Source organism: Bradyrhizobium sp. GCM10028915 (genome assembly GCF_042666195.1).
Taxonomy (GTDB): domain Bacteria; phylum Pseudomonadota; class Alphaproteobacteria; order Rhizobiales; family Xanthobacteraceae; genus Bradyrhizobium; species Bradyrhizobium canariense_D.
Genome location: NZ_JBHTFN010000044.1, coordinates 1 through 55,601 on the forward strand (window position 1 = coordinate 1; position 55,601 = coordinate 55,601).

At 63.7% G+C, this 55,601-nt stretch carries 55 protein-coding genes and 5 pseudogenes (1 of these 60 running past the window's edge); 30 read left to right on the top strand and 30 right to left on the bottom strand.

Features of this window, described 5'->3' with window-relative positions:
• Positions 1-111: pseudogene (locus tag ACFQX9_RS20000) on the top strand (ribonuclease HII); the annotation flags it as partial.
• Positions 112-141: 30 nt separating this feature from the next.
• Here ACFQX9_RS20000 and ACFQX9_RS20005 read toward each other — a convergent pair.
• The 4 genes and pseudogenes from ACFQX9_RS20005 to ACFQX9_RS20020 all read right to left on the bottom strand — a co-directional run.
• Positions 142-315 (bottom strand): annotated as a pseudogene (locus ACFQX9_RS20005) (DNA ligase); the annotation flags it as partial.
• Positions 316-553: 238 nt separating this feature from the next.
• Positions 554-892 (bottom strand): hypothetical protein, encoded by a 339-nt coding sequence (locus ACFQX9_RS20010; protein WP_018459400.1) that lies wholly within the window; start codon positions 890-892, stop codon positions 554-556.
• Between the two features lie 64 nt (positions 893-956).
• The gene (locus ACFQX9_RS20015; protein WP_018459399.1) at positions 957-1,220 is read right to left on the bottom strand and encodes a GlsB/YeaQ/YmgE family stress response membrane protein; all 264 of its coding nucleotides are present in this window, start codon (positions 1,218-1,220) and stop codon (positions 957-959) included.
• Between the two features lie 24 nt (positions 1,221-1,244).
• Positions 1,245-1,703, bottom strand: a complete 459-nt coding sequence (locus tag ACFQX9_RS20020) for a YidB family protein (protein ID WP_026233798.1) — start codon at positions 1,701-1,703, stop codon at positions 1,245-1,247.
• 172 nt (positions 1,704-1,875) lie between these two features.
• Here ACFQX9_RS20020 and ACFQX9_RS20025 point away from each other — a divergent pair, with 172 nt between their 5' ends.
• From ACFQX9_RS20025 to dusA, 3 genes and pseudogenes are all read left to right on the top strand, one after another.
• Positions 1,876-2,016, top strand: a complete 141-nt coding sequence (locus ACFQX9_RS20025) for a hypothetical protein (protein WP_018459397.1) — start codon at positions 1,876-1,878, stop codon at positions 2,014-2,016.
• 59 nt (positions 2,017-2,075) lie between these two features.
• A pseudogene (locus ACFQX9_RS20030) lies at positions 2,076-2,165 on the top strand (DUF3606 domain-containing protein); the annotation flags it as partial.
• Between the two features lie 199 nt (positions 2,166-2,364).
• Positions 2,365-3,360, top strand: coding sequence for a tRNA dihydrouridine(20/20a) synthase DusA (gene dusA, locus ACFQX9_RS20035; protein ID WP_377790192.1), 996 nt, complete (start codon positions 2,365-2,367; stop codon positions 3,358-3,360).
• Positions 3,361-3,393: 33 nt separating this feature from the next.
• Here the strand turns inward: dusA and ACFQX9_RS20040 are convergent, their stop codons facing one another.
• The 5 genes from ACFQX9_RS20040 to ACFQX9_RS20060 form a co-directional block, all read right to left on the bottom strand.
• Positions 3,394-3,948 (bottom strand): TIGR02281 family clan AA aspartic protease, encoded by a 555-nt coding sequence (locus ACFQX9_RS20040; protein ID WP_018459395.1) that lies wholly within the window; start codon positions 3,946-3,948, stop codon positions 3,394-3,396.
• A gap of 28 nt (positions 3,949-3,976) precedes the next feature.
• Complete coding sequence (locus ACFQX9_RS20045; protein WP_018459394.1) at positions 3,977-4,180, bottom strand: DUF1289 domain-containing protein; 204 nt, start codon at positions 4,178-4,180, stop codon at positions 3,977-3,979.
• A 44-nt stretch (positions 4,181-4,224) separates the two neighbouring features.
• Positions 4,225-5,820 (bottom strand): HAMP domain-containing sensor histidine kinase, encoded by a 1,596-nt coding sequence (locus ACFQX9_RS20050; protein WP_085352721.1) that lies wholly within the window; start codon positions 5,818-5,820, stop codon positions 4,225-4,227.
• Positions 5,821-5,957: 137 nt separating this feature from the next.
• Positions 5,958-7,235, bottom strand: a complete 1,278-nt coding sequence (nhaD, locus tag ACFQX9_RS20055; RefSeq protein WP_085352722.1) for a sodium:proton antiporter NhaD — start codon at positions 7,233-7,235, stop codon at positions 5,958-5,960.
• Between the two features lie 22 nt (positions 7,236-7,257).
• Entirely contained in the window at positions 7,258-8,130 is an 873-nt protein-coding gene (locus ACFQX9_RS20060; RefSeq protein WP_377790195.1) for an NAD(P)-dependent oxidoreductase, read from the bottom strand.
• Between the two features lie 182 nt (positions 8,131-8,312).
• On the opposite strand from ACFQX9_RS20060, the gene ACFQX9_RS20065 reads away from it, so the two are divergent.
• The 4 genes from ACFQX9_RS20065 (at position 8,313) to ACFQX9_RS20080 (ending at position 12,006) form a co-directional block, all read left to right on the top strand.
• A complete protein-coding gene (locus ACFQX9_RS20065) occupies positions 8,313-8,750 on the top strand; it encodes a VOC family protein (RefSeq protein WP_027517244.1) in 438 nt (145 codons plus the stop codon).
• Between the two features lie 53 nt (positions 8,751-8,803).
• A complete protein-coding gene (locus ACFQX9_RS20070; protein ID WP_085352723.1) occupies positions 8,804-9,946 on the top strand; it encodes an Mrp/NBP35 family ATP-binding protein in 1,143 nt (380 codons plus the stop codon).
• 218 nt (positions 9,947-10,164) lie between these two features.
• Positions 10,165-11,256: a TRAP transporter substrate-binding protein gene (locus ACFQX9_RS20075; RefSeq protein WP_018459388.1), complete on the top strand. Its 1,092-nt coding sequence runs from the start codon at positions 10,165-10,167 to the stop codon at positions 11,254-11,256.
• Positions 11,257-11,661: 405 nt separating this feature from the next.
• A complete protein-coding gene (locus ACFQX9_RS20080) occupies positions 11,662-12,006 on the top strand; it encodes a hypothetical protein (RefSeq protein WP_085353024.1) in 345 nt (114 codons plus the stop codon).
• 57 nt (positions 12,007-12,063) lie between these two features.
• Here the strand turns inward: ACFQX9_RS20080 and ACFQX9_RS20085 are convergent, their stop codons facing one another.
• Positions 12,064-13,065 carry a sensor histidine kinase gene (locus ACFQX9_RS20085; RefSeq protein WP_377790198.1) on the bottom strand — a complete coding sequence of 334 codons (1,002 nt, stop codon included), beginning with the start codon at positions 13,063-13,065 and terminating at the stop codon, positions 12,064-12,066.
• Positions 13,066-13,271: 206 nt separating this feature from the next.
• On the bottom strand, positions 13,272-14,318 hold the full coding sequence (locus ACFQX9_RS20090) for an alpha/beta fold hydrolase (RefSeq protein WP_247338107.1): 1,047 nt from the start codon (positions 14,316-14,318) through the stop codon (positions 13,272-13,274).
• A 306-nt stretch (positions 14,319-14,624) separates the two neighbouring features.
• Here ACFQX9_RS20090 and ACFQX9_RS20095 point away from each other — a divergent pair, with 306 nt between their 5' ends.
• Positions 14,625-15,299, top strand: coding sequence for a response regulator transcription factor (locus tag ACFQX9_RS20095; RefSeq protein ID WP_007592584.1), 675 nt, complete (start codon positions 14,625-14,627; stop codon positions 15,297-15,299).
• A gap of 1 nt (position 15,300) precedes the next feature.
• Positions 15,301-16,710, top strand: a complete 1,410-nt coding sequence (locus tag ACFQX9_RS20100; RefSeq protein ID WP_317244487.1) for an ATP-binding protein — start codon at positions 15,301-15,303, stop codon at positions 16,708-16,710.
• Positions 16,711-16,779: 69 nt separating this feature from the next.
• On the opposite strand, the gene ACFQX9_RS20105 is transcribed toward ACFQX9_RS20100, so the two are convergent.
• Positions 16,780-18,081 (bottom strand): M20/M25/M40 family metallo-hydrolase, encoded by a 1,302-nt coding sequence (locus ACFQX9_RS20105; protein ID WP_317244486.1) that lies wholly within the window; start codon positions 18,079-18,081, stop codon positions 16,780-16,782.
• Positions 18,082-18,360: 279 nt separating this feature from the next.
• Between ACFQX9_RS20105 and ACFQX9_RS20110 the strand changes: the two genes are divergently transcribed.
• Entirely contained in the window at positions 18,361-19,449 is a 1,089-nt protein-coding gene (locus ACFQX9_RS20110; RefSeq protein WP_085352726.1) for a TRAP transporter substrate-binding protein, read from the top strand.
• Positions 19,450-19,527: 78 nt separating this feature from the next.
• Here the strand turns inward: ACFQX9_RS20110 and ACFQX9_RS20115 are convergent, their stop codons facing one another.
• From ACFQX9_RS20115 to ACFQX9_RS20135, 5 genes and pseudogenes are all read right to left on the bottom strand, one after another.
• Positions 19,528-21,183, bottom strand: coding sequence for a TRAP transporter large permease subunit (locus ACFQX9_RS20115; protein ID WP_085352727.1), 1,656 nt, complete (start codon positions 21,181-21,183; stop codon positions 19,528-19,530).
• A 27-nt stretch (positions 21,184-21,210) separates the two neighbouring features.
• A complete protein-coding gene (locus ACFQX9_RS20120) occupies positions 21,211-21,792 on the bottom strand; it encodes a TRAP transporter small permease subunit (RefSeq protein ID WP_018459380.1) in 582 nt (193 codons plus the stop codon).
• Positions 21,793-21,962: 170 nt separating this feature from the next.
• Positions 21,963-22,988, bottom strand: a complete 1,026-nt coding sequence (gene moaA, locus ACFQX9_RS20125) for a GTP 3',8-cyclase MoaA (protein ID WP_085352728.1) — start codon at positions 22,986-22,988, stop codon at positions 21,963-21,965.
• Between the two features lie 107 nt (positions 22,989-23,095).
• Positions 23,096-23,591 (bottom strand): annotated as a pseudogene (locus ACFQX9_RS20130) (hypothetical protein).
• A gap of 139 nt (positions 23,592-23,730) precedes the next feature.
• Positions 23,731-24,420 (bottom strand): HAD-IA family hydrolase, encoded by a 690-nt coding sequence (locus ACFQX9_RS20135; protein ID WP_085395850.1) that lies wholly within the window; start codon positions 24,418-24,420, stop codon positions 23,731-23,733.
• A 174-nt stretch (positions 24,421-24,594) separates the two neighbouring features.
• On the opposite strand from ACFQX9_RS20135, the gene rpiA reads away from it, so the two are divergent.
• Genes rpiA through gor form a run of 3 tightly spaced genes read left to right on the top strand, consistent with a single transcriptional unit; the run spans position 24,595 to position 27,273 of the window.
• Entirely contained in the window at positions 24,595-25,308 is a 714-nt protein-coding gene (gene rpiA, locus ACFQX9_RS20140; RefSeq protein WP_247369150.1) for a ribose-5-phosphate isomerase RpiA, read from the top strand.
• A gap of 2 nt (positions 25,309-25,310) precedes the next feature.
• Positions 25,311-25,829: a DUF2059 domain-containing protein gene (locus ACFQX9_RS20145; protein WP_085352730.1), complete on the top strand. Its 519-nt coding sequence runs from the start codon at positions 25,311-25,313 to the stop codon at positions 25,827-25,829.
• Positions 25,830-25,884: 55 nt separating this feature from the next.
• Positions 25,885-27,273, top strand: a complete 1,389-nt coding sequence (gor, locus tag ACFQX9_RS20150; protein WP_018459374.1) for a glutathione-disulfide reductase — start codon at positions 25,885-25,887, stop codon at positions 27,271-27,273.
• 6 nt (positions 27,274-27,279) lie between these two features.
• On the opposite strand, the gene ACFQX9_RS20155 is transcribed toward gor, so the two are convergent.
• From ACFQX9_RS20155 to ACFQX9_RS20185, 7 genes are all read right to left on the bottom strand, one after another.
• Positions 27,280-28,419 carry a hypothetical protein gene (locus ACFQX9_RS20155; protein WP_018459373.1) on the bottom strand — a complete coding sequence of 380 codons (1,140 nt, stop codon included), beginning with the start codon at positions 28,417-28,419 and terminating at the stop codon, positions 27,280-27,282.
• Between the two features lie 572 nt (positions 28,420-28,991).
• Positions 28,992-30,218 carry a carboxylate-amine ligase gene (locus ACFQX9_RS20160; RefSeq protein WP_143275438.1) on the bottom strand — a complete coding sequence of 409 codons (1,227 nt, stop codon included), beginning with the start codon at positions 30,216-30,218 and terminating at the stop codon, positions 28,992-28,994.
• Positions 30,219-30,239: 21 nt separating this feature from the next.
• A complete protein-coding gene (locus ACFQX9_RS20165) occupies positions 30,240-31,067 on the bottom strand; it encodes a class II glutamine amidotransferase (protein WP_018459370.1) in 828 nt (275 codons plus the stop codon).
• Positions 31,068-31,159: 92 nt separating this feature from the next.
• A complete protein-coding gene (locus tag ACFQX9_RS20170) occupies positions 31,160-31,786 on the bottom strand; it encodes an FMN-binding negative transcriptional regulator (RefSeq protein WP_018459369.1) in 627 nt (208 codons plus the stop codon).
• Positions 31,787-31,859: 73 nt separating this feature from the next.
• Positions 31,860-33,326: a PLP-dependent aminotransferase family protein gene (locus tag ACFQX9_RS20175; protein WP_247297645.1), complete on the bottom strand. Its 1,467-nt coding sequence runs from the start codon at positions 33,324-33,326 to the stop codon at positions 31,860-31,862.
• A 50-nt stretch (positions 33,327-33,376) separates the two neighbouring features.
• Entirely contained in the window at positions 33,377-33,973 is a 597-nt protein-coding gene (locus ACFQX9_RS20180; protein WP_247391207.1) for a redoxin domain-containing protein, read from the bottom strand.
• Between the two features lie 14 nt (positions 33,974-33,987).
• Entirely contained in the window at positions 33,988-35,745 is a 1,758-nt protein-coding gene (locus ACFQX9_RS20185; protein ID WP_377790206.1) for an MOSC domain-containing protein, read from the bottom strand.
• A 168-nt stretch (positions 35,746-35,913) separates the two neighbouring features.
• On the opposite strand from ACFQX9_RS20185, the gene ACFQX9_RS20190 reads away from it, so the two are divergent.
• The 5 genes from ACFQX9_RS20190 to ACFQX9_RS20210 all read left to right on the top strand — a co-directional run bounded on the left by ACFQX9_RS20190 (position 35,914) and on the right by ACFQX9_RS20210 (position 38,819).
• Positions 35,914-36,294: a nuclear transport factor 2 family protein gene (locus ACFQX9_RS20190; protein WP_018459365.1), complete on the top strand. Its 381-nt coding sequence runs from the start codon at positions 35,914-35,916 to the stop codon at positions 36,292-36,294.
• A 436-nt stretch (positions 36,295-36,730) separates the two neighbouring features.
• Complete coding sequence (locus tag ACFQX9_RS20195) at positions 36,731-37,204, top strand: tellurite resistance TerB family protein (protein WP_085352736.1); 474 nt, start codon at positions 36,731-36,733, stop codon at positions 37,202-37,204.
• 2 nt (positions 37,205-37,206) lie between these two features.
• A complete protein-coding gene (locus ACFQX9_RS20200; RefSeq protein WP_247391213.1) occupies positions 37,207-37,569 on the top strand; it encodes a hypothetical protein in 363 nt (120 codons plus the stop codon).
• Positions 37,566-38,201, top strand: coding sequence for a TerC family protein (locus ACFQX9_RS20205; RefSeq protein ID WP_085395854.1), 636 nt, complete (start codon positions 37,566-37,568; stop codon positions 38,199-38,201). Before ACFQX9_RS20200 ends, ACFQX9_RS20205 begins: the two co-directional genes overlap by 4 nt.
• 33 nt (positions 38,202-38,234) lie before the next feature.
• A complete protein-coding gene (locus ACFQX9_RS20210; RefSeq protein ID WP_018459361.1) occupies positions 38,235-38,819 on the top strand; it encodes a TIGR00645 family protein in 585 nt (194 codons plus the stop codon).
• A gap of 21 nt (positions 38,820-38,840) precedes the next feature.
• On the opposite strand, the gene ACFQX9_RS20215 is transcribed toward ACFQX9_RS20210, so the two are convergent.
• Positions 38,841-39,779 carry a LysR family transcriptional regulator gene (locus tag ACFQX9_RS20215; RefSeq protein WP_377790210.1) on the bottom strand — a complete coding sequence of 313 codons (939 nt, stop codon included), beginning with the start codon at positions 39,777-39,779 and terminating at the stop codon, positions 38,841-38,843.
• Positions 39,780-39,937: 158 nt separating this feature from the next.
• Here ACFQX9_RS20215 and ACFQX9_RS20220 point away from each other — a divergent pair, with 158 nt between their 5' ends.
• The gene (locus tag ACFQX9_RS20220) at positions 39,938-40,513 is read left to right on the top strand and encodes a hypothetical protein (RefSeq protein ID WP_018459360.1); all 576 of its coding nucleotides are present in this window, start codon (positions 39,938-39,940) and stop codon (positions 40,511-40,513) included.
• 33 nt (positions 40,514-40,546) lie between these two features.
• Here ACFQX9_RS20220 and ACFQX9_RS20225 read toward each other — a convergent pair whose 3' ends face one another.
• Complete coding sequence (locus ACFQX9_RS20225; RefSeq protein WP_018459359.1) at positions 40,547-41,629, bottom strand: substrate-binding domain-containing protein; 1,083 nt, start codon at positions 41,627-41,629, stop codon at positions 40,547-40,549.
• A 112-nt stretch (positions 41,630-41,741) separates the two neighbouring features.
• On the opposite strand from ACFQX9_RS20225, the gene ACFQX9_RS20230 reads away from it, so the two are divergent.
• Entirely contained in the window at positions 41,742-43,226 is a 1,485-nt protein-coding gene (locus ACFQX9_RS20230; protein WP_026233785.1) for an aldehyde dehydrogenase family protein, read from the top strand.
• Positions 43,227-43,413: 187 nt separating this feature from the next.
• A complete protein-coding gene (locus ACFQX9_RS20235) occupies positions 43,414-43,677 on the top strand; it encodes a hypothetical protein (protein ID WP_018459357.1) in 264 nt (87 codons plus the stop codon).
• A 7-nt stretch (positions 43,678-43,684) separates the two neighbouring features.
• On the opposite strand, the pseudogene ACFQX9_RS20240 reads toward ACFQX9_RS20235, so the two are convergent.
• Positions 43,685-44,580: pseudogene (locus ACFQX9_RS20240) on the bottom strand (alpha/beta fold hydrolase).
• Positions 44,581-44,760: 180 nt separating this feature from the next.
• Here ACFQX9_RS20240 and ACFQX9_RS20245 point away from each other — a divergent pair.
• From ACFQX9_RS20245 to ACFQX9_RS20255, 3 genes are all read left to right on the top strand, one after another.
• Entirely contained in the window at positions 44,761-46,149 is a 1,389-nt protein-coding gene (locus ACFQX9_RS20245) for a class II 3-deoxy-7-phosphoheptulonate synthase (protein ID WP_018459356.1), read from the top strand.
• A 4-nt stretch (positions 46,150-46,153) separates the two neighbouring features.
• The gene (locus ACFQX9_RS20250; RefSeq protein WP_018459355.1) at positions 46,154-46,507 is read left to right on the top strand and encodes a diacylglycerol kinase; all 354 of its coding nucleotides are present in this window, start codon (positions 46,154-46,156) and stop codon (positions 46,505-46,507) included.
• A 91-nt stretch (positions 46,508-46,598) separates the two neighbouring features.
• On the top strand, positions 46,599-48,356 hold the full coding sequence (locus tag ACFQX9_RS20255) for an NAD+ synthase (RefSeq protein ID WP_018459354.1): 1,758 nt from the start codon (positions 46,599-46,601) through the stop codon (positions 48,354-48,356).
• 207 nt (positions 48,357-48,563) lie between these two features.
• Here ACFQX9_RS20255 and ACFQX9_RS20260 read toward each other — a convergent pair whose 3' ends face one another.
• Both ACFQX9_RS20260 and ACFQX9_RS20265 read right to left on the bottom strand, forming a co-directional pair.
• A complete protein-coding gene (locus tag ACFQX9_RS20260) occupies positions 48,564-49,757 on the bottom strand; it encodes a DUF2865 domain-containing protein (protein WP_085395861.1) in 1,194 nt (397 codons plus the stop codon).
• Between the two features lie 131 nt (positions 49,758-49,888).
• A complete protein-coding gene (locus ACFQX9_RS20265; RefSeq protein WP_026233782.1) occupies positions 49,889-50,194 on the bottom strand; it encodes a hypothetical protein in 306 nt (101 codons plus the stop codon).
• Between the two features lie 291 nt (positions 50,195-50,485).
• Here ACFQX9_RS20265 and cysS point away from each other — a divergent pair, with 291 nt between their 5' ends.
• The 4 genes from cysS to ACFQX9_RS20285 all read left to right on the top strand — a co-directional run bounded on the left by cysS (position 50,486) and on the right by ACFQX9_RS20285 (position 54,515).
• Entirely contained in the window at positions 50,486-51,868 is a 1,383-nt protein-coding gene (gene cysS / locus ACFQX9_RS20270; RefSeq protein WP_247370848.1) for a cysteine--tRNA ligase, read from the top strand.
• A gap of 115 nt (positions 51,869-51,983) precedes the next feature.
• Positions 51,984-52,493 (top strand): GNAT family N-acetyltransferase, encoded by a 510-nt coding sequence (locus tag ACFQX9_RS20275; RefSeq protein ID WP_085385796.1) that lies wholly within the window; start codon positions 51,984-51,986, stop codon positions 52,491-52,493.
• Entirely contained in the window at positions 52,490-54,088 is a 1,599-nt protein-coding gene (gene cimA, locus ACFQX9_RS20280; protein ID WP_085395863.1) for a citramalate synthase, read from the top strand. The genes ACFQX9_RS20275 and cimA overlap by 4 nt, the downstream gene beginning before the upstream one ends.
• 49 nt (positions 54,089-54,137) lie before the next feature.
• Positions 54,138-54,515 carry a VOC family protein gene (locus tag ACFQX9_RS20285; RefSeq protein WP_018459348.1) on the top strand — a complete coding sequence of 126 codons (378 nt, stop codon included), beginning with the start codon at positions 54,138-54,140 and terminating at the stop codon, positions 54,513-54,515.
• Here the strand turns inward: ACFQX9_RS20285 and ACFQX9_RS20290 are convergent.
• A complete protein-coding gene (locus tag ACFQX9_RS20290; RefSeq protein WP_018459347.1) occupies positions 54,512-55,117 on the bottom strand; it encodes a TIGR00730 family Rossman fold protein in 606 nt (201 codons plus the stop codon). The genes ACFQX9_RS20285 and ACFQX9_RS20290 overlap by 4 nt on opposite strands.
• 202 nt (positions 55,118-55,319) lie before the next feature.
• On the opposite strand from ACFQX9_RS20290, the gene ACFQX9_RS20295 reads away from it, so the two are divergent.
• Positions 55,320-55,601 carry the beginning of an ABC transporter ATP-binding protein/permease gene (locus tag ACFQX9_RS20295; protein ID WP_018459346.1) on the top strand. The gene runs 1,674 nt beyond the window's last position, so the window shows 282 of its 1,956 coding nt (coding positions 1-282); its start codon is at positions 55,320-55,322; its stop codon lies beyond the right edge, outside the window.

Consider the following 55,601-nt stretch of genomic DNA (forward strand, 5'->3'; position numbering starts at 1 on the left):
AGGCTTGGTGCATGCGCAGCTCACCGGAGGTCGTTCGGACCAGTACGCAAGGCCCTCGGACTGCCGCCCCTGCCGCCGTGGCCTTCGGCATCCGAGCGCACCGCTGGTTGAACTCCTGGGTCCACGTTTCGTCTCGGCGTACTATTTTCGCGGCCATTTCTTTTCGCGAACGACGTCCTTGGCCAATTTGTCCGACCTCAGGCCGAGATAGACCGGCTGGCGCAGCTCGCCCTTGCTGGTCCACTCCGCTAATTTCACTTCCACGACCAACGAAGGATGCACCCAGATCGTGACCCGCTCATCCTTTACTTTGGCTGCGGTGCTTGCTGAACGCGATCAGCTTGTGGCGCGGCAGGAGGGCCTTGAGCCGGTGCTTGCGCTATAGTTCGGCCGACATCGTCAGCCCGCAGGTCCGTCAGGGCGACATTTAGGCGTTCACCTATAATCGTCAGCAGGCCAAAGGTCAGCGCGGGCGAGAACAATGAAGGCAGGGGCGATGAATGCGCAGCTGCAACATTCGTTTGCGGCTGCGCCTGTTCGAAACGTTCAGACGTCACGTTTTCGGACTTGGCTGAAGCATAGGTGCGGCTTGAGGAGTTTGGGGAGGTGTCGGATTGCTCTGCTGCTGAAGCGCCGCGGGGTCGCCGCCCGCATGAGGAACGCACGTACCGATGTTGCTGAGCAGGCGTTTGGCCTGGAGGTCGCGCACCTTCGTGTATTCGCGTCTTCGCTCGATATTCGCGGCGGCCCATCGGTCCCAGACTTCGAAGGCGTCGGTATAATGTTTCCGCATCTGCTCCTCGGCGGCAAGGCAATCGGCGAACTTGTCGAACACCAGGTCGGTGTTGACCGGGGTCATGCCTCCTACCAGGACAACGAGCATCCATTTCATCTTGCCGATCGCCTTTCACACCGGGCGAATTCTCCGCTGACGCGCAGAATTCCGTGCACTGTGGTTAGATGGCCCGACGGCTGCGACCGGCTACAAAACCGTAGACGAAAAGCACGATGATGGCGCCTACCACTGCCCCCACTAGTCCTGCGCCTTCTCCTGGCCGGTACCAGCCGAGAGATTGGCCAAGATAGGTCGCAACGAACGCGCCCACTATTCCCAGGATGGTGGTCAGGATGAAACCCGAGGGCTCGTTGTCGCCGGGCATGATGAACTTCGCGATGACGCCTGCGATGAAACCGATGATGATCGTCCAGATGATGCTCATGTCTCTCCCTCGATCGCTGTGGTGTTATCCCGCCGATGAAGCCGGAAGACGTCCATCAGGCGTGTATTTGTCCACGGCAGTCGGAAGCTCTCGGGACAAACGGTCGAGAATCTCCTGCTGCGACAAGCCGGTCTGCTGCTCCAGTTTTTGAAGGACGTCCGGACCGATAGCCTGCTGGAGTTCGGGCGGGGTGACTTCGCGGTTCGGCCCCTGATTGATCCAGGATTGAGCCACATCGCCTTGCCCGTTCTGCCTGAAGTGCTCGAGCAATTCGCCGATCCCGCCGTTCAGCAGCGAACCCACGCCTCCGGTGCCCGCTAGGCCGCCAAGGCTGCCGAGCATGCCGCTCAGGGAATCCTTGGCACCCGCCGGCTGGCCGGAGGTCGCATTGCGAAACATGTCCGCCAGCTTGTCCCGATTCTGATACCCCGCGATTGCGAGCATACCCAAGAGGGCGGTCATCGATGGCATTCCGCGGCTCATTTTCGGCTCCTGAATTCAACGATCGGCAACCAACCTACGCTGGGCTGAGAAGTTCCAAGTTTTCCCGAGCCGTGGGTTTTGGAAAGGAGGATCTAGAGAAGCATCTGCAAGAAAACGGGAGCGGGCTCCGGGCGAAAGTCCGGAGCAAACCAGCTCGCGCGACGTGCGCCAAATGGCCGCTTTGCTCATGCGGCGCGACGAAGCCTTCGTGCAGGCGGTCGAGGAACTGAAAATGGAAAAGCCCACCAAGTTGGAGCCGCGATGCTGCGTCGCTCGCGTTCGTTCGGCCTCGCGCTCGCAACAGCTTCTTTGAAGGAACTCGCGATTCCTTGAAGCGTCGCACCGCGATGAGTTTCGCGGACGGAGGAGCAGATGGCAGCGAAGAAGGAGACCGCACGGGGACGCAAACAAGATCGCGCCCGCGTGGCTAACGGCCAGGACTACGAAGTGCGATACGATTCCTCCTGACTTGAACGCGCCAGCTGCCCGACTTGAGCTTCTTAAAGGTCGGCACCGCGTGTGCGCTCCACCCGGATTTCATGTGCGCTAGTGTGCACCGGGAGATCAAACGCGGTACAAACGTGTGCAATTTTGGCTAGTTTGGAGTGCACACGTGTGCACTTGTTCCTGCTCTAGTCCATTGTAAGGATAGGATAACTACTTGGAATATCAAGAATATCGCTTTTCCGTGGCGCCCATGATGGATTGGACCGACCGGCATTGCCGGGTGTTCCACCGTCACCTGACGAGGCGGGCGCTGCTCTATACGGAGATGCTGACCACTGGCGCCATCATTCATGGTGACCGGAAGCGGCTGCTTGGGTTCGACCTAGTCGAGCACCCGGTCGCGCTTCAACTCGGCGGGTCGGACCCACGCGAGCTGGCGCTGGCGGCGCGGATCGGCGAGGAGTTCGGTTATGACGAAATCAACCTCAACGTCGGCTGCCCCTCCGACCGCGTGAAGGACGGCCGTTTCGGCGCTTGCCTGATGGCAGAGCCTGATCTCGTGGCGAGGTGCGTCGAGGCTATGAAGGGTGCGGTGGCCGTGCCCGTGACCGTGAAGTGCCGCATCGGGATCGACGACCAGGATCCCGAAGTCGCGCTCGACAACCTTGCGCACGCAGTCGTTGACTCCGGCTGCGATGCGCTGATCGTACATGCCCGGAAAGCATGGCTCAGCGGTTTGTCACCGAAGGAGAATCGCGACATCCCGCCGCTCGACTATGATCGCGTCTATCGCCTCAAGCGCGCGATGCCGGATGTGCCTGTCATCATCAACGGCGGCATCCCCGGTGTCGACGAGGCAAGGGCACATCTCGATCACGTTGACGGCGCGATGCTTGGACGAGCCGCCTATCAGGAGCCGTGGCGGCTGCTCTCGGTCGATACCGACATTTTCGGCGAGGCGGCGCCGCATGCCTCGATGCAGGATGCGCTCGAAGGGATGGTGCCCTACATCGAACAGCAACTCGCGCGCGGCACGAGGCTGCACTCTATGACGCGGCATTTCGTCGGCGCATTCCACGCCGTCCCCGGCGCGCGCGCCTTCCGCCGGCATCTTGCCGAGCAGGGGGTGAAGCCGGGCGCTGGCCTCGAGGTGCTACGCGAAGCGATTGCGCGTGTCGGTGCGCGCGCACCGGCGGAGGCGGCGGCCTAGCCGTAATCGCATGACGAGCCGGATTGCAAGAGTCTAGTCGACTGCCAGGCGCGAGCGGCGGCGACTGGTCTGGAGCTCCGGATAACCCGTGAGCATCAGCCTGTCGGCGCGCACGCCCCAGCTCTCCAGGCGATCGAGGAAGCTCATCCCGAGCAGGTTGGTCTTCATCTGCCCGCGCTGTACGACGAGGGCTGGCACCGATTTCTCGACGAGGTGACCGACGGAGAGGCGGTCGATCGTGAGGCGGGCCGCCTTGGTATGACCGCCCGCGGTTTCGAGATCGACGTCGTATTCGAGCATCTCGAGCGGCAGCCCGATCGCCTTCGCGGTTTCCCAGGTCAGCACCACCGAGGTCGCGCCGGTGTCAATGACCATCGGTGCGGCCACGCCGTTGATCTTCGCGCGCAGCGCGAATTCGCCGCCCTGGCCGCGCGGAATCTGCACGGCGGGCGCGGGCGCTGCGGTCTGCGTGCGAAAGATATGCGAGACCTTGCTGCTTGCGCGCGCGATCTGGTCGGAATCGCCATAGGCGACGACGGCACCGGCCGTGCAGGCGAGCATGATGAAGACGAGCAGAAAGCGGATCATTGCGCATCTCCAGATGCGCGCCGACCGGTCAGGTGTGTTTCGGCGATCCCGCGATGGGCGGAAGTCCAGCCTGATTCATGCGCGCCGGCAACAGCGCCATGAGGGCGAGCCGCTCCGCGCTCTCCATGGCGTGCCAGCGCGCGATCTCCGGCAATGTGCGTCCGCAGCCGAAGCACAGCCTGGTCTTGGGGTCGATCATGCAGACCGCCACGCACGGCGTTTCTTTGCTCATTGGGGCATAGTGGCGGATGGTCGGGCATGTCTGCAAGCATCTCGTTACGAGCCCGTACCCGCGCTCATGATCGGCTTGCGGCGGGGCCGGCGCTTCTCGTCCGCCACCGCGGAACTCTCGGGTTGGAGCGGCGGAGAATCATCCGACATCGGCGCCAGCGCGCTCATCACGCGCTCGGGCGGGAAGGTGACGATCACTTCGGTGCCGATGCGCAGCTTCGATTTCAGCGTGAACGTACCGCCATGCAGGTCGACCAGATTCTTGGCGATCGGCAGGCCGAGACCGGCGCCCTGTTCGGCCGACTTGATCGAATTGGAGCCTTGGCCGAACGAGGCGAGCACGACCGGGATCTCGTCCTCGGGAATCCCGGAGCCGGTGTCCTTCACCGAGAGATATTGTCCGCCTGAGGCCGTCCAGCCGGCCTTGAGCCAGATCTCGCCGCCCTGCGGAGTGAACTTGATCGAGTTGGAGAGCAGATTGAGCACGACCTGGCGGATCGCGCGCTCGTCGGCCCACAGCCGCGGCATTGCCTGCTCGAACACCTCGTGGATGGTGATGCCACGGCTCGAGGCGCGCAGCTTCATCAAATGATGGCAGTCGGCGACGATGCCGACCAGCGAGACCGCTTCCTCGTTGAGCTCGTAGCGGCCAGCCTCGATCCGCGACAGATCGAGGATCTCGTTGATGAGGTTGAGCAGGTGGACGCCGGAATTGTGGATGTCGGCCGAGTACTCCTTGTAGACCGGCACGGCATGCGCGCCGAAAATCTCGCTCTTCATCACTTCCGAGAAGCCGAGGATTGCATTGAGCGGCGTCCGCAGTTCGTGGCTCATCTGCGCCAGAAAGCGCGACTTGGCCACATTGGCGGATTCGGCGCGGTGGCGCGCTTCGTCCGAGATCGCCTTGGCTTGTTCGAGCTCGCCGATCAGCGCGTCCTTCTCGGCCCGCGCCTCGAGCGTGGCGAAGGTCGAAGAGTGCAGGCGGTGAGCCAACAACACGAAATAGCCTTCGGCGGCGACGGCGAGCGCGGCCAGGATGTAATTATCCAGCGAGCCGGTCATCACGAAGCTCAGCGCCATCGCGACCGCGACCGGTGCGGTGGCGGCGAGGGCGGCGATCGGCAGATTGGCGGCCAGCATGCTTGATACTGCGATCACCAGCAGCATCAGGAACATCATCAGCGTTTCCGTGATCATGTCGAGCACGGGATGGATCAGGATCGCCATCCAGCAAAGGCCATAGAGCAGGTCGAGCACGACGAAACGCGTCTGCCATGCGCGCGTTGCCGCGGGCGAGGCGGGCTCGGCCAGGAAGCGGTGGCAGCTGCGGATCATTGCGGCATGAATGCAAAGCATGCCGGCGGTCCAGGCCGCGGCCGGGATCGGCTGCATCCACAGCCCAAACAGCACGCCTGTCGCGACCACAAGCAGCATCACGACATAGGAGGCCGACAGCCGCGTCTGGGCGTACTGGCGCAGCATTTCGGCATCGAAAGCCGGCCGGGTTCCACTGGTCGACGTTAACTTATCGCGCGCCTCGCGCACCCGCTGTGCCGCAGCCCGGCGATTGCTCGCCGACGGCACGCTCACCGGCTCGGCCGGAAGCTGCACAACCTCGGGCTTTTCAGCGGGTTTACTCATCGCACAACAACAATTCCTGCCCGCGCGGGACGGGCCTTCTGCATTCTCTATCTCTGGCAAGAAATCCTTAAGAGGTGACTTAAGGAGCTAAAGAATTACGTTAACCCGGCGTTAATTTTGGATCCGGCGTGAGCCGCTCAATGCAGCGCCGCGTGCTGCGCGATGTACACCACGGCGCCCGCCAGATAGCCGGCGAGCGCGGGAACGGCGATGCGGCGGGCGTACCAGAGGAACTCGATGCGCTCGAGCCCCATGGCGGCGACGCCTGCGGCCGAGCCGATGATCAGGATCGAGCCGCCGGTTCCGGCGCAATAGGCGATGAACTCCCAGATGAAGCTGTCGGGTGGATAATGCGCGAGGTCGTACATGCCCATCGTCGCGGCGACCAGCGGCACGTTGTCGATGACAGCACTGAGCAGGCCGAGCACGATCACGATGATGTCCTGTCGGCCGATCGCGGTGTCCAGCCATTTGGCCAGCATGGAGAGCAGGCCGGCATGTTCGAGGCAGGCGACCGCGAGCAAGATGCCGAGGAAGAATACGATCGAGCCCATGTCGATCCGCGTCAGCGCATTCGCAAGCGTGAGGGGACCGCGGACATGCTCATCCTTTTTGCGATGAACGATCTCGCCGACCAACCACACGATGCCAAGCCCGAGCAGGACCCCCATGAAGGGCGGCAGGTGCGTGACCGTCTTGAAGGCGGGCACCGCGATCAGTACGCCGAGTCCGAGATAGAACATCACGTTCCGCTCGAACGGATCGACGCCCTGCAATCCGTCCTCTTTCGGCGGTGGTGCGATGGTCTTGCCCTTGAGTGAAAAGCTGATGAATGCGAGCGGCACCAGCAGGTTGAGCAAGGAGGGCAGGAACACCGCGCTCATGATTTTCAGGGGCGAAATCTGTCCGCCGATCCACAGCATGGTCGTGGTGACGTCGCCGATCACGGTCCATGCGCCGCCGGCATTTGCGGCGATGACGATGAGGGAGGCGAACAGCAAGCGGTCGTCGCGCTTGGCGATCAGCCGCTGGATCAGCGAGACCATGACGATGGTGGTGGTCAGATTGTCGAGGATTGCACTGAGGAAGAAGGTAACGAAGCCAATCAGCCATATCAGACGGACCTGGCTGGTCGTGCTGATGCGGGAGGTGATGACCTCGAAACCGTCATGGGCGTCGATGACCTCGACGATGGTCATCGCGCCAACCAGGAAGAACACGATCTGCGCGGTGGCAGCGACGGACTCGTCAAGCTGACGGCCGACCAGCGTGTGGTCGCCGGTCGCGAGCGCGTAGATTGTCCAGAGCACGCCCGCGCCGAGTAGCGCAGACGCGCTCTTATTCACCCCGATAGGATGCTCGAGCGCGATCGCCGCATAGGCGAGGATGAAGATTGCGGCGAGTGCGGTCAGCAAGGCAGGATCACTTCGTGAGGTGTCAGCGATTCAGGCGCGCGAGCAGGCTCGATGTATCCCAGCGCTTGCCGCCCATCTTCTCGACCTCGGCGTAGAACTGGTCGACGAGCGCGGTCACCGGCAAATTGGCGCCATTGCGGCGGGCTTCGGCTAGCGAGATCGAGAGATCCTTGCGCATCCATTCGACCGCGAAGCCGAAATCGTATTTGTCGTCGTTCATGGTCTTGTAGCGGTTCTCCATCTGCCAGGACTGCGCGGCGCCCTTGGAGATGGTTTCGATCACGGCGGCGACGTCAAGGCCACTTTTCTTGGCGAAGTGAATACCCTCGGAGAGGCCCTGGACGAGGCCGGCGATGCAGATCTGGTTGACCATTTTGGTCAGCTGGCCGGAGCCGGCGGGCCCCAGCAATTTGCACATCCGCGCATAGGCGCCTGTGATGATCGGCTCGGCGCCGGCATAGGCGTCCTGCGCGCCGCCGCACATCACCGTCAGCACGCCGTTCTCGGCGCCGGCCTGGCCGCCGGACACGGGTGCGTCGATGAACTTGAAGCCGGCCTTGGTCGCGGCCGCATCGAGCTCACGCGCGACCTCGGCGGAAGCGGTGGTGTGGTCGACGAAGGTTGCACCCTTCTTCATGCCGGCAAACGCGCCGTCGGCACCGATCGTGACCGCGCGCAGATCGTTATCGTTGCCGACGCAGCACATCACGAAATCCTGGCCCTCGGCGGCGGCCTTCGGGGTCGCCGCGGTCTTGCCGCCGAACTTGTCCGCCCACTCCTTCGCCTTGGCCGCGGTGCGGTTATAGACGGTGACCTCATGGCCCCCTTTTTTCACGAGGTGTCCGGCCATGGGGAAGCCCATCACGCCGAGACCGAGGAAAGCGACTTTAGCCATCTGTAGTACCTTGTCCGTAGTTTGGGTTTTACGGTTCTTGCCGGGCGAGGGCCGTCCGGTTCCGCCATTGCGGCAGATCGGGCGCACCATAAACCCTTGAGGCCGGAGGGCAACGGGTTCGTTTGGCCCCCGCCTGTGTTAGGATGGCGGACCTAAGGACTTCAAAAAAAGGGAGCGAAGGCATGGGCGGCGTAAGCGTGGGCGTGCTCGATCATTTCAATATCCGGACCCGGAATCTGGCCGAAACCGTCCGCTTCTACGAGGACGTGCTGGGCCTGGAAAAAGGCGCCCGGCCGAATTTCGCCTTCCCCGGCGCCTGGATGTACAGCGAGGGAAAGCCGGTGGTGCACCTCGTCGATATTTCTCCGACTGCCGAGCCACAAAAGCCGGATTCCGGCGTTGTCCACCACGTCGCCTTCGCCAGCCGCGGGTTTGACGGCATGAAGCAGCGGCTGGCCTCAAAGGGGATGAAGTTCGACTCCCGCCAAGTGCCCGGCGGTGAGCTCTGGCAGATCTTCGTCCACGACCCCAACGGGGTCATGATCGAGCTCAACTACGAGGCGGCCCTGGAGCAGGGGGCCGCGCCCGCCGAGATGGCTGACGATATCGGCAGGCAGTAGCCTTTTGGGCGTTTCCGCTCTAATGGGGCATCTTGAATTCTAGGAGATGCGCTTTGAGCGTGACGCAGCAACAGGTTCTCGACAGCCTCGCCAGGATCAAGTCGCCCCGCGGGGTCGCGCTCACCAATGCCAATGTGCTGAGCGCGATCAGCGCGGCCGACGGCAAGGTGTTCTTCTCGATCAATGTCGAAGCCGCCGAAGCGCGAGCCTGGGAATCCGTCCGGGCCGAGGCCGAGGCCGCGGTGCGCGCCATTCCCGGCGTCACCACCGTCATGGTGGCGCTGACCGCCGAGCGGAAGGCCGGCGCGGCGCCGCCACCGCCGCCAACTCCCAGCCGCGGCACGCCGGGCGTGCAGCCCGTCCACGCCCACAAGCCGCCGCCGCAGGGCGGCGCCCAATCGCCGATGGCGCGGCAGTCCGAGATTCCGGGCGTCGCGGCCGTGATCGCGGTCGCCTCGGGCAAGGGCGGTGTCGGCAAATCCACCACCGCGCTCAACCTGGCACTCGGTCTGCGCGATCTCGGCCTCAAGGTCGGGCTGCTCGATGCCGACATCTACGGCCCATCGGTGCCGCGGCTGACGGGCCTGCATGAGAAGCCGGAGCTGAACGACGAGCGCAAGATGATTCCGCTCAAGCGCTTTGGCCTGGCCATCATGTCGATCGGCTTCCTGGTGGAGGAAGAGACCGCGATGATCTGGCGCGGGCCGATGGTGATGTCGGCAGTGACGCAGATGCTGCGCGACGTCGTATGGGGCCAGCTCGATGTGCTCGTCGTCGACATGCCGCCAGGCACCGGCGATGCCCAGCTCACGCTGGCGCAGAACGTCCCTTTGAAGGGCGCCGTGATCGTCTCGACCCCGCAGGACCTGTCGCTGATCGACGCAAGGCGGGGGCTTGCGATGTTCAAGAAGGTCAACGTGCCCGTGCTCGGCATCGTCGAGAACATGAGCTATTTCCAGTGCCCGCAATGCGGCACGAAATCCGACATTTTCGGCCATGGCGGCGCGCGCCACGAGGCCGAGAAGCTCGGGGTACCATTCCTGGGCGAGATCCCCCTGCACATGGCGATTCGCGCCACCTCGGATGCGGGCACGCCCGTAGTGGACAGCGAGCCGGATGGTCCCCATGCGGCGATCTACCGCGCCATTGCGGGACAGGTGCGGGACCAGCTCAAGGGCGTCATCGCCGCGGCCTAAGCGGATCCAAGCCGATCCCTTGAAACCAATACCTTGGGGACATGCGACTTTCGTAGAGCCCTGTCATGCCAATGTCGCGTTTCGAAAGCAGGGCTTCCGTGTTAAAGGCCCACGGCAGTCAAGCCCCTTCGGTTCGACGCGGCCCAAGAACGCGTCGCCGGAATGAGCGGCAGCAAAGAGGAAGTTAGGGGAAACGCCCCAACAAGGAGAGACTGAAGATGAAGCGTCGTGATTTCCTGAAAGTGTCGGCAGCCGGCGCGGCGGCGACCGCCGCGGTGGCCTCGCCGGCGATCGCGCAGTCCTCGCCCGAGATCAAGTGGCGCCTGACGTCGAGCTTCCCGAAGTCGCTCGACACCATCTATGGCGGTGCCGAGCAGATGGCGAAGTACGTCGCCGAGATGACCGACAACAAGTTTCAGATCCAGGTCTTCCAGGCGGGTGAAATCGTCCCGGGCCTGCAGGCGCTGGATGCGACCCAGAAGGGCACCGTCGAGATGTGCCACACGGTGTCGTATTATTACGTCGGCAAAGACCCGACCTTCGCGATCTTCGCGTCGGTGCCTTTCGGCCTGAATGCACGCCAGCAGAATTCCTGGCTGTACCAAGGCGGCGGCAACGAGCTCGCCAACGAGTTCTTCAAGAAGACGAACGTGGTGGGCTTCCCCTGCGGCAACACCGGCACCCAGATGGGCGGCTGGTTCCGCAAGGAGATCAAGACCGTTGCCGACCTCTCGGGCCTCAAGATGCGCATCGGCGGCATTGCCGGCCAGGTGCTTCAGAAGGTCGGCGTGGTGCCGCAGCAGCTCGCCGGCGGCGACATCTATCCGTCGCTCGAGAAGGGCACCATCGACGCGGCCGAATGGGTCGGTCCCTACGATGACGAGAAGCTCGGCTTCGCCAAGGTCGCCAAGTACTACTACTACCCGGGCTTCTGGGAAGGCGGTCCGACCGTTCACGCCTTCGCCAACATCGACAAGTGGAACGAGCTGCCGAAGAACTATCAGGCGATCCTCACCAACGCGACCGTCAACACCAACACCTGGATGGCCGCGCGCTACGACATGGTGAACCCCGGCGCGCTGAAGCGTCTGGTCGCCGGCGGAACGCAGCTTCGCCCGTTCACCAATGAGGTTCTGGAAGCCTGCCTCAAGGCGACCAACGAATTGTGGGGCGAGATCTCGGCCAAGAATCCCGACTTCAAGAAGTCGATCGACGCCATGCAGGCCTACCGCTCCGACGAATATCTGTGGTGGCAGGTCGCCGAATACACCTACGACAGCTTCATGATCCGCTCGCGCACCCGCGGCTGATCTTCGAGCAAGTCGCAAGACGACACGCCCGGTCTCGTTCGCGAGGCCGGGCTTTTCTTTGGGGCGACGCGATCGGAATAGGCGAGCGGATATCGGCGAGCGGCGGTGTCGCCGGGGGACGGGCGGGGCCTCCAACACAAAATCTGAAAAACAACCCCATGCACAGTAGACGAGGGGTGAGAGGACAAGGCGTTGCGAGTGTAGCCAACAGCTTGATGCGATGGGCTAATTGGCAGGCACGCCCGAGCATCGCGCGGTCGAGGGCAACTTCGTATTTTTGGGCGTCAAAGCGGGCAGGCGCGCGTGCTTCAGCGAGATCGTTTGACTCGTCGGGCAAAAGAGTGGCATAAAGGCATTATCGCAAAATCCGAAATGAGCGCCTCGGCGGCTGGCCTGGGGTTGATGATGAGCTTCGATCCCGATGAGGTTCAAAGCGCGCTGCGCAAGGCCTGGTCGTTGGCAACCGCCAGTCAATGGACGGCGAGCAATCCGGCGGCAGGGCAATGCAACGTCACCTCGCTGCTGATTCACGAGCTCTTCGGCGGCGAGTTGCTGAGGACGCCGCTGCCGGCCGGCGACCATTTTTACAATCGCATCGGTGGTCGGCGGTACGACTTTACGGCCAGCCAGTTCGATCAGCCGATTGCTTACAGGGATTTACCTGCAAGCCGTGCCGATGTGGAATTGGGAGCGACAAGCGATGAACTGGCCGAACTCAGAGAGGCTTTTCAGGAGCGTCGTACGAAGTAAAGCCAAGGGCCAATCGCAGACGGGTGACAGGAGTGGGCGCGGGAAATCAGCTCAACATCAATTCGCAAGACGGTCTTTGCTCATGCGCAGGATGACCACCACACCCTCTTCCGACCAGTCAAAAGTTATAGTCCCGCCAAGCTGGGCGGCCATACTTCGGTGCACCAACTGGCTTCCAAAGCCTTCGAGCTTTGTTGGAGCGACAACGGGGGGACCACCCCGCTCCGTCCACTTGACCACGACCTCGTCCTCGTGAGCGTTGCACGATACGTCCAGGGTGCCACTTGAAAGGGACAGCGCACCGTATTTCGCAGAGTTGGTTGCCAGTTCATGCATCACCAAGGCGAGTGCTGTGCTGGAAGCCTCTCCCACGTTCATCTTGGGGACCGAGACACGAATACGAACGCTGGCTCCTTCCTCATCGTACGGCGCAAGCAGAACAGAGATGAGGTCTCCGAGAAGCGTCCCTTCTCTATTTCGTCCCGGTACCGGGCGCACAAGGTCCTGAGCACGTCCAAGAGCCATCAGGCGACTGGTCAGCTCCTGGGCCATATCCTCTTTTGATGCTGCCGAGCGTGAGCTCATTTGCGTCAGCGCCGTTGCGACGGTGAGAAGGTTTTTCAGCCGGTGGCTCATCTCGCCCGCCAGGAGCTCGTTGGCTTCCTCGGCTTGCTTGCGTTGGGTGACGTCCAGGAAAATACCGAACATCGTTCGATCCGCGATGTCGGCATCGTCGCCCTGGCCCCGCGCGGAAATCCAACGGATATCGCTGCCGGTCAGAATACGAAAATCTATCTCGTAAGAGCCTACGACTGCGCGAGTAGCGGCAAATGCCGATCTCACCCTCTCGAGATCGGCGGGGTGGACGTTCTTGGACAGTATCTCGAACGTAATTTTCTGCTCGCCCTTGGGCACCTCCCAAAGGTCGTACGCGGGTTCATCCATGGTGATGGCGTCGGTATCAACGTTCCAGGACCATAGAGCGACACCGGCGGCGCGAGTGGCAGCCCGGAGGTGCTTTTCGTGCCACAAGGGCATCGTCACCTGGCTAGGAACCATTGTGCTTCGTTTTCCCGCTTTATCTGACCAATCGGCACCTCGGCCAACGGGCGATCGACAGATACCATACCCGGTCGAAAAGGTCTCCGTTCGACCGAGAGGGCGGGTTGAAGTGTGGTCCCGCGCCCGAGTTGGCTCAGAAGCGATCCTCCGCAAACGAGCCGTGAGGTTCGCCGACGGCGATCAGCGGCGTTGTTCGTGAGCGATTACGCGTTGCTTCGCGAAACGCCTGGGCCTTCCCGTCCATGGGTCAACACGGCCTCGGCAGCAGCTTCGTCGATGGCCGCCATCACATCAGCGGTTGCGGAATGATGAATCATGTGTCCCGCTCCGTCGATCCGGTGCAATTTGCTCTGCTTGACCTCGCCATGCAGCCTGACCGACTGCTTGATATCGATCAGACGATCGTTCTGGCCCGCGATAATGATCGTCGGCATCTTGAGTTCTGCATAAGTCTTCGAACCTGAGAATGCGGCGGAGATCAACATCGTCGCTTCGGCCGCTGTGGCCCGCATCTGTGATGGGCGCAACGCCATTTCTTTCGGAAAGCCGGCGAACTTGTTCGGGACCGGCCGGGGGCCAAACAGCTTGCGCAACATCGCGGGCCACATCATCCGACCGGCTAGCGGCGAAATCGTGGAGCTGATGACGTCCCCGACCACCGGTAGGGCGGACAGCACCGACGCCGCGCTGTCCGCGCGGGGAGTCGGGAAATAATAGCCCGAGGCCAACACGAGAGCCTGCACGAACGAAGGATGTCTTGTCGCCAGCGCAACCGCAACCGACGCTCCCCATGAATGGCCAAGGACAATCGCTTGAGAGACGCCCAATTGATCGAGGGCCTTCTTGAACAGGTCCGCCTGGGCATCCGGAGTCCAGACGACGCGCCTTGGCCGCGAGCTATGCCCAAAACCGGGACGATCGAACACCATGACCCTGTAGTTCTCGGCTGCGAGATCGATCAATCCACTCGAGACGAAATCCTGGACCATGCTGCCATTGCCGTGAAACAAGACCAGCGGCTTGCCTCTGCCGCGTTCCAAATAGTGCAGGCGAACCCCCTCTACGTCGATGAACCGACCCTGCGGAGGATTATCGCGTTTCGCTTTGTTCGCGAGCCGCCGGTTTATGATTGCGGTAGCCGCAACGAGGGTACCTGCGGCAGCAAACGCAGCGGCGCCTGGATGTCGCGTGATGGCGCTCAAGCAATCGGATAGAAGGGAGCTGGAACGTGTTCGTCGTGCAAGGCGCATCCGCATTACCTTAGGTGGTCTGCACGACGCCCCATCAAATGAGAAATGTTGCAGCTGAGTTGAACGGTTCGCGGGGGTGTTCGTTCCTCGGCAGGGCCGACGGCGGCGGGGCCCAACGAGGTAAATTCCCGGGCCATCCGCGACCTCATCCGCTCGTGCCCGGACTGGCTTACAGGAACCTGACGGAAGGGAGCGGCCGGCCCGCCGGGTGCTTTTTCGCTGGCCGAGATGCCCCGGATGATGGAAGACAGCGAAGATGCGGCGGAAGCCGTGCGGTGACACCGGAACATCCCGCGGGAAAATGCGATGCGCCTTCTGATCGTCGAGGACAATGCCGAGCTGTCGCGGCTCGTTGCCGGCGGGCTGTCGGCGGCCGGCTATGAGAGCGACATCGTCGGCAGCGCTGCCGAAGCGCGCGAGGCGGTCAGCAGCGTCAGCTATGCCGCGATGATCCTCGACCTCGGACTACCCGACGGCGATGGCCTGTCGGTGCTGCGTGAGCTTCGCCGGCAGATGGAGCCGTTGCCGGTGCTGGTGCTGACCGCGCGCGGCGGCTTGCAAGATCGTGTCAGCGGCCTGCGCAGCGGCGCCGACGACTATCTCGCAAAACCGTTCGCGATGGAGGAGCTGGTGGCGCGACTGGAGGCGATCCTGCGCCGTCCGGGCCAGTTGCTTGGCCGCTCGCTGCGCCTCGCCAACCTCGTCTATGACACCGAGAGCCGCCAGATCTTCGTCGACGACCAGCCGCGCATCATCTCCGCGCGCGAGACCTCGGTGCTCGAGATCCTGCTGCGCCGGCAGGGGCGGGTGGTACCGAAGAAGAACGTCGAGGACCACATCTTCGGCCTCGATGGCGAGGTCGCCTCTAACGCGGTCGAGGTCTACGTCTCGCGGCTGCGCAAGCAGCTCGCCGAGCATGGCGCCAAGGTCGTGATCCACACCATCCGTGGCGTCGGCTATCTCATGGCCGAGGAGAAATAGCGTGGCCCGGATCGGATCTCACGCCGGATTCCGCGCCGGGATCCATGGGAGGTCGCCGACGTTCAAATCGCTGATCTGGCGCATCGTGTTCCTGCACATCGTGGCGGTCGCGGTGGTCGCGATCTTCCTGCCGCTGGTGCTGTTCTGGCTGCTCAATTCAGAGATCGACCAGCTGCATCGCGATGCCATGCGCGCGCAGGCCGAGGTGTTGGCCGAGCGCATCGTCGCCCAGCCCGACGGGCTGCTGACGTTCAACCTGCCGGACAGTCTCAAGGGCCTTTATTCAGAAGCCTATGGCCGCTACCAGTACGACATTCGCGATGCCGGGGGGAATCTGCTGTTTTCGTCGCGGCGCAAGACCGGCACTGCGGCGGCCGCGCCACCGCCGCTCTCCGAAACGATTTCCGGGGCCGGAGTCACCCGCACCATCGACGGCAAGGTGATACGCATTCGCGTCGCGGAGGACCTCGCGCACCGCGACGTCATCATCGACGACATCGTATCGAACTTCTTCCGGCGGGTCGGATGGATCACCATTCCGATCCTGCTGGTCCTGCTCGGCATCGACATCATCATCTTTCGCCGCGCTGTTGCGCCGCTATGGAAGGCCTCCGAGGAGGCGAGCAATATCGGCCCGGCGCGCACGGACATCCGCCTGCCGACGGAGCAGATTCCGCGCGAGATCATGCCGCTCGTCACCGCCGTCAACCAGGCGCTCGACCGCCTCGAGGACGGCTTTCGGGTGCAGCGGCAGTTCACCGCCGACGCCGCGCATCAATTGCGCACGCCGCTCGCGATCCTGCGCACGCGGATCGAGACGCTCGGCGATGGCGCCGCACGGCATGCGCTGCATGCGGACATCGAGGGCATGAGCCGCATCGTCGCGCAGCTACTGGAGATCGCCGAGCTCGACACGCTGGTGCTCGATCCCGGCGAGACCGCGGATTTGCGCGCGGTCTGCGCCGAGGTGGTCGGTTCGATCGCGCCGCTCGCGATCGCACAGCACAAGGATATCGCGCTGAGGGGCACCGAGGCGCCGGTGCTGATCCACGGCAATTCGGTGATGCTCCAGCGCGCGATCTTCAATCTCGCCGAAAACGCCATCAAGTTCACGGCAATGGACACGTCGGTCGATGTCGATGTGAGCGAGGATGGCGCGGTGCGCGTGCGCGATTGCGGGCCGGGAATCGCGGAAGCCGAGCGCGAATTGATCTTCCACCGCTTCTGGCGCGCCGACCGCCAGCGCAGCGACGGCGCCGGCCTCGGGCTGTCGATCGTGCGCGCCGTGGCGGATGATCACGCGGCGACGGTTGCGGTGGAGAATCTTCCGGGCGGCGGCGCGCAGTTCACGCTGCGGTTCAGGCTGGCAGAGAAGTCAGGCGACGTTGATTTGAACGCGGCGCTGCGCTGACGCGCCACTTTCTCCCACATCCGCCTTTGCCAAGGCTTCGGCGGACGTGAGGAGAGAAGGAAGATCGGGCTATTTCAGCTTGCCGGTGGACAGATCCATGATCATGCGTGTGGTCAGATAAAGCCGCGGCACGATGCTGTTGAGCTGCACATATTCGGCATCGTTGGAATGCGCGCCGAAGCCCGACAGACCCATGCCTTCGACCACGGCTCCGCTGGTCTTGAGTGCGGCAAACGCCGCGTCGGTGCCGCCGCCGGTCGCCTTCTCGTCGACTTTGAGAGGCAGTCCGATCTCCTCATAGATCGTCTTGCCGTGGGCCGCGACTCGACGTGAGGCGTCGTTGGCCTCCAGCGGCGGACGGCGCACCTCGAATTTCAGCTCGACCTTGGACTCGGGCAGCAGGTGATTCTTGATCTTCGCCTGCAGTGTCTTCTCGAGCTCGTCGAAATCGGCGACCTTAAGTGCACGTGCGTCGGCCTGGGCCGTGGCCTCCGCGGGGATCACGTTGCGGTTGGTGCCGGCCTTGGAGACCGTCCAGTTCAGTTTCAGGCCCTGCTCTGGTTTGGACAGGTCCTTCATCTGCAGCAGCTGGTAGGAGAGTTCGTACAGCGCGTTGACACCGCCCTCGGGCCGTGAGCCTGCATGTGACGACTTGCCCTGCACCGTGAGATAGGCCGAGCCGATGCCGCTGGTGGCCAGCCGCAGCGTGCCGTCGGTACCGCCGCCTTCAAAGGAGAACACCACATCCTGATCCGCAGCGAACCTGGTGATGGTGCTGCGCCAGCCCGGTGAGGAGATCTCCTCGTCGCCATTGGTGAGCACCGTGAGCGTGCCGTAGTCCCGGAAGCTCAGCTTCTGCAGCAACGCCACGGTATGAAGAATGAGCGCGACGCCCTGCTTGTCGTCGGCAATGCCGAGGCCGTAGGCCTTGTCGCCGTCGATGCGGAACGGTTGATCCTTCAGCATGCCCTTCAGGTACACGGTGTCCATGTGGGCGATCAGCATGATCTTCTTGCTGCCGGTGCCCTTGAATACGGCGTGTACGGCCGGGCCGATCTTCTCGGGTGTGTCGTCGAGGCGATAGACGTCGGTGGGTTCGAGGATCTCCACCGTGCCGCCGAGCTGCTTGAGCTGGCCGGCAACGCGCTGGGCGATCTGGTTCAGACCTTCGACATCCTTGCTGCCGGATTCGATGCTGACGAGATCGCGCAGCGTGTCGAGCAGCGGCTGCTGCTCTTTTTGCGCCAACGCATGGACGTCGGCCATGACATTCGCGCTCAGCTCAGCATGCGCCGGCATTGCCGCACATCCCAGCCAGAGCGACGCGATCAACGAACCAACGAGCGATGGAGCAGGGTAGGATCGCGACATGCGTGGCGGCCTTAGGTTGGGGGAATGGCGCGGTATGCCCGTGTTTCCGGCGCTTGTCACGTGCCCGGCGCGCCCGTCATGCCCGGCCGAGGCGGGCGTGATGGGAACGGCCAGGGCCGCGGCCGTCTAAGCCTAAAGTCGTAGGACCGGATGGCGCGGGAGCTGGGCATTTTCGTCCCTCACATCGTGAGGGATGGAAATCGGACGACACATGTTCCATGCTGGCCTCCAAGCCTCGGCAAGAAGGCCCATCGTCACAATCCATCAGGGTAGGACATCATGAAAAGACGAGATTTCATCAAGGTCACCGGGCTTGGTGCGGCGGGTGTCGCCACGCTCGCCGCTCCAGCGATCGCGCAGACGACGCCCGAGATCAAATGGCGCATGCCGACGAGCTGGCCGAAATCGCTCGACACGCTCTATGGCGGCGCCGAGATGATGGCCAAGATGGTCGCGGAAGCGACCGACAACAAATTCCAGATTCAGACATTTGCCGGCGGCGAGATCGTGCCGGGCCTTCAGGTGCTCGATGCCGTGCAGAACGGCACCTGCGAAATCGGCCACACCGCGTCTTATTATTATTTCGGCAAGGACCCGACCTTCACCTTCGGCTCGGCCGTGCCGTTCGGACCGAACATGCGCATCAACCAGGCCTGGTACATGCTGGGCGGCGGCAGGGAGATTCTCAACGAGTTCTACAAGAAGTACAACGTCGTCTCGCTGCTTGCCGGCAACACTGGCTGTCAGATGGGTGGCTGGTTCCGCAAGGAGGTCAAGACGCCTCAGGACTTCAGCGGGTTGAAATTCCGCATCGGCGGCTTCGCCGGCAAGGTGATGGCCAAGCTCGGCGCGGTGCCGCAGCAGATCGCCGGCGGCGACATTTATCCGGCGCTGGAGAAGGGCACCATCGACGCCGCGGAATGGGTCGGGCCCTATGACGACGAGAAGCTCGGCTTCGTGAAAGTCGCGCCGCATTATTACTTCCCGGGCTGGTGGGAAGGCGGGCCGATGCTTCTGGCCTTCGTCAACCAGGACAAGTGGAACGCGCTGCCGAAGCACTATCAGAGCATCCTCGAGCAGGCGGGGCACTACGCCAACAACTGGATGATGGCGAAGTATGACCAGTCCAATCCACCGGCGTTGCGGCGCCTGCTCGCAGCCGGCGCCAAGCTGCATCCGTTCTCGCCCGAGGTCATGCAAGCCTGCTTCAAGGCGGCAAAGGAGCTGCACACCGAAGTCTCGGCTACCAACGCGGACTTCAAGAAGGTCTACGAATCGCTGACCGCGTTCTCGAACAACGGATATCAGTGGTTCCAGGTCGCCGAAGTCGGCTATGACAACTTCATGGCGCGCAACTCGCAGAGTTGATCGCAGAGCGCACGATCGGCCCAAACGAAAAAACCCGGAGCTTTCGCTCCGGGTTCTTTTTTGCAGGCGGGCAGGGCGCTATTGCTTCGGCTGGCCGAAGTCGAGCGGCGGCAGATCGATCTGGGGAATATCGATCTTGATGCTGTTGGGATCGACGGTGGACTGCACGCCCTTGTAGTGCATCACCATCGACGGGAACATGATCACGAGCAGCACCATGATCATCTGGATGACGACGAACGGCACCGCACCCCAATAGATCTGTCCCGTCGTGACCGGCTCCATGCGTTTGCCGGTGACGCGATCGGTATAACGTTCCTTCGGCGCAACCGAGCGCAAATAGAACAGCGCAAATCCGAACGGCGGATGCATGAACGACGTCTGCATGTTGACGCCCAGGATGACGCCGAACCAGATCAGGTCGATGCCGAGATGCTCGGCAGCCGGCCCGAGCAGCGGGATCACGATGAAGGCGAGTTCGAAGAAGTCGAGGAAGAACGCCAGCACGAAGACGAAGGCGTTGACGAAGATCAGGAAGCCGATCTGGCCGCCGGGCAGGGAGGTCAGCAGGTGCTCGACCCAGACGTGGCCGCTGACGCCGTAGAAGGTGAGCGAGAACACGCGTGCCCCGACCAGGATGAAGACGACGAACGCGGACAGCTTCGCCGTCGATTCGGTAGCCTGACGGATCAGGTCCCAGGTCAGCCGCCGCTTCGCGGCTCCGAGAATGAGGGCGCCGGCTGCACCCATCGCACCGCCTTCGGTGGGCGTCGCGACACCGATGAAGATCGTGCCCAGCACCAGGAAGATCAGGAATAGCGGCGGCACCATTACGAAGGTGGTCTGTTGCGCCATCTTCGAGAGAAAGCGGTAGCCCGTCAGCTTGTCGAGGACCCAGTTCGCGATGGCGACGAAGAACGCGAAGAGGATGCCGAAGAACATGCTGAGCACGACGAAGTCGGCGCCGTGTGTCTCCGAATTCCGCATCATGAACCAGCCGAAGACGCAGCTCGCCAGGAACAGCACGCCGAGCGACTTGAGGCCGCGGTCGCCGCTCTCCTCGCGGAAGCCGATCGCCTCCTTGGGAAGACCAGGCGCCGCCTTCGGGAAAATCATGGTCACGAGGAACGCGTAACCCGCATAGAGGCCGGCGAGCACCAGGCCCGGAATGAACGCGCCCTCGTACATGTCGCCGACCGACTTGCCGAGCTGGTCGGCCATCACGATCAGGACGAGCGACGGCGGAATGATCTGCGCCAGCGTGCCGGAGGCCGCGATGATGCCGGTCGCCACGCGGCGGTCGTAGCCGTAGCGCAGCATGATCGGCAGCGAGATCAGGCCCATCGAGATCACCGAGGCCGCCACGACGCCGGTGGTCGCCGCAAGCAGCGCGCCGACGAACACCACCGCGTAGGCGAGGCCGCCGCGGATGGTGCCGAACAACTGGCCGATGGTGTCGAGCAGATCCTCCGCCATGCCGGAGCGCTCGAGCACCAATCCCATGAAGGTGAAGAAGGGAATGGCGAGCAGCGTGTCGTTGTTCATGACCCCGTAGACGCGCTCCGGCAGGGCCTGGAGAAAGTCCGGGTGGAATTGGCCGAGCTGAACGCCGATGATGGCGAAGAACAGGCCGACGGCGCCGAGCGAAAATGCTGCCGGGTAGCCGAGCAGCAGCACGATCACGAGCGTCGCGAACATGATGGGCGCCAGATTGGCGATAATAAACGCGGTCATGACTTCCCCCTAAACCGTCGCCAACGGCTACTTCTTTTCGATCGCTTCGACGAGGTGCTCGACCTCGGCCTCCAGTGCGGACACCTGCGACTCGTGTGGGTCCGGGATCATGCCGCGCATGATCGCGATTCGCTTGATCAGCTCGGATATGCCTTGAACGAGCAGGAGGGCGAAGCCGATCATGATCAGCGCTTTTGCCGGCCATTGTGGCAGGCCGCCCGCATTGCCGGATTGCTCGTTGATCTGGAGCGAGCGCAGGAAGAACGGTATTCCGGTCACGATCATGACAACGGTCAGCGGGATCAGGAAGAAGATGTGCCCGATGATGTCGATGATGTTGCGAGCCCGTTTCGGCATCATGCTATTGAAGATGTCGATCCGGATGTGCTCGTTGTCGAGCAGCGTCCAGGACGCGCACAGCAGGAACACGATGCTGAAAAGCACCCATTGCAGCTCGAGCCACGAGTTGGAGGACGTGTCCAATGTCTTTCGGATGATCGCATTCAGCGCCGAGATGACGACGGCGAGCAGGATCAGCCAAGCCAGACGTTTGCCCGTCCAACGTGTGAACGCGTCAATTCCATTGCTCAGCTTCAGGAGCGCTTGCAAGATTGGTCCTCCCCGATTTGCCCCGGCCGTCTTGACTGCGCCGAGTGGGCGCGTTGGCTTGTCTCGCCGCGCAGGCATGAGGCTGCCGCACCAAACCAGCGAGCGTGCCGCCAGTCAATCGGAAGTTTGTTGATAGTTAAGGGGAATAAGCCGCGGCCGGCCAGCCGATGTTAGCCGCCGGTGACGCTCATGTGCCTGGAGACGCTGGGGCGGTCGTGGCGGCGGTCGATAATGAAATCGTGGCCCTTGGGCTTCAGCCCAATGGCGCGGTCGATCGCATCCGCAAGCAGCGAATCGTCGTCCGATGCACGCAGAGGTTTGCGCAAATCGGAGGCATCCTCGTGGCCGAGGCAGGTGTGCAACGTTCCCGTGCAAGTGACGCGCACGCGATTGCAGGATTCGCAGAAATTATGGGTCATCGGGGTGATGAAGCCGAGCTTGCCGCCGGTCTCGGCGACGCTGACATAGCGCGCCGGCCCCCCGGTGCTCTCGGCCAGATCGGTCAGCGTGAACTGCTGGGCAAGGCGCGCGCGCACCAGCGACAGCGGCAGATATTGGTCGATTCGTCCCGATCCGATCTCGCCCATCGGCATGACCTCGATCAGCGTCAGCCCCATGCCCTTGCCGTGGGCCCAGCGCATCAGGTCGGGAAGTTCATCCTCGTTGAGGTTCTTCAGCGCCACGGCGTTGATCTTGACCGCGAGGCCCGCGGCGCGTGCCGCCTCGACGCCTTCCAGCACCTTGTCGATCTCGCCCCAGCGGGTGATCTCGCGAAACTTCTGCGGATCGAGCGTGTCGAGCGAAACGTTGATGCGGCGGACGCCGCAATCGGCGAGTTCGCTGGCATGTTTCGCAAGCTGGGTGCCGTTGGTGGTCAGCGTCAGCTCGCTCAGCGCGCCGCTCTTGAGGTGCCGCGACAGCGAGCGCACCAGCGTCATCACGTTACGGCGGACCAGCGGTTCGCCGCCGGTGAGCCGCAGCTTCTTCACACCCTTGGCAATGAAGGCCGAGCAGAGCCGATCGAGTTCCTCCAGCGTCAGCAGGTCCGCCTTGGGCAGGAACGTCATGTCTTCCGACATGCAGTAGAAGCAGCGCAGGTCGCAGCGGTCGGTGACGGAGACGCGCAAATACGAGATGGTCCGTCCGAACGGATCGGTCATCGTGCTCGACAGGGGGCTCGCGGAAAGTCCGTTCATACCAAATGCCTTGTCACTTGCGGCAACGCGAGCAGTTTTGCTTCAGCGGTGTCCTGGAAGCAATCTAAGCATCGAATGCGTCAGAGACAATTGGGGGATGACGGAGGTCAGCGCATGCCCGCGTTAGGATCGGGGAAAGGCGAGCCCGCAGCCGGTGCGGCAGCAGCCGGGGCGACCGCGGCCGCCGCCGGTTTCGGTTTCTTCGGGCGGTGCGGCTTGCGGACCGGTCTTGGCGGAACGGCCGGCTGGAGCTCCGAAAACCGGGTTGGGATCGGTGGTGATCGAGGCGGGGGTCGTGAAGTCACCGGGATTCCTGATGACGTTCACCGGCACGCTTACTGGCTGGTATTTCGGCAGCGCGAAAGCGACCGTGAAGGGGGCGTCGGGGGCGGGAACCGACACGGAGCAGGGGGTCTTGCAGCCCTGTCCGAGCGAGGTCGTGGCGTCAGCGCCCGGGGGATTGGATTCGAGCCGGACCTGGTCGATCGGCGGGGCCGACTTGAACATGTCCCAGGAAGTCGAAGACATTGAGGAGCAGCCGGCAAGACTTGTCGCCCCGATGACGCTTACTCCAGCTAACGCAAACGAGATGACACGACGCATGGACCATCCACTTTTGCTGCGACGAACCGCCACACTCCACGCGAACTTAGGAGCGTCGCTTCCAGCGAGCAACCGGCGGGCCGCGCATAGTTAGTAGATGGTTAATGCGGGATTCTGCGGAATAATCAAACTATTTCAGCTACTTGAGAGTTTCCTGCGCAGTCATCAGGCTGCTGGCGGCGGCCGGCAGGTCGCGCATGTGATGGATCAGCCGGTCCGGCTTCAGCTCGGCGATCGGCACGTCCGTATAGCCGAAGCTGACCCCGATCACGGGAACTCCGGCGCGCCGGGCCACGCCGACATCGGGTCCGGCATCGCCGACCATGATGCTCGCTTTGACCTCGCCGCCGGCCCGCGCCACCGTTTCCCGGAAAATGGTCGGATCGGGCTTCTGGACGCCAAAAGTGTCAGCGCCGCAGATCGCGGCGAAGCGCCGGCTCAGGTCGAGCTGATCCAGCAGGCGCTTCGACAACCATTCCAGCTTGTTGGTGCAGACCGCGAGACGATGGCCTTGGACCGCAAATTGGTCGAGCGCGGCCTCCAGCCCCTCGAACGGCCTGGATTCGACGGCGATATTGTCGGCGTAATAGGCGATGAAATCGGCCGTCATCCGGTCCATGTCGGCAACCGTGACGCTGCGGCCCTCGGCCTCCAGCCCCCGCTCGATCAGCTTGCGGGCGCCGGCGCCGATCATGTTGCGGGCCGAGGCCATCGGCACGGGCGGCAGCCCTTCGCGGTCGAGCACGTAATTGAGCGCGGTGATCAGGTCGGGCGCCGTATCCACAAGCGTGCCGTCGAGATCGAAGACGATGGTGTGGGAGGGGGTCATGGTCCAGCGCTACCGGCCCGGCCCCGCCCGCGCAAGGGCCGAAGCCATAAGATCACCTTATAAGGTGGGTCCGGAGGCCGGTTCCCCAGACCCTGTTCTCCGAGGGAAAACGAGGCTACACAGGCCGCCGCGAGCCTATGAGGCAGCACACTCGTAATTCAGGGACGGCGCAACGTGAACATGGACCAGTTGAAGCGGCAGGCAGCGGCGCGCGCCCTCGAGGACGTCCGAGACGGCATGCAGCTCGGGCTTGGGACCGGCTCGACTGCAAAACATTTCGTCGAGCTGCTCGGCGAGCGGGTCCGCGCCGGACTGAAAGTGATCGGCGTGCCGACCTCCGAGGCGACGCGTCTCGATGCAATCCGCTGCGGCGTGCCGCTGACCACGCTGGATGAGATCGATCATCTCGACATCACCGTCGACGGCGCCGACGAGATCGATCCCGAACTCAATCTGATCAAGGGCGGCGGCGGTGCGCTGTTGCGCGAGAAGATCGTCGCGGCCGCCTCGGATCGCATGATCGTGATTGCCGACGACACCAAATGGGTCCCGACACTCGGCCGCTTTCCGCTGCCGGTCGAGGTCATCCCGTTCGGGCTCGGCGCAACGCGACGCGCGATCGAGAAGGCGTTTGCGGAATGCGGCGTTTCCGGGCAGATGGCGGTCCGCAACGGCAAGGACGGCCACGTTTTCGTCACCGATGGCGGCCACTGGATCCTCGATGCCCAGCTCGAAAAGATTGAGGATCCCGCCCGCCTCGCCACGGCGTTGAGCGCGATCCCCGGCGTCGTCGAGCATGGTTTGTTCATCGGCTTGGCCAGCTCGGCTGTCTTGGCGGGTGGCGAGGGAATTCGCGTGATTGAACGGCGAAAGCCGAAAGGAGACTAGGAATGAAGAGCGTTTTGAAATTGTTGCCGGTCGCGACCCTCGCTGTGGGACTGGCCCTCTCGGTCGCCCCGGCCGGGGCCCAGCAGGCGGCTCCGCCGAAATCGTCGCCGACGGCCATCGCGGCCGCCAAGGAGATCCTCGCGATCAAGAACGCCAGTGCGATGTATGCCAACGCCGTGCCCGGCCTGGTCGATAAGACCAGGATCGCGCTGATCCAGCAGAACCTCAACTATCAGAAGGATCTCACCGAGGTCGCCGGGGTCGTCAACCAGCAGCTGGCAGGCCGCGAAAAGGAGATCGGAGAAGGCATGGCGCAGGTCTATGCCAGCGAGTTCACCGAGCAGGAGCTGAAGGATCTCGTCACCTTCTACAAGTCGCCGCTGGGCAAGAAGCTGATCGAAGCCGAGCCGCGCGCGATCGGGCTGAGCATGGCCTTCATGAACTCCTGGGCTCAGAACTTCTCCGAGACCGTGATGGGTGCCTTCCGCGCCGAGATGCGCAAGCGTGGCAAGGAGATCTGACAGTCCCTATCTGATCGGAATCCGGATCATGTTCTGAAAGAGGTCGGAGTGGACAATGGCTGAATTCGACGTCGACCTCTTTGTCATCGGTGGCGGTTCGGGCGGCGTGCGCGCCGCCCGCATCGCGGCCGGCTACGGCGCCCGCGTCATGATCGCGGAAGAGTACCGCATGGGCGGGACCTGCGTGATCCGCGGCTGTGTGCCGAAGAAGCTGTTCGTCATCGGCTCGCATTTCCGCCATGAGATCGAGGACGCCGCCGGCTTTGGCTGGACCGTTCCGTCTGCGACCTTCGACTGGCCGACGCTGATCGCCAACAAGGACAAGGAGATCGCGCGTCTGGAGGCGGCTTACACCGCCAATGTCGAGAAGTCGGGCGCGCAAATCGTCAAGAGCCGCGCGGTGATCGAGGACAAGCACACCGTCCGCCTGCTCGAGAACGACCGGAAGATCACTGCAAAATACATTTTGATCGCCACCGGCGGCGCGCCCAATCACGGCGCTCCGATTCCCGGCATCGAGCACGTGATCTCCTCCAACGAGGCGTTTCACCTGGCCAAGCTGCCGAAGCGGATCGTGATCCAGGGCGGCGGCTACATCGCGCTGGAGTTCGCCGGCATCTTCGCCGGCTTCGGCTCCGACGTCACAGTCATCTATCGCGGCGACAACATTCTTCGCGGCTTCGACGAGGATGTTCGCGCCCATGTCCGCGCCGAGATGGAGAAGCAGGGCATCACCATCCTGACCGGCTGCACGGTGACGAAGGTCGATCGGCACGGCGAGGAATTCACCACGCATCTGTCGAACGGATCGAGCCTTGCCTCCGACCAGGTGATGTTCGCGATCGGCCGCCATCCCGCGGTCGCCAATCTCGGCCTGGAGAAGGCCGGCGTCGCCATCAACCCGCGGAACGGCGGCATCGCGGTCGACCATTTCTCCAAGAGCTCGGTCGACAGCATCTACGCGATCGGCGACGTCACCCATCGCTTCAACCTGACGCCGGTCGCGATCCGCGAGGGCCATGCGTTCGCCGACAGCGTGTTCGGCAAGCGCGAGGTGCAGGTCGATCACGCCAACATCCCGACCGCCGTGTTCTCGCAGCCGGAGGTCGGCACCGTCGGCCTGACCGAGACGGAAGCCCGCGCGCAATTCAGCCATATCGACATTTACAAGACCACGTTCCGGCCCATCAAGGCGACGATGTCGGGCCGCGATACCCGCGTGCTGATGAAGCTCGTCGTCGATGGTTCAACCGACCGTGTGCTCGGCTGTCACATCGTCGGCGATGCCGCAGCCGAGATCACGCAGGCAGTCGCGATTGCGGTGAAGATGAAGGCGACCAAGGCCGATTTCGACGCGACGATCGCGCTGCATCCGACCGCGTCCGAAGAGCTCGTCACCATGCGCACCCCGACCGCTCGCCACGTCCGCCAAGCGGCGGAGTAACTCCGCTCAGCCGTACAGGTATCCGACCGGCTTGCCCTCGGTGCGCAGCGGACGGATGTCCTTCTGCGTGATGATCTGACCGGCGAGGCCGTCGATCTCGTCGCGTTGCGTCGGCGTCCAGCTGCGGAGGTCGTTCATGCCCTTGAGAAGGCCGAGCCGAAGGACCTGCGTGTTCTCACCAACACCGACGAGGCTTGTGGCGTTCTTGCCCGCCGTCACCACATCGCCGGCCGCGAGCTCAAAGGTCTCGCCAGTCTTGTTCCTGAATTCGGCCGTGCCGCGGATCACGCGGTAGATCACGACCTCGCCTTTGGCGAAACATGTGGTGTCCGCCGCTGACGACGTGCTCTTGGACAAGAGCGATTGGCCGCGCGGATCGGTTGCGATGATGTGGCCGGCGACGAGGTGACCGCTCGGAGCCTCGATCCCGATATCGCGCACGTAAACCGGCATGGCCGATTTGATCGGGCTGTCGGTGAGCGGCTTGAACAGCGCATCCAGCGCCAAGGGGTCCTGGAGCCAGAAGCCTGCATCGACCGGGCGATCATGCAGAGAGTGGCTCCATGCCACCCGCGGCGTCTCGGCTTCGTTGATCTGGTCCGGACCGACGATGGTCGGGTTTGGAAACGTCGTCGGGTCAGTGATGAAGGCTTCGAGGAATTTGCCCGAATAGCCCATCGAGATTGGATCCGGCACCACCGTCTGCGGCGTCTTCAGATTCTCTTCGGTCGACAGTCCCGACCAGGTGTAGAACAGCTGTCGGTGCACGATCGCGCTTTGCAGCATCACCGCGCCGGGGCCGACATTATAGAAGCGCCCGTCATAGTCGAACGTGAACGCGCCCGACGTGACCAGCACGAGCTGAAAGCCGCCCGGCGGCAGATGAAGATGGAAGTCGGTAGGGCCGGTGTCGGGCAGATAGATCGGCAGATTGGTCGCGACCTCGTGCAGCAGGAAGGTTTCGTTGTTGGCGTGGAAACCCTCGTTGGCGCGATTGTAGAGGGCCTGCGGCCGGTACGTTGCCTCGAACTTCGCATTCCGGTCGCGATCGATCGCCACGAACTCCTGATCGTTGAGGCGAAGGGGCGCGCCGTCCGGGCGGGTGAGGCCGGTGAATTTGAGATCGCCGGTGGCATGCACGTTCATGGCATTCTCCGATCTGGCCCGCTCACCCTGTCTCGGCGCACGCATCTTGCTGAGAGCAGGGGATCAGGCCTGATGCTGCCTTGCGAATTTTAGGCCAGTCGAGGCGGTGCGCGGCACGCAACGCTTTGCGACTCGCCGCCACGCGATGAAAAATCGAGGTTGCACTTGAGGTTAGATGACACGCTTGACCAGCCTGCATGGCCATGTTCGCCCAGTCTGCAATCCTGGTGACGAGACGTGTCTTGTCTAATTTGGCGGCATTCTGGCGCGGATGCGCAGCTGCGCCGATCAGGAGAAGTCGGCGGCCGGGTGTCTGAAGCCGTTCATTCGAAAGCTCGACGGACGATCCGCTCGGGCTTGCCGTACGGGCTGTCAGCCCACTTCGCCATGTCCACTGCACGCGCCTCGATGAGCTCGCACCAGAGGCAGCTGAGCTCCGCGCGCCCTTTGGCCGAGAGCATCGGAATGAGGCCATGGCCACAGCCAGCGCAACATTTGACGTGATTCATCGTTCTCTCCGCGACCTTACGCATTCAGGACCGACATTGTTGCTCGCGAAGCTTGCGCGGGCGCTATGAAGGCGCGGGAACGCCTGCGGCGGGGGTGCTCGTGCCCGAGATCGTCGCGTCTGCGATCCAGCGCGACACGGCGGCGATGTCTTCCGCATTGTCGCGGAAGGCGCGAAGCTGGAATTCGGCCGAGCTGCCGCGTTCGACGATGGTGCGACAGTGTTCGACCTCGGCCATGCAGTTCAGCGCGGCGGCGTCTTCGGCGATGTGCTCGATCACACGGGAGAGCAGCTCGGAGATCTCGACCGGCCCGTCCTTGGAGGCAAAGATGCAATCGGTGCCGTAGCGCTGGGCGCGCCATTTGTTTTCCACCGCAATTGCGCGTTCGACCGCGGTGACCTCTTTCGAGAGATGAGGTCGCAGGTAGAGATAGCGGGTCAGGCAGCGATAGAGCGAGGCAATGGCAACGGCGTCGTCGACGAAGGTGCAGGTATCGGGCGCACGCAGCTCGAGGGTCGGGTGCTTCATCGAGGGGCGCATGGCCCACCAGATGTGACTTTCATCGGGGATGACGCCCGAGCGCTGCAACGCGCCGACATATTCGTCGTAATCCTGCCGGCTCTCGAATAATTCGGGCAGGCCAGTGCGCGGCAGCTCGGAATAGGCGGCGAGCCGATAGCCCTTCAGTCCGGTCTTGTGTGAATTCCAGAACGGGGAGGAGGCCGACAGGGCGATGAACAAGGGCAGATGCGGCAGCATCGCTCGCATCACCGCCATGCGCTTTTCGGGATCGGGCAACTGGACGTGCACGTGCATGCCGCACATCAGGTTGCGGTGGCCGATGCTGCGCAGATCCTCAATCATCTCCTCGTAGCGTGGCTTCGGGCTCGGCTGCGACATGCGCCAGACCGCGGTCGGGTGCGTGCCGCAGGCCATGATCACGAAGCCGTATTGTGCCGCGACGTTTGCGACTTCGCGACGCAGGAAGCGAAGCTCTTCGCGCGCGTCGGCGACGTCGACATGCACGTTGGTGGCGACCTCGAGCTGCGACTGTAACATCTCCCGCATCGCCTGGCCGCCTGTCGACCAATTCGCAGATTCGAATAGCTCATTGGGGGTCTGGATCGCGACCTCCAGGCTGCGGCGATCGGCGAGGAAGTATTCCTCCTCGATACCGAACGAATATTCCGCAGCCTTGCCGCGTCCGCCGGCCGAGCGAATGACGAGGTGCTGCCTGTCCTCGGAGGAATCAAGCCGCAGCAGTTTCAAGACGTCTGACGCCAATGTCATCGTGCCACCCGGCCAAGGTATTTACCCGCGGGCGATAATCCTTCTGGCAGGAGCGGGTTCCGCGTCGACCTCACTGGAAATTGCAAGATCGAACGGAACAATTTTCGCGCTCTCGGACGCACGTGCGACCAGCGCGTGATTCGCGGGCACTTCCGTCCAGTCTGTTTCCTTGTCGAACGGCTCGGAGACGACGATGACTTGGCCGCCAGCCTCGCGGAAATAGAGCGTGTTGGCGGCATCGTTGACCGCAACCCGGAAGGCATAGAGATCCCGGCCGTTGGCGATGGCGCTGGTGAAGCGTAGCCGCTCACGAAGCTCGCCTTCGTTGACGAGGCCGACGAGGGCTCGCAGCACGCGATGCGTTGCGCCGAGCGGATCGGCGTCGAGACCCGCGCCCATCATGGCGAGAAACACGGCTTCCGAATCGGTCGTGCCTGTCCGCGAGGGGTAGTAGGCATCGGGGATCAGCGCCTCGACCTTGCGCCGTAGGCGATTCCAGCTGCCGACGAAACCATTGTGCATGAACATCCACTGGCCGCAGGCAAAGGGATGGCAGTTCTGCCGCGTCACTGCCGTGCCGGTGGCGGCGCGCACATGGGCGAAGAACAGATGCGAGCGCAAATGGCGGCAGAGGTAGCGGAGATTTTCGTCCGACCAAGCGGGGCGTGTTTCACGATAAAGACCAGGCTCCGGATGCTCACCGTACCAGCCGAGACCAAAGCCGTCGCCATTCGAGCCCGCCGTCGACTGGAGCGAGCGGATGCTTTGCGCGATGAGCGAATGCTCGGGCTCGGTGACATAGGGCTCGAAGGACGTGGTCTCGCCCCGGTATGCGATCCAGCGGCACATAGGAATTCCGTCAGGAGATGCTTGCTGAAATGTATCAACGAACCTGACAGGACGATGGTTCCCGACAGCGAGTGTCGGGAACCAAGTGGCTACTAAACCGGAACCGGAATCAATGGCGCAACCTCGCGATCACCAGCGTTCTCGCTCGCTGCGAGACCTTGCGCGACGCCGACACGGTCAGCCTCGGGACGGTTCTGGCTCATCTTGCGCTTGCCTTCGAACCGCACGACGGGAATCCGCACGCCGACGATTCCGCGCAGCTGAGTTGCGATGAAATCTTCGGGGGCATCGGTAACGGCCCACGGCTTTGCACGCGATCCTTCATGCCTATTCGTGAGCCGCGTCACGGCGTCGAGCAGGCGCTCGGGCTCCTGGAAGAATTCGACCGGGCCGTAGGCATGCACCGCGACGTAGTTCCAGGTCGGCACGACCTTTTCGGTTTCCTGCTTGGTCGCGTACCAGGACGGCGTCACATAGGCGTCGGGACCGCTGAAGATCGCCAGCGCATCTCCGATCGGCGGCAGTTTCCATTGCGGGTTGGCTTTCGCCACATGTCCGTACAGCACGCCATGTTCGCCTTCGCTCTCGTCGAGAAGCAGCGGCAGCGGCGTGGCGACGGGGCCTTCGCTGGTGGCCGTGACCAGGCTGGCGAGGCGGGCGCCGCGAATGGTCGCTCGGATGCTCTCGATGTCGTCCTTGAAGGCGGGAGGGATGTACATGTCTATCTCCGGTGTTGCTCTGGAGATAGGCGGAATCTGGCCTGTAAGAAACTGCCAGTTATCGTCTATTTGATCAGTCCAGTTCGGCGACGGCTTGTGCGAGAAGCCTGCAGCCGCGCTCGATCTGTGCCACCTCCAATGCCGAATAGCCCATGACGAGGCCGACCGTCTTCCGCGGTCGGCGAGGTCCGACGAACAGCGCAGAGACGGAATAGATGCCGACGCCCTTTGCACGGGCCGCCTTGATCAACGCGTCCTCTCGCTTCTGCGGCAGGTCGTCGAACCACGCCACGATGTGCAGGCCGGCGGCCGTGCCCTCGATCCGGACGCGGTCCCCGAACCTGCGGCGAAGCGCGTCGAGCAGCGCCCGCTGGCGTTCGGCGTTGCGCCGGCGCACGCGCCTGATGTGGCCGTCATAGGCGCCGCTTTCCAGCATCGACGCGAGAGCGTCCTGTTCGATCAGCGGCGTGTGCCGGTCCATGATCTGCTTGGCGGCGGCGATCAGGGATCGCAGGGCGGAGGGCACCACCAGAAAGCCGATCCGCAAGGTCGGCGAGAGCGTCTTGGAGACGGTGCCGAGATAGATCACATTGCCGCCGCCTTCCAGCGCGTGCAGCGGCGGGATTGGCTTGGTATCGTAGCGATACTCGCTGTCGTAATCGTCCTCGATCACGTAGGCGTCGTTTGCCCTGGCCCAGGCGAGCAATTGGTGCCGGCGGCCGATCGGCATGACGCCGCCGAGCGGATATTGGTGCGACGGCGTGACATAGGCGAGGCGGGCTTCGACGCCATCGAGCCGCGCTGTCTCCAGTCCATCCACGTCGACGGGAATCGGGATCGTCTCGGCGCCCGTCGCTGCGAAAGTATGCCGCGCCATCTGGTAGCCGGGATCCTCCATCACGAAGCGGTCGCCGGCATCGAGCAGCAGGCGCGCGCAGATGTCGAGGCCCTGCTGCGAGCCGTTGACGACGACGATCTGATCGACCTCGCAGCGGACGCTACGCGACCGCCAGAGATAGCCTTGAAGCGCGGTCCGCAGCCGCAGCGCCCCGCAGGGATCGTCATAGGCCAGCCGCTCGGGCTTGCGCGCCATCGCAGCGGTCACGGCCTTTTTCCATGCCAGTACCGGGAAATCCGACGGCGCGAGCTCGCCATAGCGGAAGTTCGCGACCAGCCCGCGCGGCGGCTCGGACCAGCGCGGCGGGTCTTGAAGCAACCGGTTCCCGAAGGCCGACAGCCGCACCTTCCGCGCCGACGGCCGCGACACTACGCGCGTGCGTCCTCGCTCGACGACGGCGCGAGCCACGCGCGGTCGCGCGCCATGGCGTGTTTCGATGAAGCCTTCGGCGGCGAGCTGTTCGTAGGCGATCGTGACGGTCGAGCGCGCCACGCCCATCTCACCGGCCAGCGCGCGGGAGGACGGCAGCACCCCGTCGATCCCGTACACCCGTGCCATGATCTGATCCCGCAGGACTTCGTAGATCTGGCGCGCGCCCATGCGGTCGGCACGGGGCGCGGGATTGGTCTTCATCTGGATCATCCACATTCCGAACCGGCATTCGCCCGAGCGGACGATGTCGGAATGTGGTTCTAATCCCGTTCGCCGAGAGTTTCGTCATAAGCCTTGCCGTAGGGATGAAAATGCTCCCTGCGGCCCTGGTCCCACAGTGCCCTGAGGCCGGGCGCCGCGATGTCCCAATCCGGCCGGCACTTCATGCCGACTGCCCTGAGGTCCTGGCGGAGCTCTTCGACGGTTGGACGGCCGAAGAACCAGTAGCCGTTGTAGATCTTGTGAATGACGAGGCCGGGCTCGAGCACGATCACGTGCGGAATCATCGGATTGTGGACGGGGTCGGTGTATTCGGCGATGTCGAGATCCTTCTGAACGAGGCGCCGCGAATCCGAGAGAAAGGGCCAGTGCGCTCCGACGCCGCTGCGATATTCGCTGGTCTGGGTGATGTTGTCGGTCGTGATCGTGACCATCCGGCAATAGCCCACCTCCATCTCGCGATGGAGTTGCAGCAAGCCTTCGGCCTGGCGACGATCCTTGGGACAAAATCCGCCGCGGCCGAGCACGAGCACCATTGGATCGCCCGCCTGCAGTTCGGAGAGCTTCCGGTGCTTGCCGGTGTGGTCGCTGAGTTCGTAATCCGGGAAGGTTACTCCCGGCATCATGTCAGGTCGCATTGCGCTCTCCCATTTTACAGATCAACCACGACGTCGTTTCGGGGTCGTGAGCAGCAGATCAGGACATTGCCGTCCGCCGGCGGATCGAGCGGATCCGGCGCATAGTCAACCGTCCCCGCGATCAACCCGCTCTCGCAATTGTGGCAGACGCCGGTCCGGCACGACCAGCGCACGGGGACGTCGCACGCCTCGGCCAATTCCAGCAGGCTGGCATAGGATGGTCCCCAGCGGACATTGAGGCCACTCCGGGCGAACGAAACCATCGGGCCGGGGCCGGGGGCACCGATCGGCGGGTGCGCCCGCTTCTGCGGGGAGGACGCTATGCCGGGCGTCAAGGACGGTCCGGCGCCGAACAATTCGGTGTGGATGCGATCCGGTGCGACGCCCAACGTGGTGAGGCCAGCTTTCAGATCGTTCATGAAACCTGCCGGTCCGCACAGATAGAAATCGCCGTCACGCGGCACGCTCAGGGTCTGGAGCAGGCGTGCGTCGAGATGTCCGGCTGTGTCGAACGCCACATTGAGACGATCGTCCGGGTCAGGCGCGCTGTAGCAGACGTGGCTATGGTGACGAGAGAGCCCACCTAGCAATTCGCGCGCCTCGGCGGCGAACGCATGTTCGCGGCCATTGCGAGCGCCGTGCAGCCACCACACGTCCCGCGTCGTCGCTTCGGCGGCGAGCGCGTGAAGCATTGCGAGCAAAGGGGTGACGCCGATGCCGGCGCTCAACAGGATGACGGGGCGTGCATCTTGCCGGAGCGTGAAACTGCCGCGTGGCGCGCCTAGTTGCACGGCAGCGCCGGCCAGCAGCTCGTCGGCAATGTAACGGCTGGCGGCGCCGTGAACTTCGCGCTTGATGCTGACGCGATAGGACGCGGCATCGGCGCCGCTCGACAGCGAATAGCTGCGTGTCATCGCCTGCGCACCGGAGGGCTCGAGCTTGATGACGACGAATTGACCGGGCAGGGCGGCCGCCACGGGATGTCCGTCGGCGGGTTCGAGGATCAGCGACGTCACGTTGCCGCTTTCGGCGATCTTTCGCGCCACGCGAAAGGAGCGGAATCCGCGCCAGGCCGGAGCTGGGCTCGCCGCCGGCCCAAGCCCGGCGTTTCCCGCGGTTTTGTTGTCCTTCTGCTGCTCGAGCAGCGCCTCGAAAGAACGGCGCCAGCCGCGGCTCAGCGCGGGAATCCGCAGCGCGCGCTCCAGGCGTTCGCGCGGATGAGGCGGCAGGTAAAGCAGCGCATTGATCTCGAACACGCTCATGCGCTCGGGTCCCACAGCGATCTGTGTGATCTCGTCACCGGCTTCGACGTCGCCTTCCTCGATCACACGGAAATAAAATCCGGGCCGCCCGTGCCTGACGAGCAGCGCGGCCATGTCCGGCTCGTCCATGCGAATGCCGAGACGGTAGCAGGTGACGCGCGGCTGCGTCACTTCGAACACCGCGGAGCCGATCCTGTAGCGGTCTCCGATGCACACGTTGGTGTCGGCGAGGCCCTCGACCGTAAAGTTCTCGCCGAACTGGCCATGAACGAGGTTCGATCGACCCAGATGCTCCTGCCAGTACCGATAGGATTCATCCTGATAGACGAATACGGCACGATGTTCGCCGCCATGACCGGCCGTATCGCCCTGGCCGTCGCCATCGATGTTGAGCCGGCGCACCCTGCGCGGGCCTGTGACCTGTGCCTTCCAGATGCCGGTGTGGACGGTCCGACCCTGCCAAGCGACGTCGCGCGGCAGGCCGACATTGACCGAAAGCAGACGTCCCATTGCGTGTTCCCGATCTGGCTGCGCGGTTCTGCCGTCATCCTTGCATCCGGATGGGGTTTTTGGCTCGTTAGTCGTTGTTAGACGTTGCGAGCAAGCCTTGCCACCGGCGACGCTGAGGCCAATTTGAAATGCGTAACGTAAACGCAGTCGGTACAACGGGAGATCACGATGGATGATCAGGGCAAGCTGGCCGCGCTCCAGCGCCATTGGGATGCTTCGGATGCGAACGATTTCGAGGCCGAGCACGACATCTATCGCGAGGACGCGGTGCTCGACTATCCGCAGTCCGGCGAGCGCATCCGCGGTCGCAGGAAGATTCAAGAGAGCCGGTTCGTGCAGCCGAACAAGAAGCGCTTCACGGTTCGGCGGATCGTCGGCAGTAACGATCTCTGGGTGAGCGAATTCGTGCTGACCTATGACGGGGTGCCGTCTTACGTCGTGAGCATCATGGAATTCCGCGACGGCCTCGTGGCGCACGAGACTCAATATTTCGGCGACAGGTTCGAGCCGTCGCCCTCGCGGGCGCATCTTGTCGAGCGGGTGGGGTAGGCTGAGTGCTCCGCACTCCGCTGTCATTCCCCGCGCAGGCGGGGAATCCAGTACGCTGCGGCTTCTCGACAAACTACGGGCGTCTCGGAGTACTGGATCGCCCGCCTGCGCGGGCGATGACAGTAAAAGACATGATCGCAGGTGCGGAGCGCGCAGAACTGCTTAGCCAATGTGGCAACACGGAACCCGATGCGGCGGCTGGTCGCAGTCGCGTCGTCTTGATTCCGACAGCCCCATCTTTATGTGTGAAACGAACAAGAATCCGGGCCCCTCTGGCGAGGAAGTCGACGCTGTCGGCAAAACCTCGTGATGTCGGATGACCTGTCCCGCGCGAATGCGATGGATCGGCCGATCGTCGGGCCTTCTTGAGAGTCTCTCCGACCGAATCGTCCCCATCGCAGCTCCGTGCGGTCTTTCGCAAGATAAGGGAGCAACGATGTCCGACGCCAAGCATTCAAATCCGATCGAAATCGAGATCACCGAGCCGTCCAGCCTGAACGAGCAGGCTGCGGTGGCACTGGTGATCGTCGGCGCGCTGGTTGCCGTCGCCGACCGGCAAGTTTCGCCGGTCGAACGCGACGAGGTCGTCCGGTTCATCCGGGATCGCAAGCTGGCGCCGCATATCTCGGACGACCGGCTCTACGCGATGTTCGACGAGCTTGCTGAACGACTCGAGGAGCCGGATTTCGCCAATGTGGTGATCGAGAATTTGCGTCCGGTTTCAGACCTGCCGCTGTCGGCTCATTTGATGGAACTGTCGGAGCGCGTCGCGGCCGCGGACGAGGACGTGCATCCCCACGAAGTGCAGGCGATCAAGCTGTTGCGCCTGCTGACGCTGGTGCTGCCGCGCGCAAAGCAGGTGACGCCGGGTGCAGTGCGCGCCGAACACCGCATCGCCGCCGAGGAGTAAGCATGAGCGTAGTTTCGGACGAGGATAAGACAGGGACTGCGGGCGCTAGCGGCCAGATGGCTGGCGGCGACCCGCGCCTCGACAAGCTTGTCCGTCGCCTGCCGCCGCGCATGGGCGACACCGTCACCTATCTGCTCAAGCCATCCAGCCGCTGGGTGAGAATCCCTTCGGGTGCGCTGCTGATTGTCGGCGGCGTGCTCTCCTTCCTGCCGGTGCTCGGTGTCTGGATGCTACCGCTCGGCCTCGCTTTGCTCGCGGAAGACGTGCCCGCGCTGCGCTCCGCGCGCGCCAAGGTTCTGGATTGGGTCGAGCGGAAGAAGCCGCACTGGCTCGATCCGTCCGCACCGAAAAATGACCAATCATGACTGAATTCATCACCACCGAAGCGCTGACCGCGCTGCTTCAGGTCGTCCTGATCGACCTCGTGCTCGCCGGCGACAACGCCGTCGTCATCGGCCTTGCCGCAGCCGGCCTCCCGGCCGAGCAGCGCCGGCGCGCCATCGTCGTCGGCATCATCGCCGCCACCGCCCTGCGCATCGTCTTTGCCGGCGTCGCGACCCAGCTTCTGCAAGTGATCGGGCTATTGCTCGCCGGCGGCGTGCTGCTGCTCTGGGTGTGCTGGAAGATGTGGCGGGAGCTGCGCGAGCAGTCCGCGCATGCGAACGAGCTCGCGTTCAGCCATGGCGGCAGCAGCGCTGCGCCTGCGTCCCGAAAGACCTTCAGGCAGGCGGCGGTGCAGATCGTCGCCGCCGACGTCTCGATGTCGCTCGACAACGTGCTCGCGGTCGCGGGCGCTGCGCGCGAGCATCCCTACATCCTCGCTTTCGGCCTGCTATTGTCGGTCGCGTTGATGGGCGTCGCCGCCGATTTGCTCGGCCGCGTGCTCCAGAAGCAGCGCTGGATCGGCTATGTCGGCCTCGCCATCATCGTTTACGTCGCCTTCGAGATGATCTATCGCGGATCGCTCGAGCTCGCGCCTGTGATCGCGAGTCTCTGAGGCAACGCGCCTGTCCATCATCCGGAGTGATCAATGACGTCCGAACCCAAAGCACCTTCGGCGGATTCCGTGCCGGCGCCGCAAATCGGCCCGTTTGCCCAACTCATCTTTGGCTCGCGCTGGCTGCAGGTCCCGCTTTATGTCGGCCTCATCGTCGCGCAGGCCGTCTATGTGCTGCTGTTCCTGAAGGAGCTCTGGCACCTGGTCGTGCACTCGTTCGACGCCAGCGAGCAGCAGATCATGCTGGTCGTGCTCGGGCTGATCGACGTCGTGATGATCTCGAACCTGCTGGTGATGGTGATCGTCGGCGGTTACGAGACCTTCGTCTCGCGCCTGAACCTCAGCGGTCATCCGGACGAGCCGGAATGGCTCAGCCACGTCAATGCCAGCGTGCTCAAGATCAAGCTTGCGATGGCGATCATCGGCATCTCCTCGATCTCGCTGCTCAGGACCTTCATCGAGGCGGGCAATCTCGGCACGACGCGGAGCAATTTCACCGAGAGCGGCGTGATGTGGCAGGTGCTGATCCACCTGACCTTCATCATCTCCGCGATCGGCATCGCCTGGGTCGACCGCCTCGGCGATAGCGGCCAGCGCAAGGGAGCCGGCCACGGCTGAGCGTCAGACGTCGGCGTTTGATCAGGCGATCTGCGGATGCGCCGCGTTTTCCCGCCGCTCGCGCTCGCCCAATTCGCGCACCAGCTCCTGGAGGAAGGATTCCGTGTGGGCGGGCAGGGTGCGCTCGGCGCGAACGTAGATGCCGAGATCTGACCACACCGGACTGCCGGCGTTGTCGAGCGGCAGGAAGACGAGCCGGCTGTCGCGCGATAGTCGGTCGCTGCCGAGCTGGGTCTGGAAGGCGACGCCGACGCCGCGCGCGGCGAGTTCGCGCATCAGGTCGATCGAGTTGGCCTGGATGGCCGGCTCCGGCGTCTCGGACAGCTGCGCGATCAGCGGCTGCAGCAGATGGTAGATCGACAGCTCCGGCAGCGCATGGATGACGGGAAAGGCGAGACATTGGGTTAGCGTGACCGTCTTGCCGCGCGCCAGTGGATGATCGCACGCCACGATCGCGCCGAGGCGAAACCGTTTCAAGGCGACCTGGCGCAGATCCGGCGGATGGCGCAGCGCCATGGCGATGCCGATGTCGGCCTCGCCGCGGCTCAAGGCCTCCAGCACATCCGACGATCCCTTCACCTCGGTGGTGAAGCTGACGCGCCGGGCGCGGCCACGATGGGCGGCGATCAGGTCCGGCAGCACCGACTCCGTGAGCGACTCGATGCAGGCAATGCTGACAGTGCCGTGCCACGTCCCGGACAGGGACGCGACGTCCGAGCGGAAGCGGTCGAGGTCCTGGAGCACGTTCATGACGTGCCGGGCCAACATCTCCCCGACCGTCGTCAGCGTCAGGCCGCGCGCATTGCGCTCGAACAATGGTGACCCAACCTCTTGTTCAAGCTTGAGAATCTGGCGGCTTACGGCCGACGAGGCAACGTTCAGCATGCGCGCAGCGGCCCGGATCGAGCCGGTGCGGCGGACGGCGTGGAAGTACTGGATGGCTGGTGAGTGAAATCGCATGGGACCCCCGGCCGGACTATAGCCGTTGCCGAAACGGCATCAACGTGTACGAAATTCTGTGCTTTTCGAGTGCGCTCCTCCCACCTAGGTTCGCCGCCGGCTTGGCCGGTCCTGTCGGGCCGTCATGCCATGCGCAACGAGGCGCCAGGGGATCCCGGGTGGACGAGAACATTGTTTGCGAGGTCGCGCCGGACACGCGTCTGGTCGATCGCCGTCGCGCGGCGGCCTATGTCGGCGTGACCGCCGGACGCTTCGAGCAGCTGGTGCGCGACAGCGTCGTGCCACCGCCGGTCATGGTGGACAACAAGCGGCGCTGGCCGCTCGCGTTGCTCGACGTTGCGAAGGACGCGGTTGTCGCCAGCAGCATGCCGTGCCTGCCGCAGGTGATGGTCGAGATTGCGCAGGACGCGCGTCCCTGCGAACGGGCCCCCGCACCAGCCTCGCACGAACTGCCGGATAAAAACTGGTTCGAGCAGCGCGCGCGGTTCGTTCAGCGCGTGCGCCGGTCGCTGCTGTCGGGCAACGAGATACGGCTCTTGCGCGAGTTCAAGCTGCTCAGGCAGAACCAGATCAGCATGTTCGGCTATTACGGCAGTTTCGAAGCCCTGATGGTGCGCGGCTACATCGTCGAGCTCGCGCGAAAGCCGCCGTCGAGCCGTCCGCTGGTGACGTACCGGCTGACCGCGCAGGGCGAGCGGGTCACGTCGGCGCTCAAGGGCGAGCCGGCGATCTGACCGGCGCGGACAAGGCGATGGCATCCTCCGGCATCATCGCACGGCGTGCATCTCCAGAAATGCCTTCACGCCGGTGACGGTGCCCGTATCCGACGGCACATAACCGGGCAGGGTGGCGATGGCTGCGCGAAAATCGGCGCTGCGGATGATCTCCAGGATGCGCTGCATCGGCCCGGTGTCCAGGAACGCGCGCTTGCAGACGAAGAAATAATCCTCGGTCAGGAGCCGGATGAAATCGAGGCCGAAATGCCGGGCGGCGGCTTCGACGCCGAAGCTCGCATCAGCCATGCCGCTCGCGACATAGGCTGCGACCGCGGCGTGGGTGAATTCGATCTGCTGCGCGCCGTTGATCCTGCTCTCGTCGATGCCGTTTGCCGCAAGCAGTTGGTCGAACAGAAGCCGCGTGCCGGAATCGTGGTCGCGGTTGACGAAGCGGACTTTGGGTCCGGTGAGATCACCAAGCGAAGCAATGCGCAGCGGATTGCCGCGCGCGACCATCAATCCCATTTCGCGTGTGACGAAGCTGATGATGCGATCCTCGCGCGGATCGAGCCATTCGCGCGCAGCCTTGATGCCCTGGGCGCGCAGCGCGCCGTGCGGCAGATGCAGGCCGGAGAGATCGCAGGCGCCCTGCGCCAGCGAGACCAGCGAATGCTGGTTGCTGACATAGCGCAGATCGACGCCGATGCCGGGCTCGCGGTCGAGGAATTCGCGCAGTTTTGCGACCGCAAAACCGTGGCTGGCATGCACGCGGATCACCGACGGGCGCTGCTCGAGGAACGGCTTGATCTCGCTCGCCAGCTCCTGTGCCAGATTCTCAAGCTGAGGTCCGAGCCGGGCCTGCATGCGCTCGCCCGCCCACACCAGCCGCTCGCCGAACGGCGTGAGTTTCGAGCCCTTGCCGCGCTGGGTTTCCACCAGCGGCGTGCCGAAGAACTCCGACCATTGCTCGATCAGATTCCAGACATGGCGATAGGAGAGGTGCGCATCCTTGGCCGCGCTGGTGATCTTCCCGGTTCTCCTGATCTCGTTGAGGACGCCAAGCATGATGACGGCGGTGCGCGGATTGCCCTCCCGGCGAAACCGCCAGACGGCCTCGATCTCGATCTGAAGCATTGGTCCTCCCTATGAACTACATTTCATATGACCGCGGTCCATTTGCAATCCATATCATATTTACTCCCGTCCACAGGCGCCTGGTCTGGTATACCAGAACTGGAGGAATATGATGTCTGTTGCATATGACTTTGCACACTCGCCGGCCACCGAGTTCATGTCCCGGCCACAGCATCTGCTGATCGACGGTCGCCGCGTCCCGGCGAACTCCGGTCGCACATTCAAGTCGCTCAATCCGGCCACCGGGCAGGTCATCGCCATCGTCGCCGAAGGCAACGAGGCCGATGTCGATCATGCAGTAGCGGCCGCGCGCCGGACCTTCGAAGGCCCCTGGCGCACGATGCGGGCGTCCGAGCGCGGCCAGATCCTGCTACGCTGGGCAGACCTGCTCAAGGCTCACGCCGAGGAGATCATCGAACTCGAGTCGATCGATGCGGGCAAGCCGATCGCCGCGACATCGCGGCAGGATTTTCCGGCCGCCGTCGACACGCTGATCTACTATGCCGGTTGGGCCGACAAGATCAGCGGCGACGTCGTACCCGTGCGCGATGATGCCCTGACCTACACCGTGCGAGAGCCGGTCGGCGTGGTCGCGGCGATCGTGCCCTGGAATTTCCCGCTGATGATCGGGATGTGGAAGCTCGCGCCGGCGCTGGCCTGCGGCTGCACCATCGTGATGAAGCCGGCCGAGCTGACCTCGTTGTCGGCGCTACGCATCGCCGAGCTCGCGCTTGAAGCCGGCCTGCCGGCGGGCGTCTTCAACGTCGTCACTGGCCCCGGCCGCGTCGTCGGCGACGCGCTGGTCAATCATCCCGACGTCGACAAGGTCACCTTCACCGGCTCTCCCGGTGTCGGGCGGGGAATCATGAAGGGCGCCGCTAGCAACTTCAAGCGCGTCTCGCTCGAGCTCGGCGGCAAGTCGGCCAACGTCATTTTCGACGATGCCGATCTCGAAGCCGCATCGAAAGCTGCGGCTTCCGGCATCTTCTTCAATGCCGGCCAAGTCTGCTCGGCCGGCTCTCGCGTGCTGGTGCAGGAAAAAGCCTATGGCGAGGTCGTCGAGCGGCTGGCGGCACGCGCAAAGTCGCTCAGGATCGGCGACCCGCTCGACCGCAAGACGACGCTCGGCCCCGTCATATCCGAGAAGCAGATGAAGTCGGTCCTCGATTATGTCGAGATCGGCCGGAAGGAGGGCGCGACCCTCGTCACCGGTGGCGAGAAGGTCGGCGATCGCGGCTACTTCATCAGCCCCGCGGTGTTCGCGAATGTCGCGCACGAGATGCGGATCTCGCAGGAGGAGATCTTTGGCCCCGTCGTCAGCGTCATCAAGTTCAAGGATGAAGCCGACGCTTTGCGGATTGCCAACGGCACGGCTTACAGCCTCGCCGCCGGCGTCTGGAGCCGCGACATCGGCAAGCTGCAGCGCTTTGCCAAGCGGGCGCGCGCGGGCACGGTCTGGATGAACACCTATGGCTATACCGACGTGCGGCTGCCCTGGGGCGGCGAGCGCGACTCCGGCCTCGGCCGCGAGCACGGCACCGCCGCGCTCGACAATTTCACGGAGCCCAAGGCTGTCTGGATGAATCTGGCCGTTTGATACCTCCCGAGCGGCCAACCCTGGAGCCCGCCTGACCACCCGTGCAGGCGGGCTCTTTTTTCGGGATCGATAAGATTGTCTGCTTTCTGCTCAGCGGCGGCAAACCCTGCGGACAAGAACCATGCGGCCTTAAACCCCGGCTTTGGAACCGGCGTGCATCCTGCCTGCAACAGGGTGGGGCATCAGCATGTCAGTTCTCAGGGAGGTCGTCGTCGCAATCGCGGGAGTCTACGCACTTCTGTTCGCGTGCGACGCAATGTTCGGGGTCGGCGAGGCGCGCTTCGACGACGCCTATTACAGCGCCAGTTTTTACGCGCCGCGGCCTAAGGAGTTTCGTTTTGCGGGCGATACGCCGCCGGCCGTCCGCGTCAGCCAGGCCTTTGCGCAGTTCGCGCCGGGCGAAGCCAAGCCGAACAAGCGCTACTCGTCGCTGACGACGATCCTCCGGTAAGCGCCGTCTACTCTCCCTGGATCCATTCCGCGACGCCACGCCACAACGTGTCGCGGTGGTCGGGGCGGAAGAAGCCGAAATGGCCGATCGCCTTGGCGCCGACGTCGGACGGCTTCACGTTGAGCACCTCAGGCTTGATCGCGGTGAATCCGCTCGCAAGCAGCTCGACCGCGGGCCGCGTCGCCCAGGGATCGTCGGAGAAGCAGAGGGTGCGCAGCTCGCCCTTGAACTTGGCGAAATTCTCCAGCGCCGGCAGCTTTGAATCGAAGAGATAGCGGGGGCTCGAGACCCACTCGGCCCATTGCAGGAAGACGCCCTTGGGCAAATCCTCGCCGATGCCGGCCCAGCCCGGCGCGTAACCGAGCGCGTGCACGAGCGGCACGCCGACAAAATTCATGAAGGCGAAGACGCGGTATTTTTCCGGCGACGTCATCAGCCGCCAGGTCGCCGCCTGCGAGGCCACCAACGCGGCGCGCGAAATGTCCGTGTTGTTCGCGAGCAGCCCGAGCGCCTGGCCGCCGAAGGAATGCCCGACATAGGTCAAGGGCAGGGTATTGTAGCGCTCGCGCATCCAGTGCACTGCGGCGGTGACGTCGAGCGCGGCCCAGTCCGACATCGAGGCCTTGAAGCCGACCAGCGATTTCGGCCGGTTGTAGCCGACCATCGCCGGCAGCCGGGAGTCGCCGATGCCGCGATAGTCGTAGGTCAGGACCGCGCAGCCGCGATGGGCCAGATAGGAGGCAAAGCCACGATAGATTTTTCGCGGGACGGCGGTGGCGGAGTTGATCAAGACGGCATGGCGCTTGGTCCCGCGCGGCAGGAATAGGGTGCCGGTCAGCGCATATCCGTCAGTCGCCGGGAAGCTGATCTCGTCGATGAAACGTCGTCTAGTGCCACGTCCATGGGCCGAAGGTATCTTGCCAGTTTCCAAGCAGTTCCCAGCAAGTGCGAATTTGGCTTTCCCCGCAAGGCTTTGCAGTGCCAGACGGATTTACAACTGGCGGCCGGTGGCCACCCTGTGTATAAGGCGACCCTCGCAACCCACAGATCAGGTTGTGCTTTTTGCTTCACGGAGAGATTGCGATGTCCGAGCGGTGGACGCCCGAGTCCTGGCGCAGCAAGCCGGTGCTACAGGTGCCCGATTATCCCGACGCCAAGGCCCTGGCCGACGTCGAGGCGCAGCTTGCGACCTTTCCGCCGCTGGTGTTCGCGGGCGAGGCGCGCAATCTGAAGAAGGCGCTGGCGCGGGTCGCAGCCGGTGAGGCCTTCCTGCTGCAGGGCGGCGACTGCGCCGAGAGTTTTGCCGAGCACGGCGCCAACAACATCCGCGACTTCTTTCGCGTGCTGCTCCAGATGGCGGTGGTGCTGACTTATGCCGGCGCCGTCCCGGTGGTGAAGGTCGGGCGCGTTGCCGGCCAGTTCGCAAAACCCCGGTCCTCGTCGACCGAGAAGATCGACGGTGTCGAGCTGCCGAGCTATCGCGGCGACATCGTCAACGACATCGCCTTCACCAAGCAAGCGCGCATCCCCGATCCGCAGCGCCAGCTGATGGCCTATCGCCAGTCGGCCGCGACGCTGAACCTGCTGCGTGCATTCGCGACCGGCGGCTACGCCAATCTCGGCAGCGTGCATCAGTGGATGCTCGGCTTCCTCAAGGATAGTCCGCAGTCCCGTCGCTACAAGGAATTGGCCGACCGCATCTCCGATGCGCTCAATTTCATGCGCGCCTGCGGCCTCGATCTCGAGGCCCATCCCGAGCTGCGCGCCACTGATTTCTACACCAGCCACGAGGCCCTGCTGCTCGGCTACGAGCAGGCCATGACCCGGGTCGATTCCACCACCGGCGACTGGTACGCGACCTCGGGCCACATGATCTGGATCGGCGACCGCACCCGCCAGCTCGACCACGGCCATATCGAATATTTCCGCGGCATCAAGAATCCGATCGGGCTCAAATGCGGCCCGTCGCTCAAGCCCGACGAACTGCTGAAGCTGATCGACGTGCTCAATCCCGACAACGAACCGGGCCGGCTGACGCTGATCGGCCGCTTCGGTTCCGACAAGATCGGCGAGCATCTGCCGAACATGATCCGCGCCGTAAAGCGCGAGGGCAAAGTGGTGGTCTGGTCGTGCGATCCCATGCACGGCAACACCATCACCTCGACGTCGGGTTACAAGACGCGCCCCTTCGACCGCATCCTGTCCGAGGTGAAGTCGTTCTTCGCGATCCACGCCGCGGAAGGCACCCATGCCGGCGGCGTGCATCTGGAGATGACCGGCCAGGACGTCACCGAGTGCCTCGGCGGCGCCCGCGCGATCACTGACGAGGATCTCAACGACCGCTATCACACGGTCTGTGATCCCCGGCTCAATGCCGAGCAATCCATCGATATGGCTTTCCTGGTCGCAGAACTGCTCAAGCAGGAACGCGCCGGCAAGGTCAGGCCGATGCCGGTCGCAGCGGGGCTCTGAGACCTTGCTGCGAATCTGGAAGGCCACGATCAATTCCCGTAACGGTCTGGCCTTTGCGTTCCGCTCGGAGCAGGCCGTCCGCGAGGAAATCGTTGCGCTCCTCTTGTCGCTGCCGCTCGCGTGGTTCGTCGGCGCGACCGCGATGCGGGCGGTCGAGCTGATCTGCGCGGTCGCGTTCGTGCTGGTGGTCGAGCTGCTCAATACGGCGATCGAGAAGCTTGCCGACCGGCTGACCATGGATCACGACAAGCAGATCGGACGGGTCAAGGACATGGGCTCGGCCGCGGTCGGTGTCGCGCTGCTGATGGCCGGCGCGTTCTGGATCATCGCCATCATCGAGCGATTGGGATTTCTTTAAAGCGCGTATCGCGCTTTAAACTGTTTTTTCAGCATGATCTTTTCGGAAAACCGCTTCACTCTTTTCCGGATCATGCTCTGATCGGAGCGCCATGACCGAACGTCTCAACGCATTCGCGGTCACGCTCGCCCAGCTCAATCCGACCATGGGCGACATCGAGGGCAATGCCGCGAAAGCGCGCGCGGCGCGCGTGCAGGCAGCCGCCGACGGTGCCGATCTCGTGCTGTTTCCGGAATTGTTCATCGCCGGCTACCCGCCGGAAGATCTCGTGCAGAAGCCTTCCTTTCAGGCCGCCTGCCGCGCTGCGATCGAAGCGCTGGCGCGCGAGACCGCCGATGGCGGGCCGGCGATGCTGATCGGCACGCCCTGGGTCGAGGAGGGCAGGCTCTATAATGCCTGCGCGCTGCTCGATGGCGGCCGTATCGCTGGCCTGCGCTTCAAATGCAATCTACCGAATTACGGCGTGTTCGACGAGAAGCGGCTGTTTTCGCGCGGGCCTGCCGCCGGCCCCGTCACCGTGCGCGGCGTGCGCGTCGGTGTGCCGATCTGCGAGGACATCTGGCTTGAGGAGTCCGAGGACTACGAGAACGTGGTCGAGACGCTGGCCGAGACCGGCGCCGAGATCATCCTCGTGCCGAACGGCTCGCCTTACGCCCGCGACAAGGCCGACGTGCGCTTGTCGGTCGCGGTCGCGCGCGTCACCGAGAGCGGTCTGCCGCTGGTCTATCTCAACCAGGTTTGCGGCCAGGACGAGTTGGTGTTCGACGGCGCCTCCTTTGCGCTCAACGGCGACCTTTCGCTCGCAGCGCAATTGCCGGCGTTCGCGGAGAGCATCACCACACTGCACTTCACGAGAAGCGGCGACGATTGGCGTTGCACCGGGCCGATCGCCGCGCAGCCCGAGGCAGACTACGCCGACTACGCGGCCTGCGTGCTGGGCTTGCGCGACTACGTCGCCAAGAATGGCTTTCCCGGCGTGCTGCTCGGCATTTCCGGCGGCATCGACTCCGCGCTGTGCGCGGCGATCGCGGTCGATGCACTCGGTTCCGATCAGGTGCACGGCGTGATGCTGCCTTATCGCTACACCGCGGCAAGCTCGATTGCGGACGCCGGCGAGCTCGCCGGCCATCTCGGCATCCGCTACGAGGTGCTGCCGATCGCCGAAGCGGTGACCGGGTTCGAGACCATCCTGTCCGGCGTCTTCAAGAATCTGCCGCCCGATGTCACCGAGGAGAATCTCCAGGCCCGCACCCGCGGCACGCTGCTGATGGCGATCTCGAACAAGACCGGCCTGATGGTGGTGACCACAGGCAACAAGTCGGAGATGTCGGTCGGCTACGCCACGCTCTATGGCGACATGAACGGCGGCTTCAATCCGATCAAGGACATCTACAAGACACAGGTGTTTCGGCTGGCAAGCTTGCGTAATTCGTGGAAGCCCGAGGGGGCGCTGGGGCCGGCCGGTGAGGTGATCCCGCCCGACATCATCACGCGTCCGCCGACCGCGGAGCTGCGCGAGAACCAGACCGACCAGGATTCGTTGCCGGCTTACGACGCGCTTGATGCCATCCTGGAGCGTCTCATCGAGCGCGAAGAGCCGCTCGATATAATCATCGCCGCGGGCTTTGACCGCGAGACGGTCACCCGCATCGACCATCTCCTCAACGTCGCCGAATACAAGCGCCGCCAGGCCGCGCCCGGCGTCAAGGTCACAGCCAGGAATTTCGGCCGCGACCGCCGCTATCCCATCACCAACCGCTTTCGCGACAAAGGCGAGCAGCTCGGCGCTCCGGATGAGACGCTGGTCTCGCGTGGGAGCAAAGCCTCGATCGACGCGTTTGAGGGGTGAGGCTGGCGCTTGCGCTGCCGTTTCCGCAACCGAGATCGGCGTTATTGTGCCCTCGCCCCTTGCGGGAGAGGGCAGCTCCGCTGTCGAAGCGAACTCATTCGGGTGAGGGGTCTATCTCCGCGTACTCATGTGCACATGTGAGCGGATAGAACCCCTCATCCGGCGCTTCGCGCCACCTTCTCCCGCAAGGGGAGAAGGGAAGGGCTATTACTTCTGTTGTTGCGGCAGGAAGCTCGGGCCGACCGAACGGATCGGCTTGTTCTCGGAAGGCGTCGCAGGGGTGCCGGTGTCCGCCGGCGGCGTTGCTGCCGGGGCGCCAGCAGTCGTCGGTGCCGGAGCCGCACCCTTCTTGCCATTGGCGGCAGGCGTGCCCTTGTTGAGCTGCCGCTGCTGCATTTTCTTGGCGCTCTCCTCGGTGACGATGATGTCACCTTGCTGTTCGGCCGACGCCTTGTCGTCGGCCGATTTGAGCGCGTCCGCCCAGGTCTGGCCCGCGGCCTTGCAGGAGCAGGACGGGTTGAACTCGCTGCGGAATTTGAACGCGGTCGGCAGCGCCGTGTAGGGCTGGCCGCTGGTGGAGACCGCGGAGTTCATGTCTTCACCGGGATTGCGATGGGTGTAGAGCACGGCCTCGGCGGCCGGGCACAGCGCCTTGCAGGTCTTCTCGTCGTCGGGGAAGCGCGCCGGCACGGTCGCAAACGAGACCGGGAAGTAGGCGCCGTCGCAGGTGCGCACGCACACAGTGCGATAGGTGCCTGATTGCGGGCCGAGATCGGACGGCGGCACGCCTTGCGGATTATTGGGGTTGTTGCCGCCGAACAGATTGCTCAGGAAATTGCCGCCGCCTTGCGACTGCGCCGCATTGGCATATTGCGGGCCGCAATTGTTCTGCGCCAGCGCTGCCAGCACCGAGCGGCGCTGGTTGTCACGCTCGGGGCTAAAGCCGCCGGGGCCGCCGCCGCGCAGGCGTTCGAGATTGCCGGTGATCTGGTCCAGATTGGCGCGCATCTGCTGGATCTGGGTGTTGACCGGACCGCATTGCGCCGACTGGCCGCTGAACAGCGAGAAGAAGCCGGAGGAATCGCAACCCATGCGCTTGGCCTGCATGGTGACACGATCGAGCTCGGCCTGCTGCTTGGTCTGAGATTCCTGATAGCGGCGGATCTGGTCTTCGCGCGCGGGATCACCGCCGCCGCCACGATCGAGACCGGCGAGCTGACCTTCCAGGCGCGCGCACATCGGGTTGGGTCCGAGCCCGTTCTGGCCGGGCTGAGGCGGCGGTCCCGGCGGGCCGGCCTGTGCGAACGCGTTATTGGCGAGCGCAACCGTGCTGAAGAGCACGGCAGAGGCAAGGATCAAGCGAGCACGGGAGAGAGACATAAATTCAGGCATATCCGCCATTCTAGCGAGGTCACGGCCAGGCGTGATGTGGGGAGGCCGGAGCGCGCCCTCCCATAGCCGCTTCCTGCGGCATCGTCACGTCGTTTCAGAGGCCAGCGATTGGGCCTAAGGTACGCCAGTTCCGAGCGAATTCAGCGCTGGCAGGTGATTGCGACATATTCGTCGCAATGGCCATGGGAGCAGTTTGCGCCGGATTTGGGGACAGAGCCGGTAATTTCGTCGGGATCGACCCGGCGATAGGCCGAAGCCTGGGCAAAATCGCGTGACTGGCAGTAGGTGCGGGCGACCTGCGCGCCGCATTTGTCGCTCTTGGCCAGGCACTGATCGACGCCGTAGCCGTCCGCCTGGTTCGGGATGATGAAGACGCGGGTCTCCGCGAGAGCGCTGGACGCCGCAAGGATGGAGGCGCAGGACATGAGCGCGAGCAATGATCGCATGAAAACACCGGGGCAAAAAATGTGAACTGCCAGTTCCAGAATGGGCTCAAATGGTTAAGGAGATGAACCATCTGCGCGCGGCGGCTGCGCATTGCGGAGATAAGACGGCGTTTTCGCGGCTCTCTTGACGCGGGGCCGCCTCATAGCCCATATGTTCCGTCATGAACGGTCTCCTCGTCATTTGCGCCATTTGCCGCGAGATTACGAGCTAGCGATTCGCTGGCTGGAGCCGTCTTTTCTCAAAACCATTGAGAGCACTGGACGCCCGGCCAACAGCCGACGGGTATCCTTATGGAATTGCGCCTTTACGATACGCTGAGCCGGGAAAAGCGCACCTTCGTGCCGCTCGATGCCAAGAACGTCCGCATGTATGTCTGCGGACCGACGGTCTATGACTTCGCCCATATCGGCAATGCCCGGCCGGTGATCGTGTTCGACGTGCTGTTTCGGCTGCTGCGCCATCTCTACGGTGAGGCGCACGTCAAATATGTCCGCAACATCACCGACGTGGACGACAAGATCAACGACCGCGCCGCGCGGGATTTCCCCGGCCTGCCGCTGAACGAGGCGATCCGGAAAGTCACCGAGCAAACCGGCAAACAGTTTCACGCTGACGTCGACGCGCTCGGCGCGCTGCGGCCGAGCGTCGAGCCGCGCGCCACCGAGCATATCGGCGAGATGCGCGAGATCATCGAACGGCTGGTTGCCGGCGGCTTTGCCTATGTTGCCGAGGATCACGTGCTGTTCTCGCCGCAGGCGATGAACGCGGCCGATGCCGGGTTGCCGCGCTATGGCGCGCTGTCCAATCGTTCGCTGGACGAGATGGTTGCCGGCGCCCGCGTCGATGTCGCGCCCTACAAGAAAGGCAACACCGACTTCGTGCTGTGGAAGCCGTCCAAGCCCGGCGAGCCGTCATGGCCGTCACCCGCCGGCGTCGCCGCGCAGGGGCGCCCGGGCTGGCATGTCGAGTGCTCGGCCATGGCCTGGAAGCATCTCGGCGAGCACTTCGACATCCATGGCGGCGGCATCGATCTCGTGTTTCCGCATCACGAGAACGAGGTCGCGCAGACCTGCTGCGCCTTCCACCGGGAGCGCATGGCGAACTACTGGATGCACAACGGCTTCCTGCAGGTCGAGAGCGAGAAGATGTCGAAATCGCTAGGCAACTTCGTCACGATTCACGAGCTGCTCGCGGACTGGCCGGGCGAAGTGCTGCGCCTGAATATGCTCAAGACGCATTACCGCTCGCCGATCGACTGGACGATGAAGTCGCTGGAGGAGAGCGCCAGGACGCTCGACGATTGGTATCGGGGTGCGGCTGACGTCGCATCCGGCAAGCCCGCCCCCTCAGTGGTCGAGCCGCTGCTCGACGACCTCAACACGCCGCTGGCGATCGCGGCGCTGCATGGGCTGCGCGGCAGCGATGTTGGTGCCCTCGCGGGTTCGTTGCGTCTGCTCGGCTTTCTCTCCGAGAGTGCCGCGCAGTGGGAAGGACGCAAGCAGCAGGCGAGCGGCGTCGATGCCAAGGAAGTCGAGCGCCTGATCTCGGAGCGGACGGCGGCGCGTGCGCGCAAGGACTTTGCGGAGTCCGATCGTATCCGCGATCTGCTTGCCGCGATGGGCGTTGCGATCAAGGATTCCAAGGAAGGGACGACGTGGGAGGTCGCACGATGAAGCGACCCGATACGCCTTTTCCGCGGCACTGGTTCTATTACATCGCGCTGAAAATCCTGCTGCTCGGCGCTGCCGTGGCGCTGGCGCTGAAACTCTATGGGATGTGGTGAAGACGATGGCACAAGCACTCCCAAAGCCTGGCTTGCGGCCCTTTCTGCCGGAGGACGTGCCGGTTCTCGCCGCGATCTTCACCGCCAGCATCGAAGAGCTGACCGGCGAGGACTATAGCGAGGCCCAACAACAGGCCTGGATGGCGTCGGCGGAAGACGAAGAGTTCGGCAAGGGGCTCGCCTCCGACCTGACGCTGATCGCAACGCTGGAGGGGTCACCGGTGGGTTTTGCCTCGCTGCAGGGCAAGGATCATATCCGCATGCTCTATGTGCATCCGGCCGTGGCCGGGCAGGGCCTCGCGACCATGCTCGTCGATGCGCTGGAAAAGCTTGCGGGCGGCCGCGGCGCCGACAAGCTGACGGTCGATGCCAGCGACAACGCGCAGGGCTTTTTCGCCAAGCGCGGCTATGTCGCCATGCAGCGCAACAGCATCACTGTCAACGACGAATGGCTGGCCAACACCACCATGCAGAAGACGCTCGGCAGTGGACCCGCGTCGGGAGCGCTGCAATGAGCAAGGAGCGCCTCTATCTGTTCGACACCACGCTGCGCGACGGCGCGCAGACCAACGGCGTCGATTTCACGCTGACCGACAAGCAAATCATCGCCCAGATGCTCGATGAACTCGGCATCGACTATGTCGAGGGCGGCTATCCCGGCGCCAATCCGACCGACACCGAGTTCTTCGGCACCAAGCCGAAGTTTTCGCATGCGCGCTTCACCGCCTTCGGCATGACGCGGCGAGCGGGGCGCTCGGTTTCCAACGATCCCGGTGTGGCCGGGCTGCTAGAGGCCAAGGCCGACGTGATCTGCTTCGTGGCGAAGTCGTCGGCCTATCAGGTGCGCGTTGCCCTGGAGACGACGAAGGAGGAGAACCTCGCCTCGATCCGCGACAGCGTCGCAGCGGCGAAGGCTGCCGGCCGCGAGGTGATGCTCGACTGCGAACACTTCTTCGACGGTTACAAGGAGGATTCCGGTTTCGCGCTCGCCTGCGCGAAAGCTGCTTATGAAGCCGGCGCGCGCTGGGTGGTGCTGTGCGACACCAACGGCGGCACCATGCCCAACGAGGTCGAAGCGATCGTCGCCGAGGTGGCGAAGCACATCCCCGGCGATCATCTCGGCATTCACGCCCATAACGACACCGAGCAGGCGGTGGCGAATTCGCTCGCCGCGGTGCGCGCCGGCGCGCGGCAGATCCAGGGCACGCTGAACGGCCTCGGCGAGCGCTGCGGCAACGCCAATCTCTGCTCGCTGATTCCGACCTTGAAGCTGAAGGCCGAGTTTGCCGACGCCTTCGAGATCGGCGTCACGGCGGAGAAGCTCGCGACCCTGGTCAAGGTGTCGCGCACGCTCGACGACATGCTCAATCGCGTGCCCAACCGGCATGCGGCCTATGTCGGCGAGAGCGCGTTCGTCACCAAGACCGGCATCCATGCCTCCGCCGTGCTGAAGGATCCGCAGACCTACGAGCACGTGTTGCCGGAGCTGGTCGGCAATCATCGCAAGGTGCTGGTGTCCGATCAGGCCGGCCGCTCCAATGTCATTGCCGAGCTCGACCGCGCCGGTATCGCCTACGAGAAGAGCGATCCGAAACTGTCGCGGCTGGTCGAGGAGTTGAAGGAGCGCGAGGCGCAAGGCTACGCCTATGAATCCGCCAACGCCTCGTTCGAGCTGCTGGCGCGGCGCACGCTCGGCAAGGTGCCGCATTATTTCGAGGTCGAGCAGTTCGACGTCAATGTCGAGCAGCGCTACAATTCGCATGGCGAGCGCGTCACCGTGGCGCTGGCGGTGGTCAAGGTCGACGTCGCCGGCGAGCATCTGATCTCGGCGGCCGAAGGCAACGGTCCCGTCAACGCGCTCGACGTCGCGCTGCGCAAGGATCTCGGCAAGTACCAGAAATATATCGAAGGCCTGACGCTGATCGACTATCGCGTGCGTATCCTCAACGGCGGCACCGGCGCGGTCACGCGCGTCCTGATCGAGAGCGAGGACGAGAACGGCGACAGCTGGACCACGGTCGGGGTGTCCCCCAACATCATCGACGCCTCGTTCCAGGCGCTGATGGATTCGGTGATCTACAAGCTGGTGAAGTCGGGCGCGCCGGCGTAGGGCGGCGGTGCCACAAACGGGATGACGAGCAGGAGAGGGGGCGCGACCCATGATCGATCACATCTCCGTCGGCGTCAGCGATCTCCAACGCTCGGCGACATTTTACGAGGCAACACTCGCCGCGCTCGGTCTCGCTCGCCTCGTCACGCGGCCGCGGACGATCGGCTTCGGCAAGGCCTATCCCGAATTCTGGATCAATCTGCGCGAGGGCATGCCGCACGTGCCGCCGGAGAGCGGCGTCCATATCTGCCTGCGGGCAAAGACGACCGTCGAGGTCGATGCATTTCACGCCGCAGCGCTGTCGGCCGGCGGCGCATCCGACGGCGCGCCGGGTATCCGCCCGCACGATCGCGTGCGTTATTACGCAGCCTTCGTTGTCGACCCCGATGGTAACCGGATCGAGGCGGTGACGTTTCCTGCGGACTAGAGCTTGCGCGCCATTTCCGGTGCGAGCTGCTTTTCCGCATCTTCGATCTGCGCTGCAGCCGATTTCAGCTTCGGCAAAATCTCTTCGATCCGATCGGCCTTGAGGATGTCGACCGAAAGGCCGGCGCGGATGAACTCGGTCTGGCGCATGTGCGACAGCAGCGAGAACAGCGGCTCCCAGAAATTATCGATGTTGGCCAGCAGCACCGGCTTGGCGTGACGTCCGAGCTGCTTCCAGGTCAATTGCTCGACCAACTCCTCCAGCGTGCCGACGCCGCCCGGCAGCGCCACGAAGGCGTCGGAGCGTTCGAACATCAGTCGCTTGCGCTCGTGCATGTCGGGGGTGACGATCATCTCCTGCACGCGCGTCAGCGCGTTTTCCCGCATCCGCAGGAAATCGGGGATGATGCCGGTGACAGTGCCGCCGTGATCGAGGACGGAGGTCGCCACCGAGCCCATCAGGCCGAGCGAGCCGCCGCCATAGACGAGGCGGATGTTGTTCTCGGCGAGCGCCTTGCCGAACGCCTTGGCGCCTTCGGTGAAACGGGGATTGGTTCCTGGGCCGGAGCCGCAATAGACACAGACGGTTTTGATCGTGCTCATTGGTGCCATGATGCATTGCAGCGAAGAGGCGTCAAGCCCAATCGGTGATTCGGAGCTTCCGGAAATCTACCGGTAAACGACGACGAACAATCCAAGATTCGCCATCTGGCGGGGTGCATGGGCATCGGTAAGGCTCTATATGACAAACGAAAATCCTTAATGGCAACGCAGCCCGCATTCGACGGGCTTTTCAGGCTTCTTGATGGACCAAGCTCAATCGCCCGCCGGCGCCAACGTTCCTGATCCCGCCGGGGGGCCGCTGGAGCGGGCCACGCTGATGGGCACGCTGGCGCATCTGTGGCCCTATATCTGGCCGGGCGACCGTTTCGACCTGAAGATGCGCGTGGTCTGGTCGATGGTGCTGCTGCTCGCCGCCAAGCTGATCACGCTGACGGTTCCTTTCAGCTTCAAATGGGCGACCGACGCGCTGACCGGCGCCAACAGTGCGCCAGTTCAGGCCGACAATTGGCACCTCTGGGTGATC

Bases quoted from the DNA above. Each gene is read 5' to 3' on its own strand.
- ACFQX9_RS20010 (WP_018459400.1), bottom strand. From the start codon at position 892: ATGAAATGGATGCTCGTTGTCCTGGTAGGAGGCATGACCCCGGTCAAC.
- ACFQX9_RS20015 (WP_018459399.1), bottom strand. From the start codon at position 1,220: ATGAGCATCATCTGGACGATCATCATCGGTTTCATCGCAGGCGTCATC.
- ACFQX9_RS20020 (WP_026233798.1), bottom strand. From the start codon at position 1,703: ATGAGCCGCGGAATGCCATCGATGACCGCCCTCTTGGGTATGCTCGCA.
- ACFQX9_RS20025 (WP_018459397.1), top strand. From the start codon at position 1,876: ATGGCCGCTTTGCTCATGCGGCGCGACGAAGCCTTCGTGCAGGCGGTC.
- ACFQX9_RS20040 (WP_018459395.1), bottom strand. From the start codon at position 3,948: ATGATCCGCTTTCTGCTCGTCTTCATCATGCTCGCCTGCACGGCCGGT.
- ACFQX9_RS20045 (WP_018459394.1), bottom strand. From the start codon at position 4,180: ATGAGCAAAGAAACGCCGTGCGTGGCGGTCTGCATGATCGACCCCAAG.
- ACFQX9_RS20050 (WP_085352721.1), bottom strand. From the start codon at position 5,820: ATGAGTAAACCCGCTGAAAAGCCCGAGGTTGTGCAGCTTCCGGCCGAG.
- ACFQX9_RS20060 (WP_377790195.1), bottom strand. From the start codon at position 8,130: ATGGCTAAAGTCGCTTTCCTCGGTCTCGGCGTGATGGGCTTCCCCATG.
- ACFQX9_RS20065 (WP_027517244.1), top strand. From the start codon at position 8,313: ATGGGCGGCGTAAGCGTGGGCGTGCTCGATCATTTCAATATCCGGACC.
- ACFQX9_RS20075 (WP_018459388.1), top strand. From the start codon at position 10,165: ATGAAGCGTCGTGATTTCCTGAAAGTGTCGGCAGCCGGCGCGGCGGCG.
- ACFQX9_RS20080 (WP_085353024.1), top strand. From the start codon at position 11,662: ATGAGCTTCGATCCCGATGAGGTTCAAAGCGCGCTGCGCAAGGCCTGG.
- ACFQX9_RS20085 (WP_377790198.1), bottom strand. From the start codon at position 13,065: ATGGTTCCTAGCCAGGTGACGATGCCCTTGTGGCACGAAAAGCACCTC.
- ACFQX9_RS20090 (WP_247338107.1), bottom strand. From the start codon at position 14,318: ATGCGCCTTGCACGACGAACACGTTCCAGCTCCCTTCTATCCGATTGC.
- ACFQX9_RS20095 (WP_007592584.1), top strand. From the start codon at position 14,625: ATGCGCCTTCTGATCGTCGAGGACAATGCCGAGCTGTCGCGGCTCGTT.
- ACFQX9_RS20105 (WP_317244486.1), bottom strand. From the start codon at position 18,081: ATGTCGCGATCCTACCCTGCTCCATCGCTCGTTGGTTCGTTGATCGCG.
- ACFQX9_RS20110 (WP_085352726.1), top strand. From the start codon at position 18,361: ATGAAAAGACGAGATTTCATCAAGGTCACCGGGCTTGGTGCGGCGGGT.
- ACFQX9_RS20115 (WP_085352727.1), bottom strand. From the start codon at position 21,183: ATGACCGCGTTTATTATCGCCAATCTGGCGCCCATCATGTTCGCGACG.
- moaA (WP_085352728.1), bottom strand. From the start codon at position 22,988: ATGAACGGACTTTCCGCGAGCCCCCTGTCGAGCACGATGACCGATCCG.
- ACFQX9_RS20135 (WP_085395850.1), bottom strand. From the start codon at position 24,420: ATGACCCCCTCCCACACCATCGTCTTCGATCTCGACGGCACGCTTGTG.
- ACFQX9_RS20145 (WP_085352730.1), top strand. From the start codon at position 25,311: ATGAAGAGCGTTTTGAAATTGTTGCCGGTCGCGACCCTCGCTGTGGGA.
- gor (WP_018459374.1), top strand. From the start codon at position 25,885: ATGGCTGAATTCGACGTCGACCTCTTTGTCATCGGTGGCGGTTCGGGC.
- ACFQX9_RS20155 (WP_018459373.1), bottom strand. From the start codon at position 28,419: ATGAACGTGCATGCCACCGGCGATCTCAAATTCACCGGCCTCACCCGC.
- ACFQX9_RS20160 (WP_143275438.1), bottom strand. From the start codon at position 30,218: ATGACATTGGCGTCAGACGTCTTGAAACTGCTGCGGCTTGATTCCTCC.
- ACFQX9_RS20165 (WP_018459370.1), bottom strand. From the start codon at position 31,067: ATGTGCCGCTGGATCGCATACCGGGGCGAGACCACGTCCTTCGAGCCC.
- ACFQX9_RS20170 (WP_018459369.1), bottom strand. From the start codon at position 31,786: ATGTACATCCCTCCCGCCTTCAAGGACGACATCGAGAGCATCCGAGCG.
- ACFQX9_RS20175 (WP_247297645.1), bottom strand. From the start codon at position 33,326: ATGATCCAGATGAAGACCAATCCCGCGCCCCGTGCCGACCGCATGGGC.
- ACFQX9_RS20180 (WP_247391207.1), bottom strand. From the start codon at position 33,973: ATGCGACCTGACATGATGCCGGGAGTAACCTTCCCGGATTACGAACTC.
- ACFQX9_RS20185 (WP_377790206.1), bottom strand. From the start codon at position 35,745: ATGGGACGTCTGCTTTCGGTCAATGTCGGCCTGCCGCGCGACGTCGCT.
- ACFQX9_RS20190 (WP_018459365.1), top strand. From the start codon at position 35,914: ATGGATGATCAGGGCAAGCTGGCCGCGCTCCAGCGCCATTGGGATGCT.
- ACFQX9_RS20195 (WP_085352736.1), top strand. From the start codon at position 36,731: ATGTCCGACGCCAAGCATTCAAATCCGATCGAAATCGAGATCACCGAG.
- ACFQX9_RS20200 (WP_247391213.1), top strand. From the start codon at position 37,207: ATGAGCGTAGTTTCGGACGAGGATAAGACAGGGACTGCGGGCGCTAGC.
- ACFQX9_RS20205 (WP_085395854.1), top strand. From the start codon at position 37,566: ATGACTGAATTCATCACCACCGAAGCGCTGACCGCGCTGCTTCAGGTC.
- ACFQX9_RS20210 (WP_018459361.1), top strand. From the start codon at position 38,235: ATGACGTCCGAACCCAAAGCACCTTCGGCGGATTCCGTGCCGGCGCCG.
- ACFQX9_RS20215 (WP_377790210.1), bottom strand. From the start codon at position 39,779: ATGCGATTTCACTCACCAGCCATCCAGTACTTCCACGCCGTCCGCCGC.
- ACFQX9_RS20225 (WP_018459359.1), bottom strand. From the start codon at position 41,629: ATGCTTCAGATCGAGATCGAGGCCGTCTGGCGGTTTCGCCGGGAGGGC.
- ACFQX9_RS20230 (WP_026233785.1), top strand. From the start codon at position 41,742: ATGTCTGTTGCATATGACTTTGCACACTCGCCGGCCACCGAGTTCATG.
- ACFQX9_RS20235 (WP_018459357.1), top strand. From the start codon at position 43,414: ATGTCAGTTCTCAGGGAGGTCGTCGTCGCAATCGCGGGAGTCTACGCA.
- ACFQX9_RS20245 (WP_018459356.1), top strand. From the start codon at position 44,761: ATGTCCGAGCGGTGGACGCCCGAGTCCTGGCGCAGCAAGCCGGTGCTA.
- ACFQX9_RS20255 (WP_018459354.1), top strand. From the start codon at position 46,599: ATGACCGAACGTCTCAACGCATTCGCGGTCACGCTCGCCCAGCTCAAT.
- ACFQX9_RS20260 (WP_085395861.1), bottom strand. From the start codon at position 49,757: ATGGCGGATATGCCTGAATTTATGTCTCTCTCCCGTGCTCGCTTGATC.
- ACFQX9_RS20265 (WP_026233782.1), bottom strand. From the start codon at position 50,194: ATGCGATCATTGCTCGCGCTCATGTCCTGCGCCTCCATCCTTGCGGCG.
- cysS (WP_247370848.1), top strand. From the start codon at position 50,486: ATGGAATTGCGCCTTTACGATACGCTGAGCCGGGAAAAGCGCACCTTC.
- ACFQX9_RS20275 (WP_085385796.1), top strand. From the start codon at position 51,984: ATGGCACAAGCACTCCCAAAGCCTGGCTTGCGGCCCTTTCTGCCGGAG.
- cimA (WP_085395863.1), top strand. From the start codon at position 52,490: ATGAGCAAGGAGCGCCTCTATCTGTTCGACACCACGCTGCGCGACGGC.
- ACFQX9_RS20285 (WP_018459348.1), top strand. From the start codon at position 54,138: ATGATCGATCACATCTCCGTCGGCGTCAGCGATCTCCAACGCTCGGCG.
- ACFQX9_RS20290 (WP_018459347.1), bottom strand. From the start codon at position 55,117: ATGAGCACGATCAAAACCGTCTGTGTCTATTGCGGCTCCGGCCCAGGA.